The organism is Nocardia terpenica, from assembly GCF_013186535.1.
Lineage (GTDB): Bacteria > Actinomycetota > Actinomycetes > Mycobacteriales > Mycobacteriaceae > Nocardia > Nocardia terpenica.
This window is the reverse complement of the sequence record NZ_JABMCZ010000003.1, coordinates 2,158,764-2,214,667: the sequence shown is the minus strand read 5'-3', so window position 1 is coordinate 2,214,667 and position 55,904 is coordinate 2,158,764. Positions and strand designations below refer to the sequence as shown.

The following is a 55,904-nucleotide window of genomic DNA, read 5'->3' as shown; positions in this document are numbered from 1 at the left end:
AGTTTGAACGGCGTTGTCGGGCAGGGCTTTTCCGTTCGATTCGCCGCGGCGGTCGATGATGCGCAGGCGGAGGCCGCAGGCGCGCAGGACGATTCGGGCGTAGCGGCGGTGGAGGTGGGGGCGCAGTGGGGGTGGGGTCACGAGGTTGATGGCGGGGAAGGCGAGTAAGACGGTAAGGACGGTCAGGATGCGGGTGGCGGCGCGGGCAGGGCCTGCCGAGGGAGTGATGTCGACGCAGGTGGGGCCGCAGGGGCTCGAGGGCATCCAGGCGTGTGCGGGTGCGGCCGGGGGACAGGACAGGGCCGATGATCCGGTCGTCAGGAGGGCGGGCATGGGTTACCGTCCGTCGAAGGTGTTCGCGGCGCTCTGTAGGCGCTCCAGGTAGCGGGTGTTGATGGTGTCCAGGCCCAGCAGCGCGACGAAATCGGCCACGCCGAAATCCGGATCGTGCGCGGGCTCGCCGCAGATCTCCGCGCCCAGGCGCAGGTAGCCGCGCAGCAGCGGCGGCAGCTTCGGCCGCGCCGGGGGTTCCAGTTCGTCGAGGGTGCGGCCGTCGACCACCACCGGGCGCAGCGGGCGCACCCGGCGCTCCGGATCGCCGGAGTGCTTGCTCAGCAACAGGTCTCGCACGCCGCGCACGTTCACGCCGACCGGGTCGCCCGGAGCATCCCGCATGGGCACCGAGACGCAGCCCATCACCCAGTCGTAGCCGGTGAGCTGGATGTAGTGCAGGATGCCCGCCCACATCAGCGTCAACACCGATCCGTTGCGGTGATCGGGCACCACGCAGGCGCGGCCCATCTCGACGATGCGCTGCCCCGCGGGATCCATGGCGGTGAGGTCGAATTCGGTGGCGGTGTAGTAGCCCCCCGCCGCGGCCACCTTGTCCGGCGGCAGCATGCGATAGCAGCCGACGAACTGCTGGGTCAGCTCGTCACGCACCAGCAGGTGATCGCAGTGCTCGTCGAAGTGGTCGGCGTCCAGGCCGTCCGCGCTCTCGGGGAGATTGAACCCCGGCTCGGAGCCGAACACCTGATATCTCAGCCGCTGCGCCACGAGCCGATGCTCGGTATCGGAGGAGACGACCAAGGAATAGTGCGGCCCGGCGACCCCCGAGCCCGCCGCGCGGGCCGACCCCGCCCCGGAATATGACACTGCCGTTGTTGTCATGCCCCGATGAAGCCAGCCCCAGTCGGCCCCGGGGCTACCACCGAGTGTCCGGCCGATGCCAGTCCGGTGAACGAGACACCGGTCACACCCAACGTTCACCCACCGGACGTGCCTAGTTCGCCCAGTTTGCCCGGGGTTTCCGCATGTCAAACGAGTACGGGCAGAGAAGATTCCGGCCAAGAGCATGCCGGAATCAGGGGAGAGTATGGCAGGACGGCACATGCCCGTCGTCCGGAGCGTGGAACCCGACATCCCGGCACGCAGAACCCGATCTGATCCCGGCATGCTTTTGGCCGGGATCAGATCGGGTTGTTCGGATCCCGTTCCGGCAGTGGGCGTTCCATGATGACGGGGCGGGCCAGGGGGTTGCGGACGCGGCGTTTGGCGCTTTGGTAGACCTGGGTTGTTTCGGCGGCTACGACGGTCCAGGCGAAGTCGGCGGTGAGGCGGGCGCGGGCGGCGTGGGCGCGGTCTTGGGCGGCGAGTGGGTCGGCGAGGACGGCGCAGACGGCGTCGACCAGGCCGTTGACGTCGGCGGGTTCGAAGGATGCGCCGGTGACGCCGTCCACGACCAGTTCGCCCAGGCCGCCGGCGGTGGAGGTGACCAGGGGGGTGCCCGCGGCGGCGGCCTCGAGCGCGACGATGCCGAACGGCTCGTAGCGGCTCGGCAGCACGATGGCGTCCGCGCCGTGCAGCCAGCCGAGCAGCTCCGTATGGTCCAGCCTGCCAACGAAATTCACCGCGCGCGCCACCCGATGCACCCGGGCGCGCTCGCGCAGCCAGTCGAATTGCGTTCCGACACCGGCGATCGTCAGCGTGGCGCCCGGATGCGCGCGGCGGATGCGCGGCAGCGCGGCGATCGCGTCCTGCACGCCCTTCTCGTACTCCAGCCGCCCCACATACAGCAGCCGCGGCGGCCCCGGCCGCGGCGAGCGCTCGCGAAAGGTCCACGCGCCCACATCGATTCCATTGCGGATCACCGTCACCGGCACCAGTTCCGGGCCGTAGAGCCGCTCCACCTCGACCTGCATGGACGCCGAACACGTGATGAGCGCGTCGGATTCGCGGGCCAGCCACCACTCCACCGAATGCACCTGCCGGTTGACCCGCCCCGACACCCACCCGCTGTGCCGCCCGGCCTCGGTGGCGTGGATGGTCGACACCAGCGGCACGTCGTAGTGCTCGGCCAGCGCGATCGCCGGATGCGCGACCAGCCAGTCGTGGGCGTGCACGACGTCCGGCGTCCAGCCCTCGGCGATGCCCGGCTTGCTCAGCGCGATCCCGGCGCGCACCATCGCATGCCCCATCGCCAGCGTCCAGGCCAGCATGTCCTCGCCGAAGTCGAAACACGGCGGGTCCTCGGCGACGGCGACCACCAGCACCCGGTCCTCGATGAAGGTGTGCGTGGGGTGGGTGGCGGCGTCGGTGCCCATCGGGCGGCGCGCCAGCACCACGACCTCGTGCCCGGCGGCGGCCAGCTCGGTGGCCAGGTGATGCACGTGCCGGCCGAGCCCGCCGACCACGACGGGTGGGTACTCCCACGACACCATCAAGATTTTCATGCGGGTCCTTCCCAGCCGAGCCGGCGCGCATCGAGCCCGGGGAACAGTCCGTCGGCCGCGTACCATCCTGCCGCCAACTGCCGCGCTTTGGCGAGTTGGCCCGCGGCGACGGCCGCGGCGATCTCGCGGACCGCGTGGGCGTGCCGGTGCGCCCGGTCGCGGGCGTACCCGGCGGCGGAATCCTTGCTGACCATGAATGCCCAGTCGCTGGACACGGCCAGGATCGCCTCGCGCAGCAGCTGATCGGCGACCGCGTCGCGCGGTCCCCCGCCGCCGTTCTCGGCGCGCATCTTGTCCAGGGTGTCCAGCGTCAGCCGCACGATATCGGCGTTGAGCTCGACCAGGTCCCGCACCCGATCGCCGGCCCACACCCGCCAGTCCTTGCCCGAGCCCCACGACGAATCCGCCAGCGGCACCGGCTCTCCCACGTAGCCGCGGGCGCGGGCGTCGGCGAGCGTGCCGACGCTCACCCCGGCCTCCGGCAGCGCGCGCAGCACCTGCTCGAGCCACTGCGGACCCTCGTGCCACCAGTGCCCGAACAGTTCGGTGTCGAAGGCGGCGACCACCAGCGCGGGCCGCCCGATGCGCTCGGATTCGGCGATCAGCCGCTCGCGCACGGTCCGCACGAAGTCCTCGACATCGCGGCGCACGGCCGCCGCGGCCAGCTCCGGGTCGTACGGCGCCTTGTCCGGACCGGCCACGCTCTTGCCGGTGACCCGTGCGGGTTTGAGCCCGGTGTCGTGGTCGTAGTGGTGGAAGTCCCGGTAGGACCCGTGCCCCGGATATCCGGACTTCGGCGACCACACCCGGTAGCTGACCTGCAGATCCCGCCCGAACGCCAGCACGTCCGAATCCCACACCGGGCGGCCCAGCGTGCTGTCGCCGCGCAGCGCGGGACCGTCGACCATGAAATGCGTCACACCCGCGGCGGCATAGTCGTTTTCCATGCCCGGCGTGAAGCCGCACTCGGGCGCCCAGATGCCGGTCGGGGTGTGTCCCCAGCGGTGCCGGGCGTCGGCCAGGCCCTCGGTGAGTTCGAAGCCGCGCAGCCGCGGATCCAGCAGCGGCTGGAACGGATGGGCGAGCGGACCGCCGAGCAGTTCGATGGCCCCGGCGTCGATGAGCTCCCGCCACACCGGCGAGCCGCCGTGCCGCCAGCGCTGTTCGAAATCGGTGAGCGCGGCGCCCGCCAGGCCGTGCTCGTAGCGGCCCAGCGCGGCATTGCCGGACAGGGCGGCCTCGTCGGCGCGCAGCTGCCAGTTGCCCAGCCAGTGATGCATCCCGGCCAGGCAGTGCGGATCGTCCAGCTGGGCCGCGAGCACCGGGGTGATGCCGAGGCTCAGCAGCCGCGAACGGCCTTCCGCCGCAAGCCTTCGCAGCACCCGGGCGACGGGAAGGTAGGAGGCGGCCCAGGATTGATACAGCCACTCCTCGCCGACCGGCCAGCGGCCGTGATGGGCCAGCCACGGCAGGTGCGAGTGCAGGACCAGGGTGAACTGTCCCGGGACCGGGGTCGCGTCGGGCGCGTGCGACCCGGTCAAGGCTTCCCCGCGATGGCGACCAGATCGAGGCTGGCGTCGATGTTCTCGACGCTCAGCTCGAAGTCCTCGAGGCGCACGGCGGCCACGTCGGCGGCCAGCTCCGACGGCCACGGCTCGCCCGCCAACGCCCGCTCGATCTGGGCGTCGATGATCGACCCGCCCCATTTGTCGTCCAGCGCAACCAGATTCGGGCCGTGATGCACACCGGTCATCAGCTCGACCCGAAAACCGGCCGCCACCAACAGCTCCGCCAGCTCCGCCGCGTTCAGCTCGCGAGTGTGGAAGGGGTTCAACGGGGTATCGCGCCCCGGCGAGAAGGTGATCCGGTTGGGCGTACTGATCAGCAGCCGCCCGCCGGGCCGCAGCACCCGCAGGCATTCGCGCAGGAATTGCGCCTGATCCCAGAGGTGTTCGATGACCTGGAAGTTCACCACGACATCCACCGAGGCGTCGTCGAGCGGCAGCTCGGCCAGATTGCCCTGCAGCATCTCCACCCGCGGGTACGCCGCGCGGACGTGCTCGACGGCACCGGCGTCGTAGTCCAGCCCGATCACCCGGGCGGCGACATCGGCAATCATGTTGGCGCCGTAGCCCTCTCCCGAACCGGCCTCCAGCACGACCCGGCCCGCGCAGTGCTCGAGCAGTCGCGCGTAGGCGATCTCGTGCCGGCGGAACCAGTAGTTCTCCTCCGGGATGCCCGGCACGGTCCGCTCGCCGGTCAGCGGAAGCGGATCCACCGCGGGCGAGCCCCCGGCGGACGGGGCGTAGACGGCCTCACTCATTCACCCGACGTTAGCGGTTGCGTGTACCACACCGGCGTCCGGAGTGGTCATGCAGAACATCACACCCTAAGTTACCCACGAGTAACTTAACGTAGGGTAATGTCCGGCAGGAGCTATTCGTGGACGTACGGCCCGATCGTGCGACCCCACCTCACGTCCATCAGAACAGGAGGTCGACGAAGACCAATGCCGAACATCGTCGTACTGATCAAGCAGGTTCCCGACACCTGGTCCGAGCGCAAGCTGACCGACGGTGACTACACCCTCGACCGGGAGGCCGCCGACGCGATCCTGGACGAGATCAACGAGCGTGCCGTCGAAGAGGCCCTGCTGATCAAGGAGGCCCAGGGCGGCGAGGTCACCGTGCTCGCGATGGGTCCGGAGCGTGCCACCGAAGCCATCCGCAAGGCGCTGTCCATGGGCGCCGACAAGGCCATCCACGTCAAGGACGACGCGATCCACGGCTCCGACGCCGTGCAGACCGCGTGGGTCCTGGCCGGTGCGCTGGGCCAGATCGAGGGTGTGGAGCTGGTCATCGCCGGCAACGAGTCCACCGACGGCCGCGCGGGTGCGGTTCCCGCGATCATTGCTGAGTACCTGGGTATCCCGCAGCTGACCCACCTGCGCAAGCTGGCCGTCGACGGCGAGAAGATCACCGGCGAGCGCGAGACCGACGAGGGCGTGTTCAAGCTCGAGGCCAGCCTCCCGGCCATCGTCTCGGTCACCGAGAAGATCAACGAGCCGCGCTTCCCGTCCTTCAAGGGCATCATGGCCGCCAAGAAGAAGGAAGTGCAGACCTTCACCCTGGCCGACCTGGGCATCGACCCGTCGACGGTCGGTGTGGGCAACGCGGGCTCGGCGGTCGCCGGTGTCACCCCGAAGCCGCCGCGCACGGCGGGCGAGAAGACCGTCGACGAGGGTGAGGGCGGCAACCAGGTCGCTCAGTACCTCATCGGTCAGAAGATCATCTGATCCCGCCCCCAGGCCCGAAACAGACTTCAGGAGAGAACAAATGGCAGAAGTACTCGTGCTCGTCGAGCACGCCGAGGGTGCGCCCAAGAAGGTCACCTCCGAGCTCCTCACCGCCGCCCGCGCGCTGGGCACCCCCGCCGCCGTCGTGCTCGGCGCGGCGGGCACCGCCGACAAGCTGGCCGACGCCCTGGCCGCGGCCGGGGCCGAGAAGATCTACGTCGCCGAGTCCGATCAGGTGGACGGCTTCCTGGTGACCCCGAAGGTCGACGTGCTCGCCGGACTGGTCGAATCCGCTTCCCCGGCAGCCGTTCTGGTGGCCGCGACCGCCGAGGGCAAGGAGGTGTCGGGGCGCCTGGCCGCCCGCGTCGGCTCCGGCCTGCTGGTCGACGTCATCGATGTGAAGGCCGACGGCTCGGTCACCCACTCCATCTTCGGTGGCGCGTTCACCGTCGACGCCAAGGCCACCGGCGATGTGCCGGTGATCTCGGTGCGCCCGGGCGCGATCGAGGCGCAGGCCCAGGCCGGCGCGGGCGAGAAGGTGGCGGTCGAGGTTCCGGCGCAGGAGGAGGGGGTCACCAAGGTGACCGCCCGCGAGCCCATCGTCGGCGGCGACCGGCCGGAGCTCACCGAGGCCACCATCGTGGTGTCCGGCGGCCGCGGCGTCGGCAGCGAGGACAACTTCCACAAGGTCGTCGAGCCGCTGGCCGACGCGCTGGGCGCCGCGGTCGGCGCCTCGCGTGCCGCCGTCGACTCGGGCTACTACCCGGGTCAGTTCCAGGTCGGCCAGACCGGTAAGACCGTCTCGCCGCAGCTGTACATCGCGCTGGGCATCTCCGGCGCCATCCAGCACCGGGCGGGCATGCAGACCTCGAAGACCATCGTCGCGGTCAACAAGGACGAGGAAGCCCCGATCTTCGAGATCAGCGACTTCGGCATCGTGGGCGACCTGTTCAATGTCGCCCCGCAGCTCACCGAGGCCGTGAAGACCCACAAGGGGTAAACGCGCCCAGCCTGGAAGGGCCCCGGCCGAAAGCGTGCCGGGGCCCTTCTGTATTTCGGCACGGCCCCCCGAAAACAGTAGGGGGCGCTGCTTTTTCAGCCTGTATGCCCCCGCCCGCCGCGTTACGATTCCATCCGGAAATGTCTCGTTTCGCCGAGTTGGGGGGCACCGGATGTCCATCGCACGCAAGCCCGATCGAATCGCCGCCCGCTCGGTGCGCCGGGGGCTGCCCCTGGCCGTCGCCGTCACACTGCTGTGCGGGCCGTTCGCGACCGCGGCCGCCGAGCCGCCCGGGTTCGGGATCGTGGGCTCTCCCGGCCTCGGTGATCCCTACTATCCGCTGGACGGCAACGGCGGGTATCACGTCGGCGATTACGATCTGACGCTCGACTACGATCCGGCGTCGCACGCGCTGACCGGGCGGGCCGTGATCAGCGCGACGGCCACCCAGCTGCTCGCCGGATTCAACCTCGACTACAAGGGGCCGGACGTGCGCGCGGTCAGCGTCAACGGGCTGCCCGCCCGATTCGATCGCAACGGCGAGCACGAGCTCACCATCACCCCGGCCCTGCCGCTGCTGCCCCGGCTGCCGTTCACCGTGACCGTCGACTATTCCGGCGTGCGTACCGAATCCGACGAGGGCTGGTACTACACGCCCGACGGCGGCGCGTTCGTCTCCGGGCAGCCGCACGCGGCCCCGCTGTGGTTCCCGGTCAACGACACCCCGCAGGACAAGTCGACCTACTCCGTCCACGTGACGGTGCCGGTGGAGTGGGACGTGGTCGGCAACGGCATCCGGACCCAGGACGAGGTGCGCGGCGACAATCGCACCGTCACCTGGCGGATGAACACGCCGATGATCAGCTACCTCGCCACCATCGCGATCGACAAGTTCACCTTCCTGGAGCAGCGCCGCGCGAACGGCACCCCGCTGCTCAGCGCCTTCGCCCCGGGCATGGCGGACCGGCGCGCGCTGGAACAGCGCCTGCCCGAGATCCTCGACTTCCTCGAAGACCTGTACGGCCCTTACCCGTTCGAGGCCGGGGGCGGCACCTACATGTCCAACGACATCCAGTTCTCCCTGGAGACCCAGTCCCGGCCGACGTACGCCGGGTGGGCGAGGAAGCTGGGTGTCGTCGTCCACGAGAACACCCATCAGTGGTGGGGCGATTCGATGTCGATCACGCACTGGTCCGACATCTGCATGAACGAATGCTTCGCCAGCTACACCGCCGACTTCCTGTGGCCGGAGCGCAAGGAGGGCGCCGACCCCGACGCCATCTATCGCAAGGTCCTCGCCCGGATCGACGAGAAGCATCCCGAGCACTGGGCCATCCCGCCCGGGAACCCCGGCGCGGGACGGGAATTCACCTCCGTCTACACCCGCGGCGAGCTGTTCCTGCACGCGCTGCGCCGCACCGTCGGCGACGACGTGTTCTTCGCCATGATCAAGGAGTGGGTGCAGGGCCACCGCAATGGCAACGACACGCTGCCCGCTTTCGAGCAGTTCGTCGAGCAGCGCTCCGGCCGCGATCTCGGCGACTTCTTCGACGCCTGGCTCATGCAGCCCGTCCGGCCCGCGGACCGGTACCTGTATCCGGGCGGCCTCAGCGCCTGAGGCCCCGGCCAAAAGCGTGCCGGGGCCAATGCAGGCCAGCGGGCCGGGGCCAATGCAGGCCAGCGTGCCGGGGCCAATGCAGGCCAGCGTGCCGGGGCCGATACGGGCCAGCGGGCCGGGGCCGAGTGGTCACCGGCGGTTGGTGAGGATGCCGATGGCGGTGGGGATGCACAGGGCCATGCCCCAGGGCACCTCGACCCAGAAGGGCCAGAAGTAGCCGGCGCCGGTGGCCAGCCAGATGAGGACGCACAGCAGATTGACGAAGACCCAGGGTGTCCACATGATGTACACCCAGGTCGGCACCCGGCCCCGGTCCGGGGTGCGCGAATCCCGGTGTGCCGGAAGGTCGGACAGGATCGGCGCCAGCTCGCCGTAGGTCCGGGCGGCGTAGACCTGCTGGAGCCGATCGTCGAATTCGTGCAGATTCAGCCGCCCCTCGTCCACCGCGAGCCGAAGCTTCTCGACGATCTTCTCGCGGTCGGCATCGGATGCCCGCACATGCTCGTTCCCCACCCGGCCAGGGTATGCCCGCCGGGCCGGATCTGCCCACGCGAGACGTCGCGGACTGCTTCCGTCCGGAAATGGATTGCCGTACCGGGGCGGATCGGGAATGCTCGGGCGAATGTCCATCAGCGTGCCACCGGAGGTCGCCGACACCATCCGGCTCTACTTCGACGAACGCGGCGAGCGCTGGCTCGACGCGTTGCCGCGGCTGGTGGAGAGGCTGTGCGGCGACTGGGATCTCGACATCATCGGGGAATCGTTCAGCGGCGGCACCCACTCGTTCGTGGCGCCGGTCCGGCGGGCGGACGGATCGGTCGCCGTGCTCAAGGCCCCGGTGATCGACGAGGGCAACGCCGGGGAGCCGACCGCGCTGTACTGCTACGCCGGTGACGGCGCGGTGCGATTGTACGAATTCGACTCCGCCAGTGGGGCGATGCTGCTGGAGTGGGCGCGCCCGGGCACGCCGCTGCTCGCGCAGCCCGACGGCCCGCACCTGGAGGGCCGTCCCGAGCACGCCGACAAGCTCGTCCTCGCCGGGCGGCTGTATCAGCGGCTGCGCCGCCCGCTGCGCGCGGTCCCGGCCGGATTCCCGCCGCTGCCCACCCTCGCCGCGCAGGTGCGGTCCTGGGCCGAGCTCGTCGACCGGCCGAAACCCGAACTCGCCGAGGTGCTCCCGCCCGCGGTGCGCGAGCGGGCCGTCGACTGGTGCCGGGTGCTGGCCGTGCCGCAGGGGCCGCCGGTGATCGTCAACCGCGACACCCACCTGGGCAATATCGTTGCCGCCGAGCGCGAACCGTGGCTGCTCATCGACCCGCAGCCGTATCTCGGCGAGGCCGCCTTCGACGCCGGATATCTGGCGCTGATCCAGATCCAGGCCACCCCGACGCGCTACCACGCCGACGCCGTGGTCGCCCGCACCGCCGACCTGCTCGGCGTGGACGGCGACCGGGTCCGCGGCTGGGCGCTGCTGCGCGCGGTGGAGGAGATCGACTGGGCCCTCGGCGACGACGACGCCGAACAGGCGTCGACGCATCTGGCGATCGCCCGCGCGCTGGCCTGATCCCGCAGGTCGTCCGCGAGGATAACGAATCGGTCGCTGCGGCAACGGATTGCTGCTAATGTGTGCCGACGTCGGATGCTGTGGTGAGCCGATGCCCAGTCCCAGGTCGGCGCGCCACCAAATCGTTTGCCCGGTAACCGCTTCGAGGCCCCGGATGGCACACCGCTGCTCTCCGGTCGAATCGGCGCCCGGCAGCTCGGGCGTCATCCGGCCGTGATGACTCGTGGTCGGCGAGTGGAGGAAGGACGAGGCGGCCGGGCAACCGGCGACGAGGGAACTGATGAATCAATCTACCGCCGTGACGATTACGTGGATCCTCGCCGCAGTTCTCCTGGCAGCCGTCATAGCGGCGCTGTACGCGGCCTCCTACGCGGTGCGCCAGCGCTCCCGCGCCGACGCCGCCGAGCGGTCGCTGCGCATGCAGGAAGAGGAGCTCGAGCACTTCGCCAGCGGCACACTGCCTTTCGTGACCGAGACGGTGCGCCGGGCGGACGAGGTCACCGAACTACCGGTCGTGAGCGGCCCGAGCCGGTTCGGGCAGCTGTTGCAGAGCGTCGCCGAGCGCTACGCCGCCGACCTGCGCCAGTACGCCGCCGAGGTGCGCGACCAGACCCGCCGCGAGGCCGATTACGAGGCGCAGGAGGCGATTTCGCGGGCCGAGGCCGAGGCCCGCGCCGCGGCCCGGCGCGAGATGGAGGCGTCCTCGCGCGAGGCCACCAGCGCGGCCGTGCGCGCGTTCGGCACCTCGGTGGTCAGCCTCGGCGCCGACGTCGGCCAGGTGGTGAGCGCCGCGCTGCGCGAGCATCGCAGCGACGAGGTCTACGCCACCCTCACCCGCATCGATCACACCGTGCAGCAGATGATCCGCCAGGCGCAGTCCTACGTGATCGTCTGCGGTGGCCTGCCGGGCCGCCGCTGGCCGCAGCAGACCCTCACCGACGTGGTGGGCGGCGCGATCGGCCGCGTCCGCGACTTCACCCGGGTGCGGCCCCACCAGCTCGACCGGGTGGTGGTCAGCCGGGCCGTCGAGCCGCTGGTGCACACGCTGGCCACGCTGGTGGACAACGCGCTGCGCTACTCGCCGCCGACCTCGTTCGTGGACATCACCTTCCAGGAGGGGCACCACGGTGTCACGATCATCATCGACGACGCGGGCGTGCGGATGAACGCCGAGCAGATGGAGGAGGCGCGCCAGGTGCTCGCGGGCGAGCGCGTGGTCGACATCCACCAGCTCGGGCCCGCCCCGCGCGTCGGCTTCCCCGGCATCTCCGCCCTCGCCCGCCGCTACGGATTCTCCGTCTACATCGACGGCCCCAACGCCTACGGCGGCATGCGCGCCATGGTCTACCTGCCCGAGGTGCTGCTCGCCGACCAGACCGCCCTCTCCGAGAACGTCGTGCCCGCAGCGATTCCCGCGCCCGCCGCGGCGACAGCGCCCGCCGAGCCCGCGCCGACAGCCCCGGCGCCCGCGCCCGCCGAGCCCGCGGAGGAGACCTCGACCGTGCACGAGATCACCCCCGGTGGCTTACCCCGGCGCCGCCGCCGGACCGTCGCGGTGTCCACGCTGTCGCGCGGGCCGCGCACCGATACCCCGCTGTCGCGCGCCGAGATCGCGTCGGCGGATGCTCGACTCACCCGGATCGCCACCGCTCCCCCGGCGGCCGACGACCCGGCGTTCCCTCGCACCGATACCGCACTCCCCCGCCCCGATATCGCCGCCGCCTGGCACACCGGTTCGCAGAGCGGTCGCGCCGCGGCATACGAAACGACCGAAGGGATGACATCCTGATGAGCACACCCGGTACGACCGTGGCCGACGGCTCCAACAAGCTGGCCTGGATGCTCGAGGACCTCACGGTTCCCGGTGTCCGGTTCGCGGTCCTGTTGTCCGAGGACGGCCTGCGCATCGCGCACTCCGGTGCGATCGGCCTCGACGACGCCGAGCGGTTCGCGGCGGCCGCGTCGGGCCTGCGCTCGCTGGGCAAGGCCCTCGGCGAGTTCTGCGGTGCGGCGAATTCGGTGCGGCAGAACATGACCGAGTACGACGATGGGATGATCTTCATCACCACGGCGGGCGAGGGCGCGCTCATCGGCGTCTCCACCACCACCGATGTCGATGTCAGCCTGGTCGCCCACCGGATGAACGAGCTCGCCGCCCGCGTCGGCCGCGAGCTCGGCAGCCTGCCGCGCCACCGGTAACCGCGGCCATGCGGCACCGTCGTGATCCCGACCTGGTCCGGGCGTACGTACGCACCGGCGGGCGCATGCGCGCGACCCGGGAGCTGGATCTGGTGACTCTCGTTGTGGCGGCACTGGATCCGGCGCCCGGGATGAGCCCGGACGCGCGCCGGGTCATGGGCGTGTGCAGCCGCCGCGGCGCGCTATCGATCGCCGAGGTCGCCGCCTATCTCGACCTGCCGCCGTCGGTGGTGAAGATCGTCGCCTCCGATCTCCTCGACAGCGGTCACCTCGTGAACCCGGCCCCGGCCGAAGCCCTGCCGGAGGTCGCCCTGCTGGAGGAGGTACTCAATGGGCTCCGCGCTCTCGCCGTCTGAGCGCCCGACCGCCCTGCCCGAACAACGCACCGTCGACTACGTGCCCGACACCGTCACCCGGTCGGTGAAGCTGTTGGTGGCGGGCAATTTCGGGGTCGGCAAGACCACCTTCGTGAACAGCGTGTCGGAGATCCGGCCGCTGCGCACCGAGGAGACCATCACCGAGGCCAGCGTGGGCGTCGACGACATGGCCGGGCTGCCCGGCAAGACGACCACCACCGTGGCCATGGATTTCGGCCGCATCACGCTGAATCCGCAACTGGCGCTGTATCTGTTCGGCACCCCCGGGCAGCAGCGGTTCGTGCCGCTGTGGGAGGAGCTGGCCCGCGGGGCGCTGGGCGCGCTGGTGCTCGTCGACACCCGCCGCATCGACCGCGCCGACGAGGTGCTGGCCGTGCTGGAGGAGCGCGGCGTGCCGTATGCGGTGGCGGTCAACGAATTCGAGGGCGCCACGCGCTATCCGCTGGAGGAGATCCGCGAGGCGCTCGACCTCGAGCCGGAGACCCCGCTCGGCGCCCTGGACGCGCGCCGACGCTCCGGCTGCGTCCACTCCCTGATCACGCTCGTCGAATACCTGTTCCTGCGTTCGGAGTCGCGTCGTTGACCCGACACGTCCCGATGTACACCGCGGAGTTCGCCGCCGATCCGCACCGCGTCTACCGCGAGCTGCGGCGGCGGTACGGGTCGCTGGCGCCGGTCGAACTGGCCCCGGGCGTCCCGGCCACCCTGGTCGTCGGCTACCGCACCGCGGTGCGAATCCTCAACGACCCCGAGCATTTTCCCGCCGACCCGCGCGCCTGGCAGAAGACCGTCCCGGCGGACAGCCCGGTCCTGCCGATGCTGGAGTGGCGGCCCAACGCGCAGCGCAGCGCGGGCCTCGAGCACATCCGGTACCGGCAGGCCAATGTCGAGAGCATCGCCGACGTCGACCTGCACGCGCTGCACGGCGTCGTGGAACGCATCGCGGTCCCGCTGATCAACGCATTCTGCGAGGACGGCGGCGCGGACCTGGTGAGCCAGTACGCCTTTCCGCTGGCGTTCGAGTCGGTCAACGCGCTGCTGGGCTGCCCGCCGGAGATCGGGTGGCGGATCGCGGCGGGCCAGGCCGCCGTCTGGGAGGGCGTCGACGCCGACGAGGGCAATCGGACGGCCGCCGAGGCGGTGCTGGAACTGGTGCGGCTCAAGCGGTCCCGGCCCGGCGAGGACATCGTGTCGCGGCTGGTGGCGCATCCGACGCGGCTGTCCGACGAGGAGCTGAGCCACCAGATCGTCACCCTCTACGGCGCCGGTATCGAACCGCAGCGCAACCTGATCGCCAACGCGCTGCGGCTGCTGCTGACCGACGACCGGTTCGCGAGCGGCGTGCACGGCGGCAGCCTGCCCACCCACGACGCGCTGGACGAGGTGCTGTTCACCGATCCGCCGGGCGCGAACTACTGCGTGAGCTACCCGCGCCAGCCCATCGTCGTCGACGACGTCTGGCTGCCCGCGCATCAACCGGTGGTCGTCTCCATGGCCGCGTGCAACAACGATCCCGCCGTGGGCGCACGGGAATTCACCGACAACCGATCGCATCTGGCGTGGAGCGTCGGCCCGCACTCCTGCCCGGCCCGCTCCCCCGCCTACCTGATCGCCCAGGGCGCGATCGACCAACTGCTCGACGCGCTGCCCGAGATGCGCCTGGCCGTGCCCGACACGGAACTGGCCTGGCGGCCCGGGCCCTTTCACCGGGCCCTGGCGGCGCTGCCGGTGGTCTTCCCCGTCGGCCGGCCGCTGACCGTGCCGTGAAAAAGCCGCGGGCCGGGCGCTTTTCGCACCCGGCCCGCGGCCTGTCCCCCCGCGTCGGTCAGCCGATGCTGAACGGCTGACCCCACAGGGTCACGATCCCCTTGACGGCGTCGGTGTCGACCTTGACCTTCACGAACGCGCGCGCCTGGGCGTATCCGGCGCAGCCGTTGACGGCCATGGTCTCGTCCGCCCACGTCACGCTGCCGTGGGTGCCGCTGAACTTGCTGCGGCTGAGGTGCTCGGACTGGCCGAAGTCGTCGGCGTCCTCGAGGTCGAGGATGTTGTACTGGCCCGCCCGGCCGGGGCCGAGGTTCAGGCTGCCGCCCGCGCCGACGTTGACGTCGGGCTTCTTGCCCTCCCAGTCGGTCTTGGCGCCGCCGTTGCCGTCGGCCTTGCCACCGGCGATATTGACCTGGCAGCCCACGATGTAGCCGGGGTAGATCTTGCCGCCCTTGGCGTTCGAGGTCTCGACCTCGGCCCGGCCCGACACCCACACGTTGCGGTGCAGCGGGGTGTCGCCCATCGACGGGTTGATATTGGCGGTCTCGTTCACCAGCCGCACGGTCACCGTGGTGCCGTCGACGAGCGTCTGGGTGATCTCACCGCCGGGTAGTTGGACGAAGGTGTCGGCGTTGGCCGCACCGGTGGAGAACAGGCCGAGCGCCATGGTCGCGGCGGCGCTCACCCCGGCGGCGCGGGCCGCGGATTTCCGGTTGATCATGTCTATATGTCCCTCTGGGATCGAATTCGCTTCGGCGAGTGGAGAATTGGCGAGTGTGACCGGATCAGCCGATGCTGAACGGCGCCCCGTAGAGGGTGGTCTTGGAGTAGTCGTCGCCGATGATCTCGACCACGGTGTACGCGCGCGCCTGGGCGTATCCGGCACAGCCCTGGATCTGCATCTCCTGGTCCTGGTACTGCACGGCGTAGGTGCCCGGCTTCGTGATCTCCTTGCCGTCGATCTCGACGAACTTGACGTCGCCGGGGCCCAGCTTCAGCGAGATCGACCCGCTGGCATTGGCGCCGGTGAGCGCGACACCGCCGGAGGCGCTGGCGGAGATGGCGTCGCTGGCGATGCTGATCTGGCAGCCCACGATGTAGCCGGTGGTCATCCGCGACGAACCGTGGGTCGAGGAGTTGTTGGTGCCGGGCGCGTTGCTCGCGCCGTTGCTCGGTCCGACCTTGCCCTCGGGGGTGGCGGTGACCTCGGCGACGGCCAGCCCCGAGACCCAGGCGACCCGGCCGGCGCCGTTGGCGGCGAGCGACGGCGAGATCGTGGCGTGTTCGCCGGTCCGGCTGATCGTCACGCCGGGGCCCAGCTTCTGGCCGTCGGGTAGCGGAACAAAGGTGTCGGCGTTCGCGGCCCCGGTGGAGAACAGGCCGACGGCCACCGTGGCGACAGCGCCTGCTCCCAGGACCCGGGCGGCAACGCGCGGACCGTTCGAGCGGTAGGTGCTCATTCTTTCCCTCATCACATTTCGGCGATCCCTCTCGACCACCGATTTCTCGGCTTCGCCCTTTTTGGGGCGTGCTGCATGCTACCGCCGAATTGATGGCTTATAAGTAGGCTCGGATATCGAATTGATCAACAGCGGGGAACGCGCGGGTTACCGGCTCTTTGCATTGTCCGTCAACTTATTTCGACAACCCGTAGATTACTTTGAGATGATATTAAGACAGCGCGTTGACCTGCCGATCCATCTTTAATAGCAGCACATTATCGCCGAACTCATGTTAGCCGGTCTTTTATTTCCGAAGATGACATCGGCGCAAAGTGGATGACATTCGATCGCCGGTTTGTTTGCGGTTGTGTGACGACACGCTATTTCGCGATCGGCAACCGGATACTGAATCGGGCGCCACCGCCCGGGCGGTCGCCGCATTCGACCCCGCCGCCGTGCGCGGCAATCGTTTCGGCGACCAGGGCCAGGCCGATTCCGGTGCCGGCAGCCGAGCGCCGCCCGGCCCGGGCGGTGGCGAACCTCTCGAAGATGCGGTCGCGTTCCTCCGGCGGCACCCCCGGCCCGGCGTCGTCGACCACGATCAGCGCCTGCTCACCCGCGCGGTCGACGGTGACCGCCACCGCGCCGCCGCCGTGCTCGGTGGCGTTGCCGAGCAGATTCGCCACCGCGCGTTCGAGTTCGAACTTGTGCCCGACGACCGTCGCGTCCGCGGCCACGGTCAGCAGCCGCGCCGGATACCGCCGATGCTGCAGGGTCTCGGCCAGCAGCTCGCCCAGGGCCAGCGGCTCGGCGGCGCCGCGGCGCACCCCCGCCTCGACCCGGGCCAGCTCCAGCATGTCGTCGAGCATGCGGCGCAGATGGTCCACCTCCGCGTCCACCAGATCCAGGGCCCGGCGCGAGCGGTCCGGCAGGTCGTCGCGGTAGCGCTGCATGACATCGATGCCGGTGGTCAAAGTGGTCAGCGGCGTGCGCAATTCGTGGCTCACGTCGCCGACCAGGCGGCGCTCCCGCTCGATCCGCTCCTGCAGCGAATCGACCATCGCGTTGAAGGCGTCGACGGTCATGGACAGGTCCCGGTCGCGGGTGGCGGGCAGCCGCAGCTCCAGCTCGCCCGAGGCGATCCGTCCCGCCGTCCCCGCCACCTGCCGCAGCGGATTGAGCACCCGCCGCCCGGCCCAGACGCCCAGCAGCGCGCCGATCGCGGCCGCCGCCAGCGCGCACGAGATCAGCAGCGTGCGCAGCACCCGCAGCATCGCGTAGAACTCGGCCATCGGCGTGAACTCGTAGAGCACATCGCCCTCGCCGTCCACGGCGACCCCGACCCGCAGATACGGCTCGCCCTCGACGAGCACCTGCGCGGGGGCGAGCGCGCTCGGCCCGGCCAGCTCCGACAGGTCGATCCCGGCGCGCACCTCCCGCGGCCCGGTCAGCACCCACCTGGACTTCCAGCGCAGCGCCAGCACGGTGCCCGGGGCGGAGTGCACCGACAGCAGCGCCCGGTGTTCGGCGGTCCCGGGCTGTCCGAGGTGGGTGAACAGCAGCTCGCTGTGCGCGTGCGCCAGCCGTTCGGCCGAGCTCTGCCGCTGGTCGGTCAGGTAGTCGCGGCCGATGGTGTAGACCGAGACCACCAGCAGCAGCGCGACCAGGGCCGCGCTCAGCGCGAACGCGAGCACCACCCGGGTCCGCAGGCTCTGCCGGTGCGGTCGCGCGCAGTCCACCGCGATGTCAGCCCTGGGTGTCGAGGCGGTAGCCGAGCCCGCGCACGGTCACCACCAGGCGCGGCGCCGACGGATCCCGTTCGATCTTGGTGCGTAATCGGCGCACGTGCACGTCCACGATCCGCTCGTCGCTGAAGAAGCCGCGATCCCACACCCGGTGCAGCAATTCCGTCCGGCTCAGGACACGCCCCGGCGGCTCCGCCAGCTCGCACAGCACCCGGAACTCGGTGAGCGTCAGGTGGATCGGCTCGGCGCCGCGGCGCACGGTCCCCGCGACCGGGGACAGCACCAGCGGGGCCCGCGGGTCGGCGTCGAGCACGAGGTCGGTGGAGGCGACGGGCGACGCCTCGGCGGCCTCCCGCTCGGCGACCAGGCGGGCCCGGCGGCGCAGCGCCCGCATGCGGGCGGTGATCTCCTTGATCTGGAAGGGCTTGGTGACGAAGTCGTCGGCCCCCGCCTCCAGCGCCGCCACCACGTCATGGGTGTCGTCGCGCGCGCTCACCACGATGATCGGCACATCGTGATCGCGGCGAATCTCCCGAATACAGGTGAAGCCGTCCATCATGCCCAGCATCAGATCGATGATCATGACGTCGGGCACGCCGTGCTCCCGCACCAGGCGCAGGGCGGCCTCGGCCGCCTCGGCCTCGGCAACCTCGTAGCCCTCGTCTTCCATCGCCAGTCGCAGCACGCTGCGGACCCGATCGTCGTCCTCGACGATCATCAGGCTGAAACCCATTCCTCACCCCAACTACACGCGCGCTTGCAGCGTATCGGCATCCACCGATCCGGCAAGTATCTTTCTCGATCCGGGGCGCTTATGAATTATGCAGTGCCGCAAGCAGAGTCTCGAGGATAGGGGATCGGCGTGCGTCGCTGCGCAGCACGGCCGAGACCTGCACCCGCAGGGGGCGCCCGCCGAGGTGCAGGGTGGCGATGCCCTCGGTGGCGCTGTCGGCGTACAGGATGGTCCAGGCGTCGGGCCGGTTGATCAGTTCCATGGTGGCGGTGTGGTCGGGCGGGATGGGCGGGCCGTAGGTGGGGCGGGTGGGCAGATCGGCGAAGGCGGCCCGGACCACGTTGTGCAGCAGCACCTGTTCCTGTTCCGGCGGGAGTAACAACGGGAAATTTCCGAGCTCCGCGAGTGTGACGTCGGTCCGCCCGGCGAGCGGATGGGCGGTGGACGCGGCGATCACGAGGTCCTCCACCCAGAGCTGTTCGACGCTCAGACCGGGCTGATCGACGCTGCCGCGGATGAGAGCAAGATCACAATCGCCGTCCGCGACCGCGGCGATGCGCTGCCGGAAGGGCTTGATCACGAACTCGATCTCGGCCCCCGGATGCGACTCGCGTGCTCCGGCGATGGCCGACAGTGATCTTGTTGCGAAGGACATGTTCGCCGCCAGGCGAATCCGGGGCCCGGATGCCCGCACAGCTGCGCGAATGGCGGACTCGAGGCTCAGCATCTGCTTCGCAAGCGGCAGTAGCCGAGTGGTTGCTTCGGTCGGAACAACCGATCGTGTGGAGCGCTCGAAGAGCTGCACACCAAGATCATGTTCGAGCCGGGCGATCTGATGACTGATAGCTGATTGCGATATGAAGCAGCGCGCGGCGGCTCGGCTGAAGCTCAGTTCCTCGCACACCGCGACGAAGTATGAGAGCTGCCGCAGTTCCATCACGATCTCCATTCATGAACGATCCAGATAAGAGTCATCTGAATTATGCGCCTGACCCGTGGAACAACTGCATTCCGAATCGCGATTAGTAATGACAGAAGGAGGCTGTCATGCAGTATGTGGATGCGGGGATCGAAACCGCTGATGTTGTCATCGTCGGCTCGGGCTTCGGCGGGCTCGCCGCCGCGAAGCAGCTGAGCAAGTCGGCGGTTAACTACGTTCTCATCTCGAGCACACCGGAACACCTGTTCCAACCGCTGCTCTATCAAGTTGCGACGGGTGTGCTCCCCGCCACAGACATCGCCCCGCCGATCGCGCACGTGCTGCGCCGGCACAAGGGGGCCGACGTGCGGGTCGGCACGGTCGTCGACATCGACGCCGATGCCGCCGTGCTCACCTACGAGACGCCCGAGGGGCGCCGCCGCATCCGCTACGCCTCGTTGATCGCCGCCACGGGGGCCAGCCAGTCCTACTTCGGCCGGGACGACTTCGCCGAGAAGACCTACTCGCTCAAGACCATCGATGATGCCAAGCGCCTGCGCGCCCAGATCGAGCGGGTGTTCGCCGAGGCCGCGGGCGCCGATGCGGAGACCCGCGAGCGGCTGCTGAGCTTCGTGGTGGTCGGCGCGGGCCCGACCGGTGTGGAGGTCGCCGGGCAGCTCAAGGAGCTGGCCAAGCGGGTACTACCACCAGGAGGTGTCGGTGTCGCTGGTCGAGGGCGCCGGGGCCGTGCTGCCCCCGTTCGGCGGGAGCCTGTCGGAGTACGCGCGGGACTCGTTGCGCGGCAACGGGGTCGAGGTGCTGCTGGACACCTTCGTCACCGATATCGAGCCGGGCAAGGTCACGGTGCGGACCAAGGACGGCGTGGAGCGCCGGATCGGCGCCGAGACCGTGGTGTGGTCGGCGGGTGTGCAGGCGGGCGGCTTCGCCACGCTGCTGGCCGAGGCGACCAGCTGCGAGACCGACCGCGCGGGCCGGCTGCTCATCAATCCGGACTGCACCGTGGGCGGGCACGCCGATATTTTCGCCATCGGCGACATGACCTCGCTCAACGGGTACCCCGGGCAGTCGCCGACCGCGATGCAGGAGGGCCGCCACGTCGCCGACATCATCCGGCGCAAGAAGCAGCCCGGCACCCCGTTCGTCTACTGGGACAAGGGCTCGATGGCGGTGATCAGCCGGTTCAGCGCGGTCACCAAGCTGAACGACAAGGTGAAGTTCACCGGCACCATCGCCTGGGCGGCCTGGCTGGCGGTGCACCTGTTCTACCTGGTCGGCTTCCGCAACCGCTTCGCGGCGGTGGCCTCGTGGCTGGTCGCCTTCATCGGCACCGGCCGCCCCGGTTTCGCCGAGACCGCCCAGGCGCCCGCGCCGAAGGCCAGCCCGCAGGATCGACAGCGCGCGGCTTAGCGCCGCCGAACCGACGGCACGACAGGCCCTCCGGCCGCCGCGGGCGCCGGGGGGCTTCGTCGTATCGGGCCGCGCGTTCCACCTCCGTGGTAGCCGTTCGGGGTTACAACTTGGCCAGGACCTTCCGCACGGTGAGGTAGGTGCGGGTGGTGATGTCCTTGCCGTACACCGATTCCAGCCAGGCCATGTGGTTGGCCGTCGAGGGCGTCATATTGTCGATGACGGCCAGGACCGCCCGGGCGGGCTCGTCGTAGCCGACGATGCGGACCGCGGACGCCAGCGCCGGGGGCAGCGGGCCCGGGCCGCCGCGCTTGCCGCCGTCCTTGACGAAGGTGACGGTGAGATAGGTGTCGCGGCCGTGGGTCAGGCCCGCGAAGGGGTCGGAGTCCACCAGGGCTTGGAGTTCGGCGCGGCTGCGGATGATGGTGCCGCCGCCGATGCCCAGTTCGGCGTTCAATGCCCGCTGGATGCGCGATTCCAGTGCGGGAACATCGGTTTCGGTGCTGCCGAACAGGATGTTGCCGCTGGACAGCAGCGAGCTCACCGCATCGAAGCCGAGTCCGGTGAAGACCGCGCGCAGCTTCTCGTTGCGCATATCGGGGTTGCTCGGCATGATGCCGCGCAGCCAGGCCGCGTACCGGATCATGCGGTTCCGACGCCGTTCTTCTTGCGCTCGATGTCGGCCAGGGCCGCCAGGTGCCGCGCGCGCTCCCCGGCGGCGGCGTCCCAGGCCTCCTTGCGGTTCTTGACCACCTTGGCGGGCGCGCCGACCGCGATGCCGAAGTCGGGGATGTCGCCCTTCACGACCGCGTGCGCGCCGAGCACGCAGCCGCGGCCGACGCGGGTGCCGCGCAGCACGGTCACCTTGGCGGCGACCCAGGTGTCGGGCCCGATCCGCACCGGGCTCTTCACGATGCCCTGATCCTTGATCGGCAGGGTGACATCGTCCATCTTGTGGTCGAAGTCGCAGATGTAGCACCAGTCGGCGACCAGCGTCGATTCGCCGATCTCGATGTCGAGGTAGGTGTTGACGACATTGTCCTTGCCGAAGACCACCTTGTCGCCGATGCGCAGCGAGCCCTCGTGGCAGCGGATGGCGTTGCCGTCGCCGATGTGCACCCACCGGCCGATCTCCATGCGGCCCAGTTCCGGCGTCGCGTGGATCTCGACCCGGCGGCCCAGAAAGACCATGCCGCGCAACACGATGTGCGGGTTGGCCATCCGAAACCGGAGCAGCCGGAAGTACCGCACCAGATACCACGGCGTGTAGGCGCGATTGGCGAGCACCCAGCGCAGCGACGCCACGGTCAGAAAGCGGGCCTGCTCCGGGTCCCGGCGGCGCGACCCCCGCCATCGCGAGCGCAGCGGCGCGCCCCACATGCTCGTCACGAACTTGCTCCTCGGGTTCTGGTCGTCGTCGAGGTACCAGGGTACTTTCGGGCGGCGCGCGGGTGCTCACACCCCTGGATCGAAGCCACACCGTGAGGCGACGGCCCGCCGCGGCGGCGGGGCGGCTAGTCTCGTGCAGGCCCGTACGAGCAGAGGGAGACCAGTCAGGTGCGTAGCGGCAACCGGACAGTGGTGCGGCGCCCGATGATTCGGGTCGCGGCGGCGGTCGGCGCTGTCGGTGTGCTGGCCCTCGCCGGATGCGGCGGCACCCGGCTCGACGACATTACCGTCGGGCCGGGCAAGGGGTGGCCGTCGGCGTTTCACGATGCCCGCAACAGCGCCTCCAGCCCGGTCACCGGGTCGCGGCACCTGGTCCTGAGCTGGGCGCGTCCCCTCGGCGGGCCGGTGACGATGCCGCCGACGCTGGGGCCGGACGGGCAGATCTTCGTCAACACCCGCGCCGAGATGGACTGCGTCGGCGTGCCCGGCACCACCGGGTTGATCTTCTCCTTCCAGATGCCCACCGGGCGCAAGCGGTTCTGCAATACGTTGCGGCCGGAGGCGCTGGGCGGGGCGTCGGCCATCGACGGCGCGACCAATGTGTATGTCGGCGACGGCGGCGCGCTGTTCTCCTTCAACGCGCTCGGCCAGCCGCGCTGGCGCACCCCGGTGGCGGGCGTGCCGGTGTCGGTGCAGTTCACCGGGGACGGCAATGTGCTGTCGATCAGCCAGTCCGGCCAGGTCGACGTCCTGGATCGGCAGACCGGCGACCGGGAGGTGCCGACCTTCCAATTGCTCGGCGAGCCGGACTATCTGAAGACCCCCGACCTGCCGCGGCCCCCCGACGGCCAGGGCCTGGGCGACTGCCTCACCGGCGGCCCGCAGTGCCCGGTGGCCACCGCGTCGGCCGTGGACCGGGATTCGGGCCGCTTCTACGTGACCGTGTGGCGGCCCGGCAGCCCGGCGGCGTCGCTGGTGGCACTGCGCTACGCCGACAAGCGGATTCGCCAGGAGTGGAGCGCCGACCTGCTCGTCGACGGCAGCGCCACCAGCCCGGCCCTGTCCTCGGACGGCAAGACGGTGTACGTCGGCGACAACAGCGGGCGGCTGATCGCCGTGAACGCCGCCGACGGGCGCACCATCTGGACCCAGCCCCTGGGCTTCTCGCCGCGCGGCTCGATCTCGGTCGACGACGGCCTGCTGATCCCGGGCGGCGACGACGGCCACCTGATCGCGCTGCGCGACCGGGGCGACAGCGTCGAGATCGCCTGGGAGCGCAAGGATCTCCAGCTGCGCGGCCGCCCGGTGCAGACCGCGGGCGAGATCGGCTACGTGGTCGCCCCGATCGGCGACGCCCTGAGCCTGGTCACCTTCGACACCCGCAACGGCGCCACGCTCGCCTCGGCGGATCTGCCGGGCGCGCAGGGCAGTACGGTCGGCACCGCGATCGGGCCGGACGGCCAGGTGGTGGTGACCACCGGTATCGGCGAACTGTTCGCCTTCACCCCCGAGCAGAAGAAGTAGCCGCCCGATATACCGGCGGGGTCTCGCAGACGAAAACCGTTGGTGTGCGGCCGATCCGGGTGATCACCAGGGTGATCGGGGTATCGCCGCGCGGTTTCAGGCGGGAGCGGAGCGCGTCCGGATCGAGATCCACGCCGCGGGTGAGGATTTCGAGGGGGCCGCAGTCGCGGCGGTGCAGTTCGGCGCGCAGCGACTTCTCGCGGAAGTCGAGCCGGTCCAGGATGCGGAAGCCGCGCACGCCCTCGGGAACCCGGTCGCCGGTGAGGTAGGCGATGCGCGGATCCAGCTGCCACAGGCCGTGTTTCGCGGCGTAGTGGCGGACCAGCCCGGCGCGCACCACCGCGCCGTCGGGGTCGACGATCCACTCCCCCGGCGCGCGCTCGGGGATCTCGTCGGGCTCGGCGTCGGTGAGGGTCCAGTGCGCACCGCCGGAGCCCAGCACCGTGGCGCGGCGGGTGACGCCCGGGTCGGCGAGGCCCGCCGACCACAGGCACGCCTCGCGCACCGAGCCGTCCAGCGAGACGACCTCCACCTCGCCGCCGACCTCGAGCGCGTCGAAATCCAGTCCGGGAGCGCACTTCACGACCAGGTCGCGGCCGCGGTAGGCGGCGAGCAGATCCGGCAGCGGGGGTTGCAGCCTGGCCGGATCGTGGGTGCGGCGGCCGTCGGCGCGGCGAGCCGGATCGGCGAGCACCACGGTGTCGATGCTGCACGGCCGCAGCGCATCCGCGCGCGCCAGCAGCACGTGGCCCGCACCGGCGAGGTTGTGCGCGGCCATCGCCAGCCGGACCTCGTCCAGGTCGCTGCCCAGCACCGCCGGGCATTCCCGGTGCAGCGCAACCAGTTCCGCGCCGATCGAGCAGGTCACGTCGTGCACCGCCCGCCCCGCGAGCCGTCGCGCCCGGTACCGTGCCACCGCACTCGGGGTCGCCTGCTGGAGGGCGTCGTCGGTGAACAACCACTCCCCGGCGTCGTCCAGCTTCGCCGCCGCCCGCCGCCGCAACCGCACGGTCTCCACCAGCGCCGCCGCCCGGTCCCCGTGCGCGCGCCGCACCCGCTCCAGGTCGCGCAGCAGGCTCGCCGGGGTCAGCGGCAGCCCGGCCACCTCCGCCAGCGCCGCGCGCCCGGCGGCGCTACCGAGATAGCCGACATCGTCGCGAGAAAGCCCGTACGCCACGGCAATTCACGCCCCTCGGGCGACGACGCGGTGCACTACTCCGGCTTCACGCCGGTGATCATGGCGTTGTAGAAGAACTGGCGGGGCACCACGTGCCGCAGCACGTTCTCGTCCACCCAGCTCAGGCCGAGCCAGGCGCGGTACTGCGCCATGCGGTAGCGCCAGGTGAGCTTCTCGGCGGGCACGGCGGCCTCGAAGGTCCGCACCGGCCAGCCCCACAGCGCGGCGGCGAATTCCTCGGTGGCGGCGTGCACCTGCACCGCACCGGCCGAGCGGGCCATCGCCTCCAGGTCGGCGGGATCGAAGGTGTGCAGGTCGACCACGGCCTCCAGCGCGGCCGCGCGCGAGGACTCGTCCAGTTCCTCCTGCGGGCGCCGCCATTCGCGCAGGAACGGCAGCTTGGTGACCTCGGTGGTGACCTTCCAGGTGAGCTGGCCCAGCTTGCGGGCGTAGAAGTTGCCGATGGTGGTCGGCTCGCCCGCGAAGACGAAGCGCCCGCCCGGCTTCAGCACCCGCAGGCACTCCTTCAGCGCCAGCTCCACATCCGGAATGTGGTGCAGCACGGCATGCCCCACGACCAGATCGAAGGTGTCGTCGTCGTACGGGATGGTTTCGGCGTCGGCGACCCGGCCGTCCACCTCGAGACCCAGGTGCTCGGCATTGCGCAGCGCCACCTTGACCATGCCCGGCGACAGGTCGGTGACCGAACCGCGCTTCGCCACGCCCGACTGCATCAGATTCAGCAGGAAGAAACCGGTTCCGCTGCCGAGTTCCAGGGCCCGCTCGTAGGGCAGCGGCTGGGGACCGGCGACCGCGTCGAAGCGACCGCGCGCGTAGTCGATACAGCGCTCGTCGTAGGAGATCGACCACTTGCCGTCGTAGGTCTCGGCCTCCCAGTCGTGATACAGCACCTGGGCCAGCTTGTTGTCGGCGAGCGCGGCCTGGACCTCCGCCTCGGTGGCGTGCGGGTTCGGCGCGGGGTCCTCTGGACGTGCGGTCATGGACGGAAAGCCTACTCGAGCGTCAACGCGGCCCCGGTCAGTGGCCCACGAATTCCGCGGCGCCCGGACCGGCCGCCAAATAGGAACGTGTTCCTACGCTGCGATCCTCGGTCTCGAACAGCGCCGCCCACTCGCCGCGGGCGCGGTCGTGGCCGTGCGTCCCGGCCTCGAAGACGCGCTTGGCGGCGGCGAGCGCGCGGGCCGGGCCGGTGGCGAAGCGCCGGGCCCAGGCGAGCGCGGCGGTGTACACGTCGTCCGGGGCGACCACCTCGTCGACCAGGCCCAGGGCCGCGGCCTCCGTCGGGTCCACGAATCGGCCGGTGTACACCAGGTCCTTGGCCCGTGCGGGCCCGATGAGCAGGCTCAGGCGGCGGATCCCGGCGAGCGGGATGAGCCCGGTATGGATTTGCGGCAGGCCGAGTTTCACGTTGTCGCCGACGATTCGCCGGTCCGCGCCCAGCGCCAGCTCCAGGCCCGCGCCCAGGCAGTAGCCGCTGATCGCGGCCACGGTCGGCTGCGGCAGCCGCGCCAGGCAGCCCAGCGCGCCCTGGAGATCGGCGGCCATGGCCCGCGCCTGCTCGGCCGACAGCCGCGCCAGCTCGGCCACCTCGTCCCCCGCCGAGAACACCCGCTCGTCGCCGTACACCACGACCGCCCGCACCCGCGGGTCCGCGCCGATCCGCTCGGCGGCGGCCGCCAACTCCAGCGCCGCATCCAGATCGATCAGATTCATCGGCGGGCGCGCGAACCGAAGCACGGCAATCCCGGGTTCGGCGCGGTCCACAGTCACGAATTCGGCCACGACGGTGCAGCCTACTGGGAGCCGCGCAGGCGCGAACCGTCCGGGAGCTCGGCCAGGTAGCGCGTGTAGTTCGGGAACTGCAAACGCTTCGCGCCGTCGACGACGATCGGGTCCGGCTGGATCGGGTCGAGGGGCGGGGCGGCGGCGAGAATCGCCGCGGTGGAGGCGAATTCGCCGAGGGCGGTCAGCTGGGACCAGGTGGGCGGCAGCAGCACGTCGAGCCCGGCGCGCCAGCGGTCCAGGGCCTGCGCCGGAGTGCGCCAGGCGACCTCGTGCGCCTCGGAGGTGGCGCCGTCGGCGCGCTGCCCGTGCGGCAGCACGGCGACGAAGAAGCGGGTGTCGTAGCGGCGCGGCTCCACGAGCGGGGTGATCCAGTTGGCCCACGGCCGCAGCAGATCCGCGCGCAGCACCAGCCGCTCGCGGGCCAGGAACTCGCCCAGCGAGAGCTCCCGCCTCTCCAGTTGCTCGCGCGCCGCGCGATAGGCGGCGGTATCGGAGACCACGATGTCGGCGGTCGGCCCCGCCAGCAGCACCCCGCACTCCTCGAACGTCTCCCGCACCGCCGCGCACACCAGCGCCTGCGCCCGCTCGGGGGCAACCGCGAACCGCTCCCCCCACCACGCGGGACCGGGCCCCGACCAGCCGATTTCGGCCTGCGCATCGGTGGGATCGACGCCCCCGCCGGGAAACACCGTCATCCCGGCAGCGAACGCCATGCCCTGCACCCGGCGTTGAAGAAAAACCTCGGGTCCATTCGCGCTGTCCCGCACCAGGATCACGGTGGACGCATCTTTGGGCACCGCGCCCCGCGAATCACCGTCCGCAACAGTCTCACTCACAGTCGCACCCTAACGCCTGCTTGGTATGGAATGGGCAAGACCTAGCGACAGGTTCCGCTACTCAAGCGCGGTGGCGGCCGAACCTTTGGGAGCGGCGGGCGAAGTAGCGGCCGTCGATGCGGTCCAGGGTGATGGACTGGCGGAACGCCTCGCTCAGGTTCTCGGCGGTCAGGACCTCGTCGAGCAGGCCCTGGGCGATGACGCTGCCCTCGTTGAGCAGCAGCGCGTGGGTGAAGCCCGGCGGGATCTCCTCGACGTGATGGGTGACCAGCACGGTGGCGGGCGCGTCGGGGTCGGCGGCCAGGTCGCCGAGCTTCTCGACCAGTTCCTCGCGGCCGCCGAGGTCGAGCCCGGCGGCGGGCTCGTCGAGCAGCAGCAGCTCCGGATCGGTCATCAGGGCCCGCGCGATGAGCACCCGCTTGCGCTCGCCCTCGGAGAGGGTGCCGTAGGCGCGGTCGGAAAGGTGTTCGGCGCCCAGGCTTTCCAGCATGTCGACGGCGCGGTCGGTGTCGACGTCGTCGTATTTCTCGCGCCAGCGGCCGACCACGGCGTAGCCCGCGGACACCACCAGGTCGCTGACCTTCTCGTCCAGCGGCACCCGGCTGGCCACCGCCGCCGAGGACAGGCCGATGCGCGGGCGTAGCTCGCTGATGTCGACCTTGCCGAGCACCTCGCCGAGCAGATTGGCGTGGCCGGAGGTCGGATGCATCTCGGCGGCGGCCATCCGTAGCAGCGAGGTCTTCCCGGCGCCGTTGGGGCCGAGCACGACCCAGCGTTCGTCGAGCTCCACCTGCCAGGTGACGGGACCCACCAGCGTGTGGCCCGAGCGTCGAACGGTCACCTCGTTGAAATCGATGAGCAGATCTGGATCCGGTTGCGGCACGGGCTCCATCTTGTCCGACGGCCGGGTAGCCTGCTCGTCCCGGTCGGTTCGCGTGCCCGGTGTCATTGTGCGCATCGTCCTATCCGTCGGTCCGTCGCGAAAATCGAGCACGATCCTGCCGCACCGTCGACGTCACGTCGACCGGTCGGCGCGTCATGCGTGGTCGGGTGGTACGGCGATCACCGTTATCGAGCCGGGGGCCACCTCGGTGAAGCCCGCGTCGCGCACCGCGGTGGCCGTACCGGCGGCGACCCGGCGGCACAGCCCGGCCCACCGCCGTGCGTCGGCGTCGCGCACCGCGCATCGGTAACCACGCAGCGACCAGGCGTAGGCCGCCTGCACCGGCAGTGCCCCGGCCAGCAGCATACTCGCGTGCCCGACCTGTGCGGCGGCCTTGCCGACCGTCATGCCCAGCGCCGAATTCACCCACAGCACCGGCACTTCCGGATCGGGCGGTCCCGGATCGTCGTGGTCGAGATCGGTGCCGCCGATCTGCAGCTTGCGAATGCGGGGGTCGATGTCGCCGACCGGGCCGGGCACCAGCGCGCGGGCATGCGCGCCGTCGACCTCGATGGTCACGCCGTCGACCTCGCCCGCCGCCAGCCACTGCGCGCCGCGCGCCCGCCGCGCCACCTTGCGGATGCGCGAGCGCTTCCACGTCAGGTAGCGCTGTTCCCATTCGCCGTCCGGGCCGACGCGCGGGTCCAGGCACACCGCGACGGCCGCCGCGGCCGCCGCCTCCAGCAGGGCGCTACGCGGCGGCGGGTCGAGCTTCCGGATGTGCAGCACCATCTGCATGGCCTGCACCAGGGCCGGATCCGCGGGGTCGCCGCCGCCCCCGTAACCCCGCGTCAATTCCGCATGCCGCACCCGAAACCCGGCATCCAACTCCGCCGCCGCGGAAACCACCACATCACTCCGATCGCGAACAACACCCGGACCACAGCGTATCGCCCGGGCGTGCGCGGGTCAGCGGACGTGGATGGTGGTGGTGAAGTGCTCGGCCGGGGCGGTGTTCTGCTCCCAGGAGCGGGCGTAGTTCAGGACCAGGGTGGTGGTGCCGGGCGACGCGCCGGTGAAGTGCCACACCGAGGTTCCGCCCGAACCGATGGGCGGGTTGCTCGTGGTCACGGCGGGGTGGTACTCGGGATCGCCGTCCTGTTTGACGATCTTCTGGTCCAGGTCCTGGGTCTGCCAGCTGTAGCCGGTGGTGTGGTTGGCCGCCAGCGTGACCACCAGGTTCTGGCCCACCGCCAGGGTGACGTCCTTGCCGTTGCCATCCGCGCCGACGTTCACCGGTGGCGCGGCCGCGGTGGTGGGCGGCGGGGCGGCGGCCGAGGTCGGGTCCGCCGCCCCGGAATGATTGGTGCCGCACGCCGCGAGAGTGAGACCTAGCGCAACTATCAGCAGGGGAATTCGCACGCTGTCCTCCCATTCGTCGTCGGCCGGGCACGAGGCGCCCTCCCCGCCGACGCCACCGAGCGGACAAACCTGTCGACTCGCTCGGGCCGCACCCGACCGTTTATTCCAATTCCGATGTCCAGCATGCCCGAACCACGGGCAAACCGCCGCCCGCGGTACTGAAGAATTGACGCCGCCCGCGGTTACGAGGATTGACACCACCCGCGGTTACGAGATTGACAACGGCCGCGGTTACGAGGATTGACACCGCCTGCGGTAGCGCAGGATTGACGACAGCCGCGACCGTCAGCCCAAGGGCACGCGGCGAATCAGTCCGTCGCGGGCGTCGGCGGCTTCTACCTCGTCGCGGGTGACGCCGAGGATGAACAGGACCGCGTCCAGGAACGGGTGGGACAGGGCGGCATCGGCGACCTCGCGCAGGGCGGGCTTGGCGTTGAAGGCGATGCCGAGCCCGGCGGCATTTAGCATGTCGATGTCGTTGGCGCCGTCGCCGACCGCCACCGTCTGGTCCATCGGCACCCCGGTCTCGGCCGCGAAGCGCCGCAGCGCCACCGCCTTGGCCGGGCGGTCCACGATCTCGCCAATCACCTTGCCGGTGAGCCTGCCGTCGACCACCTCGAGCGTATTGGCCTGCACGAAGTCCAGTTCCAGCTCGTGCGCCAGCGGCTCGATCACCTGGCGGAACCCGCCGGACACCACGCCGCAGCGGAATCCCAACCGGCGCAGCGTGCGAATGGTGGTGCGCGCCCCCGCGGTGAGCTCGATGGCCTCGGCCACCTCCTCGATCACCGTCTCCTCCAGCCCGGCCAGCGTCGCGACCCGCTGCCGCAGCGATTCGGCGAAGTCGAGTTCGCCGCGCATGGCCGCCTCGGTGACCCGGCGGACCTCGTCCTCGACGCCGGCGTGCGCGGCCAGCATCTCGATCACCTCGCCCTGGATGAGGGTGGAGTCGACGTCGAACACGATGAGCCGCTTGGCCCGTCGCGCCAGCCCGGCCCGCTCGACCGCGACGTCGATATTCTCCTTGGCCGCGATGACGGACAGGGCGGTGCGCAGCCGGGTTTCCGCGGCCTCGGTGCCGGGCGCGGTCACCATGAGCTCCAGCCCGGTCACCGGATAGTCGGCGATGCCGCGAATGGAGTCGATGTTCACGTCCTGCTCGGCGAGCTTGCGCGCGATCGCGCTGAACGCCCGCGCGGTGACCGGGTTGCCCAGCACCACCACCGCGTGCGTCGATACCCGCGCGCCCGCCACGGAATTCGCGCCGATCTCCACGTCGACCTGCATGCCGACGGTCGCCATCGCGTCCTCGAGCTGATCCTGCAGGCCCTCGGGGTCGCTCGGGCAGGTCACGAGCACGCCGAGGGTGAGACGACCGCGGATGACGACCTGTTCCACATCGAGCAGGCTCACCCCGTTCCGGGACAGGGCCGTCAGCAGCACCGAGGTCACACCCGGCTTGTCGGGGCCCGTGACGGTGATCAGCACCGTCGTCTCGGACGTGCTCAATCGAAGCTCCGTTCGTCGTGAATGCCGCATCCGCCGGACTTACCGAGGACCCGCCCATTGTCTCAGGCCCGATATCCGTTCCCCGAGGCCGACGGCGCGGGCGTGGCCGGGATCACGCGGCCTCGGATCCCGGCCAAGAGCACGCCGGGAACACAGCCAAGAGCACGCCGGGAACACAGCCAAGAGCACGCCGGGAACACAAACGCGGCGGCCGTCTCGAAAGACGGCCGCCGCTTCGTATCTGTGATCCCGGCATGCTTTTGGCCGGGATCTAGCTCGAAACCTTCTCGAGCTCCTTGACCGTGTGCGACTTGGAACCCCAGCCCACATGAGCCTCGGCCCGCATCCGCTCCACCATGTGCGGATAGTGCAGCTCGAACGCCGGACGCTCCGAACGAATTCGGGGCAGCTCGTAGAAGTTGTGCCGCGGCGGCGGGCACGACGTCGCCCACTCGAGGGAGTTGCCGTAACCCCACGGGTCGTCCACGGTCACGACCTCGCCGTATCGGTAGCTCTTGAAGACGTTCCAGAGGAACGGCAGCGTCGAGGCACCCAGGATGAACGCGCCGATCGTCGAGATGGTGTTCAGCAGCGTGAACCCGTCGGTCGGCAGGTAGTCGGCGTAGCGGCGCGGCATGCCCTCGGCGCCCAGCCAGTGCTGGACGAGGAAGGTGGTGTGGAAGCCGATCATGGTGGCCCAGAAGTGCCACTTGCCGAGGCGTTCGTCCATCATGCGGCCGGTCATCTTCGGGAACCAGAAATAGATACCCGCATACGTGGCGAACACGATGGTGCCGAACAGCACGTAGTGGAAGTGCGCCACCACGAAATAGGTATCCGACACATGGAAATCCAGCGGCGGGCTCGCCAGGATCACACCCGACAACCCACCGAACAGGAACGTCACGATGAACCCGACCGAGAACAACATCGGCGACTCGAACGTCAACTGACCCCGCCACATGGTGCCGATCCAGTTGAAGAACTTCACACCCGTCGGCACCGCGATCAGGAACGTCATGAACGAGAAGTACGGCAGCAACACCGCACCGGTGGCGTACATGTGATGCGCCCACACCGCGATCGACAACGCCGCGATCCCCAACGTCGCATACACCAGCGTGGTGTACCCGAAGATCGGCTTACGGCTGAACACCGGGAAGATCTCCGACACGATCCCGAAGAACGGCAACGCGATGATGTACACCTCGGGGTGGCCGAAGTACCAGAACAGGTGCTGGTACAGGATCGCGCCACCGGTCGCCGGGTCGTAGATGTGCCCGCCCAGGTGCCGGTCGTAGGCCAGCGCCATCAGCGCGGCGGTCAGCAGCGGGAAGGCCAGCAGCACAAGCACACTGGTGACGGCGATGTTCCAGGTGAAGATCGGCATCCGGAACAGCGTCATACCGGGGCAGCGCAGGCAGACCACCGTGGTGAGCATGTTGACGCCACCCAGAATGGTGCCGAGGCCGGAGACGGCCAGGCCCATGATCCACAGGTCCGCGCCCACGCCCGGGGAGTGCACGATGTCCGACAGCGGCGTGTACGCCGTCCAGCCGAAGTCGGCGGCGCCGCCCGGGGTGATGAAGCCCGCGGTCGCCATGGTCGCGCCGAACAGGTACAGCCAGTAGCTGAACGCGTTCAGGCGCGGGAAGGCGACGTCGGGCGCGCCGATCTGCAGCGGCAGCACGATATTGGCGAAGCCGAACACGATCGCGGTCGCATAGAACAGCAGCATGATCGTGCCGTGCATGGTGAACAGCTGGTTGAACTGCTCCGGCGACAGGAACTGCAGGCCCGGGCGGGCGAGCTCCGCGCGCATCAGCAGCGCCATCACGCCACCGATGAGGAAGAACGACATCGCCGTCACCAGGTACATCACCCCGAGCACCTTCGGATCGGTGGTGGTGACCATCTTGTAGATGAACGAACCCTTCGGACCCAGTCGTTGTGGGTACGGCCGAGTCGCTTCCAACTTGGGGACTGGCTGGGGCTCTACAGCAGTCACTGATCCTCCTGAAGGTATGCCTTCTGGTCGTTGTCGTACGCACGGCTTCCGGTCCGAGACGGCGCCCCGCTTCGGGGTCCGGTCGGCGCACAGCGAACGACGGGTGGCTTGCGCTACTACGCATCGTAAACCGTGCTGCCGCAAGCATCACTCCCGGTCCTACTCGGTGTCGTAATTGGGGGACGCCGAGGTCGTGTGTACCCTTCCCCGCATGGCGGTGATCGAGGTCGACCCCACCCGAAACACCAAAGCTCGCAACCGCACCCGGGCACGGCGTTTGCGCGCCGGTAGCGCGGCGCTGGTCGCCGCCGCCGCGCTGCTCACCGCGTGCGGTACCGGGTCCAACGACGACGCCAGCATCGTGCGCACCACCACCAATATCGCGGGCGCGGACGTGGTGGGCATCGAACGCGACACCCGCCAGGCGTGCCCGCTGCCGACCGACCCGGATCAGGCGTCGGGCACGCACGAGGTGAACGGGGTGCAGGCGCCCGCCGATCCGCAGCGGATCGTCGTCCTGGACACCCCCGCCCTGGATGCGGCCTGTTCGCTGGGGTTGTGGAAGCGGATCGTCGGCGCGGCCACCGTCGCCGGGCCCACGCCGCAGCCCTCCTACCTCGGCACCGGCATCGCCATCGTTCCCGGCATCGGCGGGGTGGGCAGCCCGGACGCGGCAAGAATCGCTGCGCTGCACCCGGATCTGATCGTCGGCACCGCGGGCGACGGCGGCGCCGACGCGCTGCGCGGCATCGCCCCGACGGTGCTGGTCCCCGCCGGTGCCTGGCAGGACACCTACACCGCGTACGCCGACGCGATGGGGCGGCGCGGGGCCGCGGCGAAGGCGCTCGACGCCTATCACGCCGACGCCCGCGGCCTCGGCGCGCGCATCGCGGCGTCCTTCTCCCAGGCGTCGGTGGTGCGCTTCTCCGGCAACGACATTCAGGTGCTCGGCAACGACAGCTTCGCCGGTCAGGTGCTCGCCGACGCGGGCGTGCAGCGGCCGGGGCCGCAGCGTTCGCACTCCTACACGGTGAGCGCCCTCGGCACCGAGGCCGAGCGGGCCAAGGTGGAGGGCGACATCATCTATGTGCTGTTCGACGGCGACGAGGGGAAGAGCTACGGCCAGCGCGTCATGAAGGGCGCCGACTGGAAGAAGCTCGGCGCGGCCACCGACAAGCGGCTGTTCAATGTCGAGGACGACATCTGGCACGGGTCCGGCGTCACCGCCGCCCGCGCGATGCTCGAGGATCTGCGGGCGACGCTCAACGCCTATGTCAGTGACTGATCAGCAGTTCGGGTCCCGCACGGTGCAGGTGTAGCGCTCGGCCCCGCCCTCGCGGACCGACACATTGGACCCCTCGGCGAGCTGCCTGTTGCGCTCGGCGTGGTAGTTGCGCGTGGCGTCCTGATGCTGGTTCTGCAGCACCGGGTTCCGATCGGTGTGGTTGAACCCCATCGGATCACCCCGGTGGGCACCGGTCGTGTCGTGCATGCCCGAGTTGCCGGTGTGCGCCGAGCCGCCGCCGTGTGAGGCGCCCGACAGGCTGGCCGAATCCGCGGCGGCGCTGCCCGCCTGGAAAGTCCCGATCGCGGCCAGCGCGACGAGTACGGCGAACACCTTGCCTGCGACAGGTCGTGTCATGGCTTCGTTGCCCTTTCATTTCTGGTCCCCGCCGCTCCCGGCGGAATCTACGTAGATCAACAGTAGGTAGCGACTCTGAGACGAGACTTAGAACTGTCAAAAAATTTTTGACGGTGCGCTACAGTGACGCGCATGGTCGATTCGACGCACCCGGACCGGAAGGTGCTGCGGGACTGGCTCGGCTCGCCGCCCGACGCCTCGACCCCCGACCCCGCCAATCTCGTTCGCGCGGTGCTGGATCGGTTCGCCGCCGACGAGGCGACGGCGATGCCGGAGGCGGTGCTCGACGCCTGCGCGGTGCTGCTGTCGGCCGCGCGCAGCGACCTGGACCGGCTCGAGCTGGAGCTGATGCGCGCCGCGGGCGAGCACGGCGTGGGGTGGGCCCGGATCGCGGTGGCCTTCGGCTACCGCTCCAAACAGGCGGCGCACGCGCGGGCGAGCGCGCTGCACCACCGGCTCGAATATCGCACCGGCACAACGGAAGAGGGTCGACGATGAGGCTGCGAATGGATCGAGACGCGCTGGCCGCGGCGGTGGCGGCGGTCGGACCGGGCATGCCGAACCGCCCGCCGGTCCCGACGCTCGGCGGCATCCTGATCCGCGCCGCGGACGGCTCGGTGTCGATGTCGGGGTTCGACTACGAGGTGTCCGCGTGCGCGACGGTGACCGGGACCGTCGCCGAGTCCGGCGCGGTGCTGGTGTCCGGGCGGCTGCTCACCGAGATCACCAAGACCCTGCCGCTGCACCCGGTCGAGCTGTTCGACGACGGGTCGGCGCTGCACATCGAGTGCGAGCAGGCGCGATTCTCGTTGCCGCTCATGCCCGTCGAGGATTATCCGGACCTGCCCGCGGCCGCGGCGGCGCGCGGCTCGGTCGACCGGGCGGACTTCGCCGCGGCCGTGGCGCAGGTGGCCGTGGCCGCCGGGCGCGACGACACGCTGCCGATGCTGACGGGCATGACCGTGGAGTTCCATCCCGACTTCATCCGCCTGGTGGCCACCGACCGATTCCGCATCGCCGTGCGCGAACTCGACTGGGTCGCCGAACAATCCGGGTCGACGCTGCTGGCGCCCGCGCGCGCCCTGGTGGACACGACGAAGGTACTCACCGGTGAGCGGGTCGAGATCTCCACCGGCACAGCGCAATCCGTGCTCGGCCTGCGAACCGCGCACGACCACCACACGATTCGGCTGCTCGACCTGCCCTACGCTCCGTACCAACGCTATCTCACCGTGCGGCATCCGGCGCGGGCGCGGCTGCGGACCGCGGCGGTGGTCGAGGCGGTGCGGCGGGTGGCGCTGCTGTCGCAGGGCACCCGAATCCTGTTGTCCTTCACCGAGTCCAGCGTCCGGCTGGCGGCGGGCGATGTCGCCCAGGGCCGCGCCGAGCATGTCCTGCCCTGCGAATACAGCGGCGATCCGATGACGGTCGCCTTCAATCCGCGCTATCTGCTGGACGGCCTCACCACCGTGCGTACGCCCGCCGTCGATGTCGCCCTCGACGGCCCGCGGCGGGGGGCCGCCATTCGACCGGCCGACGATGAATCCACGCCGAATCGGCAGTGGTATTTCGTTATGCCGGTGCGGCTTCCCGAATGAGGAACGAGGCTGTAACGGGCGGTCGCGCCGTCGCGATTGCATGATCGAGGCGCACCCCTGAGCAGCGCGGCGGCCTCCCCTTCGCGATTACAGTAAATTCTTTAGTGAAAGTCTTATACATCGGTCCGATACGGCCCTTGAATGGTCCGATATCCCGTCGGAATGATGGGAATATGAACGCCGGTCAGCTGCGGCACGACATCCTCGGGGGCTTCGAAGGCAATAACGCCGCACCCGGGGGCGGGCCGCGGTGCCAGCGCACCGGACTCGCCGGAAGGTCTTGCGGCCGAGCGCTTTTCGGGGCATCGTACTAATCGGTTCGAACCACTCGGAACCTTCGAGCGGTTCGACCACGGCATATCGGAACAATACATCGACATTGAGGATGCGGTTCGTGGGTTTGCGAGTATCGATCGTGGCGATCTCGGGAGTAGTCACCGCAGCGGTGATAGCGGGTGTCGGGGCGGGCAGCGCTGCCGCCGACGCCATGCCGGACAAGCAGCGCCAGGTGGTGACCGACGACGGCTGGACACTATCGATCACCAAGAATCACGAGAGCCTGGACAGAAGCGGCTCGCTCAACGGATCACCCACCAGCCATGAGGCTTTCGGTTCGGTCGGCGCCGTCGCCGACGTCACCGGCTCCGGTTCCAAGCCGGTGACCGGCGGCACCATCACCGTCGGCTACCAGCTCGGCTGCCAGGTCGACGTGTCCTCCGGCGTGCAGCTCGGTCTCAACGTGCAGGTCGGCCCGAACGCGGGCGTGACCATCGGCCCCGCACCGGGTGTGTCGGTCGGCGGTTCCGCGATCGTCCAGCCGAGCATCACCTCGACCCTCAAGCCCGGAGCGATCACCAACGTCACCCTCGGGACCAAACCCCTTGCGGACCAGCACGGTTCGATCACCGTGGACCAGTCCTACATCAAGGTCGACTCCTGCCTGGGCCCGGTCACCATGCGCACCTTCGCCACCGCCACCGTCTCCACGGCGGCGAACGACAACACGGTCACCGTCTACGGCGACCCGGTCACCCTCTGACCGACAAACGAAGGCCCCCCGCCGCTCCGGCACCATCGTGTGAACCGGAATGACGGGGGGCTCAGTCGTTTTCGAAGACTACCGGTCAGAATTCCCAGTCTTCGTCTTCGGTGTTGACGGCCTTGCCGATGACGTAGCTGGAGCCGGAGCCGGAGAAGAAGTCGTGGTTCTCGTCGGCGTTCGGGGAGAGGGCGGAGAGGATGGCCGGGTTCACGTCGGTCTCGTCCTTCGGGAACAGGCCCTCGTAGCCGAGGTTCATCAGCGCCTTGTTCGCGTTGTAGCGCAGGAACTTCTTGACGTCCTCGGTGAGGCCGACCTCGTCGTAGAGGTCCTGGGTGTACTCGACCTCGTTCTCGTACAGCTCGAACAGCAGCTCGAAGGTGTAGTTCTTGAGCTCGTCGCGCTCGGGCTGCGACAGCTGCTCGAGGCCCTTCTGATACTTGTAGCCGATGTAGTAGCCGTGCACGGCCTCGTCGCGGATGATCAGGCGGATCAGGTCGGCGGTGTTGGTGAGCTTGGCGCGCGAGGACCAGTACATGGGCAGGTAGAAGCCGGAGTAGAACAGGAAGCTCTCCAGCAGCGTGGAGGCCACCTTGCGCTTGAGCGGCTCGTCGCCCCGGTAGTACTCCAGCACGATCTCGGCCTTGCGCTGCAGATTACGGTTCTCCTCCGACCAGCGGAAGGCGTCGTCGATCTCGCGCGTGGAACACAGCGTGGAGAAGATGGAGCTGTAGCTCTTGGCGTGCACCGACTCCATGAACGCGATGTTGGTGAGCACCGCCTCCTCGTGCGGGGTCAGCGCATCCGGGATCAGGCTCACCGCGCCGACCGTGCCCTGGATGGTGTCGAGCAGGGTGAGGCCGGTGAACACGCGCATGGTGAGCTGCTTCTCCTGCGCGGTCAATGTCGCCCACGACGGAATGTCGTTGGACACCGGAACCTTTTCCGGCAACCAGAAGTTGCCGACCAGCCTGTCCCAGACCTCGGCATCCTTCTCGTCGGGCACCCGATTCCAGTTGATCGCGGAGACACGATCGATCAGCTTCACGCCCGCTCACACACCCTTCTCACTTCGCCGGACCTTGCGGGAACTCCCACACCCAGAACACTACTACTGGGGGCCGACAACGTTGCGCAACACAACACCTTGTGTCTTCGCGATGTATGACAGATCACCCGGAGCGGTCCGTGGGGCGCAGGGCATTCTGTCAGACCGCGGCGGCGGCGCGAGCACCGGTCCCGGCTTTCATCGACATTCGCGCGGCGCGCGACTACCTTGGGTGCCGGACGTTGCGCCGTGCGCAAAGCAGATCATTTTCCCATCATTTCGCCCTAATTTCGGCTCCGGCAACCGTTGGGCGGCCGAACGGCATGCCTTACGGTCTGGCTGTGCGTGTTCTGGTGGTGGAGGACGATCCGCGGTTGTGCCGCGAGGTCACCGAGGGTCTGCGGGTCTCGGGGTTCGCGGTGGATGTGGCGAGCGATATCGCCGATGCCGACTTCAAGATCGCTGTCAATCGCTACGACTGTCTCGTCGTCGACCGCGGCCTGCCCGACGGCGACGGCCTCGACCTGGTCGCCGGGACCCGCGGCGCCGGGCACGCCGTGCCCGCCCTGATCCTCACCGCCCGTGACGGTCTCGCCGATCGCATCGCCGGATTCGAGAACGGCGCCGACGACTATCTGTCCAAGCCGTTCGCCCTGCCCGAGCTGATGCTGCGGGTGCGCGCGCTGTGCCGCCGCCGCGAGCAGCCGACCTCGTGCCGAATCACGGTGGGCGACATCGACATCGATCTGATGCGCCGACGCGTGCAGCGCGGCGGCATCCTGTTGTCGTTGACCCCCAAGGAATTCGCGGTGCTGGAGCTGATGGCCGCCCGCCGCGGCCGGGTGGTCTCGCGCACCGACCTCATCGAATGCTGCTGGGACGAAATGGCCGAGCCCGCATCGAATGTGGTGGACGCGGTGGTGGCGAAGCTGCGCCGCAAGCTCGGCCAGCCCACCGTGATCGAGACCGTGCGCGGCACCGGATTCGTGCTGACCGCGGACGTCGCCGCATGAGCGAGCGCAGCGAGCGAATCATCCAACACAGCGTGCCATGGCTCATGGCGATGCCGAGCGCTAGCGAGGCATCGGCATGAGCCTGCCCCGCACGCCGGGCAGTGACAGCCGCCCGGCGCTGGCCCGCCTGCGCCGCACCCGGTGGATGCTGACGGCGCTCGTCACCGCCATCACCGCGGTGTGCGTGATCGTGCTCGGCGTGGTCGCGACGATGATCGACGGCCAGTCGCGCTCGCGCGGGGTGGACAACGACCTGGACCGGGTGGCCGGTGGGCTGGCGCGGGCCGTGCAGCTCACCGACGACAATCGCAGCCTCGACCTCACCACGATCGTCAACGACGATCTGGCCAATCAGAAGACCGCGGTCATCGTGCTCACCCGGCGCGGCGCCGACGCGCGCTGGCGCCAGGCGCACGCCTACCTGCGCTCGCAGCTGCCCGACGACCACGCGCTGGACATCCTCGCCTCCGACACCATCGATCGCTCCGGCCAGATGCTGTACTCCACCCAATTGAGCACCGGCGTCGATGTTTCGGGCACGCCGGTGCGGGTGGCGGCCACGCCGGTGTTCTGGAAGGACACCGATATCGTCGCGGTCGTGCTGGCCGGGGCGCCGCCGATGGCCGACGGCGGCACCCATCGACTTCTGGTGGGCGGCTTGGTGATCGGCGGACTGGTGGTGGTGGCGCTGGCCGCGGCGGCCGGGCATCTGCTGGCGGGACGGAGCATGCGGGCGGCCATGCGGGTGCTCGACGAGCACGAGCAGTTCCTCGCCGACGCCGCCCACGAGCTGCGCACGCCGCTGACCACGATGAAGCTGATCACCGAATCGCATCCGCGCGCCCCCGAGGACGTGGACCGGGTGCTGGCGGAGACCTCCGGCCTGGCCGATCGGATGGCGCGGCTGGTCACCGGACTGCTGGCGCGGGCGCGCATGCAGGCCGGCATCGCGAATCCGGAACGCACGCTGCTGCGGCTGGATCAGCTCGCCGAGGCCGTCGTGGAGGACATCGCGAACGCGCACGTCACCGTGGACGCCCGGCCGTCGGTGGTGGTCGGCGATCCGGAGCTGCTGAGCCTGGCCGTGCGCAACATGGTGGAGAACGCGATCACGCACGGGTCGGTGAATCGGCTGGCGCCGGTCGAGGTGTACGTGGCCGAGGGCCGCATCAGCGTGCGCGACCACGGCCCCGGCATCGACCCGGCGCTGTCGGCCAATCCGTTCAACCGCGGTGTGGCCGGGCGCAGCGGCCGCCACGGCATCGGCCTGGCGCTGGTGGCGTGGGTGGCGCAGACGCACGGCGGCAATGCGGCCATCGAACCGGCCTCCGGCGGCGGCGCCATCGCCACGCTGTGGCTGCCACCCGCCGAGCTGCCCGCCCCCGCCGTCACGAATTTCTCATAGAACCCCTGATCCAATCGTGGCGGTGGCACCCGGCCATCACGACGAAAGGACGCTGCCGATGCTGATCCGCACCGTGGCCGCACTCGCCGCGCTGGCCGTCGGCGTGCTCATAGGGGGCGGAGCCCGCGCCCTGGCCGACGACGTCCGCTACGGCATCTACGCCGACCGCGGGACATGCGAATCCGAGGGCGCGAATGTGAACGCCCACCCGGGGTGGACCCATTACGAATGCCGCCCGGTTCCGGGTAGGAGCTGGGAGTTGGTGCTGGTCAATTGATCCCGGCCAAAAGCACGCCGGGAACAAGAGACAGGGGCGGGCGGCGAACAAAAGGGACGAATGGGCCGGGAGGCGGTGGGGCGCCCGGCCGTGATTCCGGCATGCTTTTGGCCGGAATCCTTACTGTCGCACGCGATTACGGGGACGACAGGGCCTCGGACATGGCGGGGACGGCGGGGAGGGTGACGATCATGGTGAGGCCGCCGCCGGGGGTGTCGTCGGGGGTGAGGGAACCGCCCATGGCTTCGACGAGGCCGCGGGCCAGGGCCAGGCCCAGGCCGATGCCGGTGTGGTTGTCGCGGTCGTCGAGGCGCTGGAAGGGCTGGAAGATCTGTTCCCACTGGGGGGCCGGGACGCCGGGGCCGTGGTCGATCACGCGCAGCTGGATGGATTCGCCGAAGGCGCTGGCGGTGACCAGAACGCCGCTCTCGCCGGGGGTGTAGCGCAGCGCGTTGCGAATCACATTGTCCAGGGCCCGATCCAGCAGGACCGGGTCCACCACGGCGTCGGGCAGGTCGGTCCCGATCCGCACCTGCACCGCCGCGGCGGCCGGGCCAAGGTTGGCGACGGTGCCCTCCACCATCGCCGCGACATCGATCGGCCGCGCCGCGATGCCCAGCACGCCCGCGCGTAAGCGACTCAGGTCCAACAGGTTCTCGACCAGGCGCTCCAGCTTGCGCAGCGAGGTGGCGGCCACGTCGAGCAGGTCGCGGCGCTGCTCCTCGGTGGGGCGCAGATCCTCGCCCTGCAACCCGTCCACGGCGGCGATGGCCGCCGCCAGCGGCGTGCGCAGATCGTGCCCGACGGCATTGAGCAGCGCGGTCCGCAATCGATCCGCCTCCTGCAGGGGACGCACCTCCTCGGCGGTCTCGGCCAGGCGCTCGCGGCGCAGCGCGGCCACGGTCTGGGCGGCGAACGCCTCCAGGATCTTGCGGTCCGAGGACTCCAGCACCCTCCCGCGCACCGCGAGCACCAGATCGTCGCCGATCGGGATCGCGGCGTCGCCCTCGTCCGGGCTGGCACAGGGCCGTTCGCCAGCGCTGGCGGCCACCTGCCAGCGCCGTGCCTCGTGCTGCCGGGCCGGGGTGACCGGCATGCCGGGTAGTCGCTCCAGCAGCGTCACCGACTGCAGCGCGTAGGTGTGCCACAGCCGCTCCAGCACGGCCGCGGCCGTATCCTCGCCGCGCAGCACGCTGCTGGCCAGGGTGGCGAGCACGCTCGCGTCGGTCCCGGCCCGCGCCGCCTCCCGCGTGCGCCGCGCCGAGATCTCCACGACCGCGCTGACCGCCGCGCCCACCAGCAGATAGACCACCAGCGCCAGCATGTTCTGCGGATCCGACACCGCGAACGAATACAGCGGCGACGCGAAATAGTACTCCAGCAACAGGAATCCGGCCACGCTCGACACCAGCGCCGGATAGATGCCGCCGATCAGCGACACCGTCACCACGGCCAGCAGGAACGCCAATATGTCCGTGGTGAGCGACAATTCCGCGCGCAGCGTGCACAGCACCGCCGTCAGCAACGGCAACAGCACTGCGGCACAGAGGAATCCGATCTGCCGCCGCCAGCCCAGCGCCGTGGGCCGCCCGCCGCCGCGCCCGCGCCCGGCGTGCTCGTGATTGACCAGGTGGATGTCGATGGCGCCCGACCGGACCGCCGTCTCCGCGCCGACTCCCCGAGACAGCAACGGCGCCAAGCGATTCCGGCGGGATGTCCCCAGCACCAGCTGAGTGGCGTTGACCGCCTGCGCGAATTCCAGCAGGGCCGTGGGCACGTCGTCGCCGACCACCTGGTGGTAGGTGCCGCCGAGGCGCTCGATCAGCCCGCGCTGGCGCTCCAGATGCACCGGCGCGGAACGGATCAGCCCGTCGATGCGGGTGACGTGCACGGCCAGCAGTTCCGCGTGCGAGCGCGCCGCGATCCGCGCCGCCCGCCGGATCAGAGTGTCGCCCTCCGCCCCGCCCGACAGCGCGACCACCACCCGCTCGCGGGCCTCCCAGGTGGTGCGGATGTTCTGCTGGGCCCGGTAGTGCGCCAGCTGCTCCTCGACCTTGTCCGCGACCCACAGCAGCGCCAATTCGCGCAGCGCCGTGAGGTTTCCGACGCGGAAGTAGTTGCTCAGCGCGGCGTCGATGCGCTCGGGCGGGTAGATGTTGCCGTGCGCCATGCGCCGCCGCAGCGCCTCGGGCGTCATATCCACCAGCTCGACCTGGTCGGCGCGGCGCACCACCTCGTCGGGCACGGTCTCCTGCTGTGCCACCCCGGTGATGTGCTCGACCACGTCGTGCACCGACTCCAGGTGCTGGATGTTCACCGTGGAGATGACGTCGATGCCCGCGTCGAGCAGTATCTCGATGTCCTGCCAGCGTTTCTCGTAGCCGCAGCCGGGGGTGTTGCTGTGCGCGAGCTCGTCGACGAGCACCACCCGCGGCCCCCGGCGGAGCACCGCGTCGGTGTCCATCTCGGTGAAGACGCCGCCCCGGTAGCGAATCTCCCTGCGCGGCACCACCTCCAGTCCTTCGATCGCGGCGGCCGTATGCGCCCGGCCGTGGGTTTCGACGAGGCCGATGACGACGTCGGTACCGCGCGAGGCGCGCCGACGGCCCTCCTCGAGCATCGCGTAGGTCTTGCCGACCCCGGGCGCGGCGCCCAGGTAGACGCGGAATGTGCCTCTCACAGCTCTTCTCGTATATCACCGACTCCGAACGGCGGCGTGGTCGAGACGGTGGGCGCGACTCGCCGCGGCGACGGCGTCATACCGTGCCGCTACCATCCTGACCGGCGGCAACGCGTCGTTCACCTATCCGGACGGAATCCTGACGCTGTGTTGACGTTGTGAGGGGTCGCCCCGTCGGCATTCCGGTGCGTAACCGTAGAGATATCGCATTGACGGCCGCCGGATGCGGAGGTCGGCTCGTTCTTCGGCTGACCCCCGCGGCGGCAGGCCTCACAGCATGCAGCTGACGCAGCCCTCGACCTCGGTGCCCTCCAGGGCCATCTGGCGGATGCGGATGTAGTAGAGGGTCTTGATGCCCTTGCGCCAGGCGTAGATCTGGGCTCGGTTGACGTCGCGGGTGGTGGCGGTGTCCTTGAAGAACAGGGTCAGCGACAGGCCCTGGTCGACGTGCTGGGTGGCGGCGGCGTAGGTGTCGATGATCTTCTCGTAGCCGATGTCGTAGGCGTCCTCGAAGTAGTCGAGGTTGTCGTTGGTCATGTAGGGCGCCGGGTAGTAGACGCGGCCGATCTTGCCTTCCTTGCGGATCTCGATCTTCGATGCCACCGGGTGGATGGAGCTGGTGGAGTGGTTGATGTAGGAGATCGAGCCGGTCGGCGGCACCGCCTGCAGGTTCTGGTTGTAGATGCCGTGCGCCATGACCGACGCCTTCAGCTCGCGCCAGTCGTCCTGGGTCGGAATGTGCACGCCCGCATCGGCGAACAGCTGCCGCACCCGCTCGGTCTTCGGTTCCCACACCCGCTCGGTGTACTTGTCGAAGTACTCACCGCTGGCGTACTTCGACTCGAGGAAACCGCCGAAGGACTGCCCGCGCTCGATGGCGAGCTTGTTCGACGCCCGAACCGCGTGGTAGACGACGGTATAGAAGTAGATGTCGGTGAAGTCGACGCCCTCCTCGGACCCGTAGCGGATCCGCTCCCGCGCCAGGTACCCGTGCAGGTTCATCTGCCCCAGCCCGATGGCGTGCGAGGAGTTGTTGCCCTGCTCGATCGACGGCACCGAGTAGATGTGGGTCTGGTCCGACACCGCGGTCAGCGCCCGGATCGAGGTCTCCACGGTCTTGCCGAAGTCCGGCGAGTCCATGGCCTTGGCGATATTGAGCGAACCCAGGTTGCACGAGATGTCCTTGCCCACCGTGGCATAGGACAGATCGTCGTTGTAGATCGACGGGGTGGAGACCTGCAGGATCTCCGAACACAGGTTGGAGTGGGTGATCTTGCCCTTGATCGGGTTGGCCCGGTTCACCGTGTCCTCGAACATGATGTACGGATAACCGGACTCGAACTGCAGCTCGGCGATGGTCTGGAAGAACTCGCGCGCGTTGATCTTCGACTTGCGGATGCGCTTGTCGTCGACCATCTCGTAGTACTTCTCGGTGATGTTCACATCGGCGAACGGCACCCCGTAGATGCGCTCGACGTCGTAGGGCGAGAACAGGTACATGTCCTCGTTCTTCTTCGCCAGTTCGAAGGTGATGTCGGGGATCACCACGCCCAGCGACAGCGTCTTGATGCGGATCTTCTCGTCCGCGTTCTCGCGCTTGGTGTCGAGGAACCGGTAGATGTCGGGGTGGTGCGCGTGCAGGTACACCGCGCCCGCGCCCTGCCGCGCGCCGAGCTGGTTGGCGTAGGAGAACGAATCCTCCAGCAGCTTCATGATCGGGATGACGCCCGAGGACTGGTTCTCGATCTTCTTGATCGGCGCGCCGTGCTCGCGAATGTTGCTGAGCAGCAACGCGACTCCGCCGCCGCGCTTGGACAGCTGCAGCGCCGAGTTGATGGAGCGCCCGATGGACTCCATATTGTCCTCGATGCGCAGCAGGAAGCACGACACCGGCTCGCCGCGCTGCTTCTTGCCCGAGTTGAGGAAGGTCGGGGTGGCGGGCTGGAAGCGGCCGTCCATGATCTCGTCGACCAGGTCCTGCGCCAGCACCTCGTCGCCCGCGGCCAGGGTCAGCGCGACCATGCAGACGCGGTCCTCGAACCGCTCCAGGTAGCGCTTGCCGTCGAAGGTCTTGAGCGTGTACGAGGTGTAGTACTTGAACGCCCCGAGGAAGGTCGGGAAGCGGAACTTCTTGGCGTACGCCTGCTGGAACAGCTTCTTGACGAAGGGCCGGTCGTAGCGATCCAGCACCTCGGGCTCGTAGTAGTTCTCCTCGATGAGGTAGTCGAGCTTCTCGTCGAGATTGTGGAAGAAGACGGTGTTCTGGTTGACATGCTGCAGGAAGTACTGGTGCGCGGCCTCGCGATCCTTGTCGAACTGGATCTCCCCGTTCGGGCCGTACAGGTTCAGCATCGCGTTGAGGGCGTGGTAGTCCATGCCCTCGGTGGACGCCTCCGTACTGACCGGACGCTCTAGGCGGGCCGTCTTTCCGGCCGGTGCTGTTGTCGTTGCCAAAACAATCCCAATCCCTCTCGGACGCGCTCGACGTCCTCGGCAGTTCCCATGAGTTCGAAGCGATACAGGTACGGCACCCCGCACTTGCGCGAGATCACTTCTCCCGCATAGCAGTACGTATCGCCGAAGTTCGTGTTGCCGGCCGCGATGACTCCGCGCAACAGCGCACGATTATGCGGATCGTTGAGGAACTTCGCCACCTGACGGGGGACGAACTCCTTGTCGGATCGGTTGCGGCCCAACACGTGCCGACCTCCCCCGTAGGTGGGGCAGATCAGCACATAGGGCGCGTCGACGCGCAGCGATTCGGCGGTGTGCAGCGGAATGCGGACGGCGGGCAGACCCAGCCGCTCGACGAAGCGGTGCGTGTTCTCCGACGCGCTCGAGAAGTAGACCAGGACCGGCTCGGGTTCAACCCCGCTGACGCGGGGAGCGGGTGAATCGGCCATCGCAACCACTCCCAAAGTACTGCCGGTCACTCCCGTCGGGCGAACAGCGGCCCGCGCTCAGGCCGCCCGGCTGACCAGAGCCTTGATGCGGTCCGGGCGGAAGCCGGACCAGTGCTCGTCGCCGGCGACGACGACGGGCGCCTGCAGATAGCCCAGCGCCATGACGTAGTCGCGGGCCTCGGTGTTCTCGGTGATGTCGACGACGGTGTAGGCGACACCGGTCTTGTCGAGAGCGCGGTAGGTGGCGTTGCACTGGACACAAGCGGGCTTGGTGTAGACGGTGATGGTCATGAGAGTCCCTCTCCTTGCCTTGAATCCGTATGCAGTGCACGACTGAGCCGAGATCCACTGGTAACTGCGCAAACACCTGGAAGTTGCCGTGGAACCCCAGGTCGCGCTGCCGTGACCGGCGCGGAGTTCATGTCGCCTTCCAGTGCCGTAGACACTACACCTAGTGGCCGACAGATTCATACAACACGACATGTTGCGAGTCACAAAGGTGAAATTCGGTCGGCGTAAGTACCTGGACAGTCGATTCGCAACCCGACACGACAGTGGCGCAGATCACGATTTCGTACCGCAGCTCTCTCCCAGCAAACTCATCCGCCGCAACCGCCACAGTGATCACATCGACCCCCGGAGGCACGATCTTCCCACCCGCCCCGAACCGACCGGACACCGGCCCGACACCACGGCGACACTCCGACGACACTCCCGCACCACCCCCGAAACGCCGAAGGCCCGCCGCGCCCCGGAGGGCAGGCGGCGGGCCCGAAACAGCCGGGTCAGCCCTGGCGAGCCTTGAAGCGCGGCTCCTTCTTGTTGATCACATACGTCTTCCCGCGCCGACGCACGACCTGCGCCCCCGGCTTGCTCTTGAGCGACCGCAGCGAATTCCGGACCTTCATGACATCTCCCATTCGACAATGATTTTCATATTCTATAGGAGTCGATGTCCGGCTCCGGATCTCCATCGTCATCCCGGCACGCTTTTGGCCGGGATCACGCGTTGACGGCCGCCCGCGTCGCCTCGACCAGTTCGTGCACGGTCGCGGCCAGGGCGGTCAGCGCCTCGGCGTCCTCGCGCGGGTGGGCCTCGGCGAACCGCTGGCCGATCGTGCCGAAGTGCAGGTGAGCGCTCTCCACGACCTTGGCGCCCGCCACCCCGAGCGCCTTGACGGTGTCGGCGTGCGACCACTTGGCGGCGTTCTGGCTGATGGACGCGCTCACCACGGCGGCCGCCTTGTCCTTGATCGAGCCCGCGCCGAAGGGGCGCGAGGCCCAGTCGATGACGTTCTTCAGCGCGGCGGGAATGGTGCCGTTGTACTCGGGCGCGAACAGCAGCAGGCCGTCGGCGGCGGCCACGGCGTCACGCAACGCCTGCGCGGCGGCGGGGATTTCGCCCGGCACGTCGATGTCCTCGTTGTAGAAAGGGATATCCCCGAGTCCTGCGTAGATGTCGATCTCGACCCCCTCCGGCGCGGTCTGCGCGGCCGCCTCGGCGAGTTGCCGATTGATCGACGCGGAGCGCAGGCTACCGACGAGAGCGAGAATGCGAGTCTGGGACATGTTCACTCCTGGTGAGGCTGTAAGCGGCGGCTTCCGCTACTGCGATACGATAAACGGACCATGGTCCGCTTTCTTCCCGATTCCCGAGGCAGCCTCCCAGTGAGCTACGACACACCCGTGCCCCCCGCCGCGCTGCCCATCGAGCCGGTCGCGGTGCACATTCCCCCGCACTCGCTGCCCGCCCCGCTGGCCGAGCACACCGAGCGCAGCGACGCGGCCCGCAACCGGCAGCTGCTGCTGGACGCCGCCGAGCAGCTGGTGCGCGAGATCGGCGCCGACGGGGTCACCATGGACGCGGTCGCCAAGCGCGCCGGTGTCGGCAAGGGGACGGTGTTCCGCCGGTTCGGCAATCGCGCCGGGATGATGCTGGCCCTGCTGGATCAGTCGGAGCGAAAGCTGCAGGCCGCCTACATGTTCGGGCCGCCGCCACTGGGCCCCGGCGCACCGCCGGTGCAGCGGCTGATCGCGTACGGCCGGGCGCGGCTGGCCGAGACCGAGGTGGAGGCCGAGATGCGCCGCGCCGCCGACGAACCCGGGCGGTACACCAGCGCGCCCTACAACATCTCCAAAACCCATGTGGCGCTGCTGCTTCGGCAGGCGGGCGCGCCGGGCGACATCTCGCTGCTCGCCGATACGCTGATGGCCGTGCTGGACGCCGGGCTGGTGCTGCACCAGACCCGGGTGCAGGGCTATTCGCTGGACCGGATCGGCGATCACTGGGAGCGACTGGTCCGCGCGGTCGTCGCGCCCGCCCCGGTAGAGTGACCGCCGTGGGAAAGCTGCGTGCGGAGATCATCGCCGAGTTGGGCGTGCGGCCGGTCATCGAGCCGAAGGTGGAGGTGCGCCGGCGCATCGACTTCCTCAAGGACTATCTGAAGTCCACGCCCGCAACGGGTTTCGTGCTCGGCATCAGCGGCGGCCAGGACAGCACGCTGACCGGGCGGCTGTGCCAGCTGGCCGCGGAGGAGCTGCGCGCCGAGGGCCGGGAGGCCACCTTCGTCGCGGTGCGGCTGCCCTACGGCGTGCAGGCCGACGAGCAGGACGCGCAGATCGCGCTGCGGTTCATCCGGCCGGACCGGTCGATCGCGGTGAACGTGCAGCCCAGCGCCGACGCGGTGGCCGCCGAATCCGCCACGGGCCTGCGGGAACTGCTGGGCAGCGAACCGCGCCTGCGCGACTTCGTGCGCGGCAATATCAAGGCCCGCGAGCGCATGGTCATCCAGTATTCCATTGCGGGCCAGCTGAATCTGCTGGTCGTCGGCACCGATCATGCCGCCGAGGCGGTCACCGGATTCTTCACCAAGTTCGGTGACGGCGGCGTCGACATCACCCCGCTCACCGGCCTGACCAAGCGCCAGGGCGCGGCCCTGCTGCAGGAACTGGGCGCCCCGCCGAGCGTCTGGCTGAAGGTCCCCACCGCCGATCTGGAGGACGAACGCCCCGCGCTCCCCGACGAGGTCGCCCTGGGCCTGAAGTACGCCCAGATCGACGACTACCTCGAGGGCCAGGAGATCGCGCCCGAGATCGCCGATCGCATCGAATCCATCTACCTCATGACCCGCCACAAGCGCGCGGTTCCGGTGACGCCCTTCGACACCTGGTGGCGCGGGGAGTAAGCCCGCCGCCCGCGAAGGCCAGCCCCTGATTCCGGCGTGCTTTCGGCCGGAATCAGCCTCCCGCGAACGGGGGAAGCACGTCCACGCACGGCGTGAGGCGGGTGGTGTTGTCACGGGTGAGTTCGTCGCCGACGAGGAAGGCGCAGACCTTCAGCATCGGGGCGAGACCGGGGCCGTAGGTGGTGGCCAGGGTGTGGCGCAGGTCGCCGACGGTGGCGTCGGCGGGTAGGTCGAGGCGTTCGGTGTCCTTGCCGACGGCGTCCGCGATCGCGGCGAAATAGCGGACCTCAACCACCGATTGCTCCCATCGTCCGTTCCGGCGGCACGAAGCCCTCGGCGTCGATGCCGTGCCCGGCCCATTTGTTCCACATCGCGCCGCGCCACAGCGTGGCCAGTTCCGCGTCGGATACGCCCTCGCGCAGCGGGGTGCGCAGATCGTATTCCTGGTCGCTGAACAGGCAGGAGCGGATCATGCCGTCGGCGGTCAGCCGGGTGCGGTCGCAGTCGCCGCAGAACACGCGGGTGACCGAGGCGATGATGCCGACGGTCGCCGGGCCGCCGTTCACCTGCCAGAGCTCGGCCGGGGCCGCGGGATCGCGGCGGCCGACCGCGGTGAGCGTGAAGCGCGCGCCGAGCGTGTCCAGCAGTTCCGCGGCGGTGACCATATTGGCGCGCGCCCACTCGTGGTCGGCGTCCAACGGCATCTCCTCGATGAACCGCAGCTCGCACCCCTCGTCCAGGCACCACTGCAGCAGATCCGCTGCGCCGGAGAGCGTTTCGCGCATCAGCACGGCATTCACCTTGACCGGCGCCAGCCCCTCGCGCTGCGCGGCGCGAATCCCGGCCAGCACCGACCCCAGCCGATCGCGGCGAGTGAGGCGCGCGAACCCGGCCCGGTCGATGGTGTCCAGGGAGACATTGACCCGATCCAGCCCGGCCCGAACCAGCCCCTCGGCGCGATGCTCGAGCCCAACGGCATTGGTGGTCATGGCCAACGGCGTACCCGGCACGGCCGCCTTACAGCCCGCGATGATCTGCTCCAGATCCCGGCGCATGAGCGGCTCACCACCGGTGAAGCGCACCTCACCTATTCCCAGCTCCCGCACCGCCAGCGCCACCACCCGCACGATCTCCTCCGCCGAGAGCAACTCCTCGGCGGGGATCACCGGCAACCCCTCCTCCGGCATGCAATACGTGCAGCGCAGCGAGCATTTCTCGGTGATCGAGACTCGCAGATCACGAGCCACCCGCCCGAATCTGTCCACCAGATAGGGGGTGTCGGGTCGGCCATCCAGCGGGGGCCGCTTGCCCCGGATGGCGGGAATGCCCATTTCGACCACAGTCACGCGACCCATTATTGCCGTCCCGGTACGGACGTGCTTCGGAGGAAGCTACGAAGTGTGCTCGAGATGGCCCGGATTAGGCTGGCGGCATGAGTACCCGGCCCGCCACCGTCTCCGCCCGGTCCGTGGAGGACCATCGCGAGCGCGTCGAGGAGTTGTTGCGTCCGCTGGCTGGGCGGGGGGTGGAGGACGTGCCGATGGGCGAGGCACTGGGTCGCGTGCTCGCCACCGAGATGTATGCCCCGGTCGATCTGCCGGTGTTCCGTAATTCCGGGATGGACGGGTATGCGGTGCGGGCGGAGTCGGTGGCGGTGACGCCGGTGCGGTTGCCGCTGGCGGGGGTGGTGGCGGCCGGGGACGCGGGGCGGGCGCCGCTGCCGCCGGGGGCGGCGATGAAGGTGATGACGGGGGCGCCGATCCCGCCGGGGGCCGACTGCGTGGTGCCGGTGGAGGACACACGCGCGGACGGCGACGCGGTCGTTGTCGAACGCGGCCGCACGGCGGGCGATTTCGTGCGCGAGCCCGGTACCGATGTGCGGGCCGGTGAGCTGCTGGCCCGCGCGGGTACCCGGCTGACGCCACGGCATATCGCGGCGCTGGCCGCGGTGGGGCTGCCCGTGCTGCCGGTGCGGCGGCGGGTGCGGGCGGCGGTGCTCACCACCGGCGACGAGTTGCGGCCCGCCGGGTCGGAGCTGGGGCCGGGTCAGATCTACAACTCCAATGGCATCGCGCTGGCGGCGGCGCTGAGCGACAACGGCGTCGAGGTGGTGTCGGTCGAGCACAGCCGCGACGATCAGGAGCAGCTCCGGCGGCTGCTGGCCGCGGCGGTCGCGGCCGCGGACGTGGTGTTCACCTCCGGCGGGGTGTCCAAGGGCGACTTCGAGGTGGTCAAGGACGTATTGGCCACGCTCGGTGGGGAATTCGGGTCGGTGGCGGTGCAACCCGGTGGGCCGCAGGGGATATCGGTCGTGGACGGGGTGCCGGTGCTGAGCTTCCCCGGCAATCCGGTGAGCACCATGGTCTCGTTCGAGGTCTTCGCCCGGCCGCTGCTGCGCGAGCTGTCGGGCCTGCCGCCGGTGCCGACACACGATGTGGCGCTGCTGGATCCGGTGCGCTCCCCCGCCGGTCGCCGCCAGTTCCTGCGCGGGCGGACGACGACGGACGGGGTGGCGCTGGCCTCGGGGCCGGGGTCGCACCTGATCGCGGCGATGGCGCATGCCGACGTGCTGATCGATATTCCGGCGGAGGTCACCGACCTGGCCGCGGGATCGGTTGTGAAAGTGTGGGAGCTATGACCGAGCTGTCCCATGTCGATGCCGAGGGCCGCGCGCGCATGGTCGATGTGAGCGCCAAGGCCGACACCGCCCGCGTCGCCGTCGCGGCCGGGGCCCTGCACACCACGCCCGAGGTGGTGAAACTGGTGCAGGCCGACGACCTGCCGAAGGCCGATGTGCTGACCACGGCCCGCATCGCCGGTATCGCGGGCGCGAAGAAGACCTCCGAGCTGATCCCGCTGTGCCACCAGCTGGCGCTGTCCTCGGTGCAGGTGCACTTCGGCTTCACCGAGGACACCATCACCATCGAGGCGCGGGCGAAGACCAAGGGCCCCACCGGGGTCGAGATGGAGGCCCTCACCGCCGTCGCCGTCGCCGGTCTCACCCTGCACGACATGGTGAAGGCGGTGGACCCGGCCGCCGTGCTCAACGGTGTGCGCCTGCTGACGAAAGACGGGGGGAAGCACGGACATTGGGAACGAGCGGCCGACTCCGGCGATGCCGCCGCGAAGAGCGATGCAGCACACCGGCATTCACCGTCTCATCCACATCCCGAGGCACACAACACGATTCCCACCGAGGGTTCCCGCTCGGCGGTGGTCGTGGTCGCATCGACGAGTACCGCCGCCGGGACCCGGGTCGATAAGACCGGCCCGGTGCTTGCCCAATGGCTCACCGAGCGTGGGTTTTCCGTGCGCGGGCCGCTGGTCTACGCCGATGCCGATATCGCCGACGGGCTGGCCGACGCGCTCGATGGCGAACCGGGCCTGGTGATTACGACCGGCGGCACCGGAGCGTCGCCCACCGACGCCACGCCCGAGGCGACGCTGGCCGTGCTGGATCGCGAATTGCCCGGCGTGGCCGAGGCGATCCGGCTGCGCGGCACCGCGACCTTCCCGCTGGCCGCGCTGAGCCGCGGCGTGGCCGGGCTGTCCGGTCGCACGGTGATCGTCAACCTGCCCGGGTCGCCGGGCGGCGTGCGGGACGGAATGGCCGTGCTCGACCCGCTGTTGGATCATCTGCTGGCCCAGGTGGCCGGAGGAGGAAGCCATGAGTGACGACGCCGTGCGGCTCACCCGGATCGGTGACCAGCCGCTCGATCCCGACGAGGTCGAGAAGGCGGTGACCGGGCCGGAGCACGGCGCCGTGGTGGTGTTCACCGGCAAGGTGCGCGATCACGATGGCGGACAGGCGGTCTCGGCGCTGGAATACTCCGCGCACCCGCAGGCCGAGCAATTCCTGCACCGGGTGTGCGCGGAGGTCGCCGCCGCGTCCGGCCTGCCGGTGGCCGCCGTGCATCGCGTCGGCCCGCTCGTCGTCGGCGATCTGGCCATCGTCGTCGCCGTCGCGGCCCCGCACCGCGCCGAGGCGTTCTCCGTCTGCGCGGAGCTGGTGGACCGGATCAAGCACGAGGTCCCTATTTGGAAGCGTCAGCGGTTCGCGGACGGGATGTCGGAGTGGGTGGGGGCCTGCGGGTAGGTCCCGGCCAAGAGCATGCCGGGACCACAGGTGGCACAATCGAATTGATCCCGGCCTGCTTGTCGAATTGATCCCGGCGCGCTTTTGGCCGGGATCCCCCGCCTCATTCGCGGGCACCACGCACCCGGGCAGCCTCCCGCCCCGGGTTCGGATACAGTTCGCCCTGCCGCGATCCCGCGAGCTTGGCCCGGATGTGGTCGCGAATCACGATGGGCTCGTAGGCGATTCCGTCCGCGCCGATATGGCTGGGCAGGGTGGAGATGACGGCGTCCATATTGCCGTCGTGGAAGAACGCGGCCGCGCGGCGGCGGCGAACGGTGCCGTCGATCACCGGCGGCCTGACCCGGTGCAGGGTGGACAGCCAGCGGTCGTTGGTCAGCCGCGCGGTCAGATCGCCCAGATTCACCAGCAGCGCACCAGGTTCCGGCAGCACGTCGTGCCAGCGACCGTCGCCGCCGAGCACCTGGAGCCCGGCGACCCGATCGGCCCACAGCACGGTGACGAGGCCGAAGTCGGAATGCTCACCCATCCCGATCATCTCGCCGGTCTCGACCCGCGTGCCCTCCGGCAGCGCGTAATTGATCATTCGCAGCACGTCGTTGGAGTGATCGGTGAGCCGGTCGAAGAAGTCGGGCGCCACACCCAGGGCGGCGGCGAAAATGGTGGTCAGCGTCCGGGCCACCCGGGCCGCCTGCGCGAAATACGCCTGCACCGCCGCCTCGAACCCGGCCAGCTCCGGCCACACGTTGATCCCGTAATCCGCCTCCGACAGGGTGAGATCGGTGAACGACCGCGCCTCGACCCCGATATTGAACGCCTCGAAATAGTCGTTCATCCGCTCGCCGGATTCGATGCCCAGGCTCAGGCTCAGCGATTCGCTCCGCGGCGGGCTGTAGCCGCGATTGGCGCCGGTGACGCGGTATCCGTTCTTGAATTCGGCCGGGCGGCGGAAGAACTCGTCCATCGCGGCGGCCAGCCCCGCGAGCACCGGCTCCGGAATGCCGTGCCCGAGGATCTGCACGAAACCGACTCGGGCGCAGGCGGAATCGATCTCGCGTACCACGCGGGCGCGCTCGTCTTCGCTGCCGCCGGTCACCTGGGCGGCGATATCGACGACGGGTACTTCGAACGGTTCAGACGGTGAGTTCGTCATGGGATTCTCCTGTGACGGTGGCGGTTTCGGGAGACCCGCGGCGCGCGAAGGCCCCCACGCGAGAGTGGTTGAACACCAGATTCAACAGAAACGAGGAGGCGGCCGCGAGCGTGATGCCGCTGTCGAGCAGGATCTGCGCCGCGGGCGGGAAGCGCTCGAACATGCCCGGCGTCAGCACCGGAATCAGCCCGACGCCCACCGATACCGCGACGATCGCGACATTCACCCGGTCGCCCAGGTCGGCCTTGCGCAGCGTGTCCACCCCGACCACCGTGATCGTCGCGAACAGCACCAGCCCGATCCCGCCGACCACCGGCCCCGGAATCGCGGCCACCACCGCCCCGAATCGCGGAACCAGGCCGAGCAGCACCAGGATCGCGCCGCTCACCGCGGTCACGTACCGGCTGTACACGCGGGTGGTCGCCACCGCGCCGACATTCTGCGTGAAGAGGGTGTCGACGAACGAGCTGAGCACGCCCGCCAGCACCGCCG

General features: G+C 69.6%; 56 protein-coding genes and 1 pseudogene (2 of these 57 cut by a window edge). 23 read left to right on the top strand and 34 right to left on the bottom strand.

The window, feature by feature from the left end; translation table 11 throughout:
• The 5 genes from HPY32_RS31855 to HPY32_RS31835 all read right to left on the bottom strand — a co-directional run.
• Positions 1 to 333, bottom strand: the start of a protein-coding gene (locus HPY32_RS31855; RefSeq protein WP_253949882.1) for a lysophospholipid acyltransferase family protein. 681 nt of this gene lie to the left of the window's left edge; 333 of the gene's 1,014 nt are visible here — the first part of the coding sequence; it begins with the start codon at positions 331 to 333; its stop codon lies beyond the left edge, outside the window.
• Positions 334 to 336: 3 nt separating this feature from the next.
• Positions 337 to 1,170 (bottom strand): GNAT family N-acetyltransferase, encoded by an 834-nt coding sequence (locus tag HPY32_RS31850; RefSeq protein WP_067578410.1) that lies wholly within the window; start codon positions 1,168 to 1,170, stop codon positions 337 to 339.
• A gap of 299 nt (positions 1,171 to 1,469) precedes the next feature.
• A complete protein-coding gene (locus HPY32_RS31845; protein ID WP_067578408.1) occupies positions 1,470 to 2,732 on the bottom strand; it encodes a glycosyltransferase family 4 protein in 1,263 nt (420 codons plus the stop codon).
• Complete coding sequence (locus HPY32_RS31840; RefSeq protein WP_067578406.1) at positions 2,729 to 4,273, bottom strand: 1,4-alpha-glucan branching protein domain-containing protein; 1,545 nt, start codon at positions 4,271 to 4,273, stop codon at positions 2,729 to 2,731. The genes HPY32_RS31845 and HPY32_RS31840 overlap by 4 nt, the downstream gene beginning before the upstream one ends.
• Positions 4,270 to 5,055: a class I SAM-dependent methyltransferase gene (locus HPY32_RS31835; RefSeq protein ID WP_067578404.1), complete on the bottom strand. Its 786-nt coding sequence runs from the start codon at positions 5,053 to 5,055 to the stop codon at positions 4,270 to 4,272. Before HPY32_RS31835 ends, HPY32_RS31840 begins: the two co-directional genes overlap by 4 nt.
• A gap of 186 nt (positions 5,056 to 5,241) precedes the next feature.
• On the opposite strand from HPY32_RS31835, the gene HPY32_RS31830 reads away from it, so the two are divergent.
• The 3 genes from HPY32_RS31830 to HPY32_RS31820 all read left to right on the top strand — a co-directional run bounded on the left by HPY32_RS31830 (position 5,242) and on the right by HPY32_RS31820 (position 8,645).
• Entirely contained in the window at positions 5,242 to 6,027 is a 786-nt protein-coding gene (locus tag HPY32_RS31830; RefSeq protein WP_067578401.1) for an electron transfer flavoprotein subunit beta/FixA family protein, read from the top strand.
• 40 nt (positions 6,028 to 6,067) lie between these two features.
• Positions 6,068 to 7,027, top strand: coding sequence for an electron transfer flavoprotein subunit alpha/FixB family protein (locus HPY32_RS31825; RefSeq protein WP_067578399.1), 960 nt, complete (start codon positions 6,068 to 6,070; stop codon positions 7,025 to 7,027).
• Positions 7,028 to 7,199: 172 nt separating this feature from the next.
• Entirely contained in the window at positions 7,200 to 8,645 is a 1,446-nt protein-coding gene (locus HPY32_RS31820) for a M1 family metallopeptidase (protein WP_082870598.1), read from the top strand.
• Positions 8,646 to 8,774: 129 nt separating this feature from the next.
• On the opposite strand, the gene HPY32_RS31815 is transcribed toward HPY32_RS31820, so the two are convergent.
• A complete protein-coding gene (locus tag HPY32_RS31815; protein ID WP_067578397.1) occupies positions 8,775 to 9,158 on the bottom strand; it encodes a DUF1707 domain-containing protein in 384 nt (127 codons plus the stop codon).
• A 109-nt stretch (positions 9,159 to 9,267) separates the two neighbouring features.
• Here HPY32_RS31815 and HPY32_RS31810 point away from each other — a divergent pair, with 109 nt between their 5' ends.
• From HPY32_RS31810 to HPY32_RS31785, 6 genes are all read left to right on the top strand, one after another.
• Complete coding sequence (locus HPY32_RS31810) at positions 9,268 to 10,209, top strand: aminoglycoside phosphotransferase family protein (RefSeq protein WP_067578395.1); 942 nt, start codon at positions 9,268 to 9,270, stop codon at positions 10,207 to 10,209.
• 280 nt (positions 10,210 to 10,489) lie between these two features.
• The gene (locus HPY32_RS31805) at positions 10,490 to 11,998 is read left to right on the top strand and encodes an ATP-binding protein (RefSeq protein WP_067584499.1); all 1,509 of its coding nucleotides are present in this window, start codon (positions 10,490 to 10,492) and stop codon (positions 11,996 to 11,998) included.
• Positions 11,998 to 12,408, top strand: coding sequence for a roadblock/LC7 domain-containing protein (locus HPY32_RS31800; RefSeq protein WP_067578393.1), 411 nt, complete (start codon positions 11,998 to 12,000; stop codon positions 12,406 to 12,408). The genes HPY32_RS31805 and HPY32_RS31800 overlap by 1 nt, the downstream gene beginning before the upstream one ends.
• A gap of 8 nt (positions 12,409 to 12,416) precedes the next feature.
• Entirely contained in the window at positions 12,417 to 12,764 is a 348-nt protein-coding gene (locus HPY32_RS31795; protein ID WP_082870597.1) for a DUF742 domain-containing protein, read from the top strand.
• Positions 12,739 to 13,368, top strand: a complete 630-nt coding sequence (locus HPY32_RS31790) for a GTP-binding protein (RefSeq protein WP_067578391.1) — start codon at positions 12,739 to 12,741, stop codon at positions 13,366 to 13,368. Before HPY32_RS31795 ends, HPY32_RS31790 begins: the two co-directional genes overlap by 26 nt.
• Before the next feature lie 14 nt (positions 13,369 to 13,382).
• Positions 13,383 to 14,552, top strand: a complete 1,170-nt coding sequence (locus tag HPY32_RS31785) for a cytochrome P450 family protein (protein ID WP_156674282.1) — start codon at positions 13,383 to 13,385, stop codon at positions 14,550 to 14,552.
• A gap of 58 nt (positions 14,553 to 14,610) precedes the next feature.
• On the opposite strand, the gene HPY32_RS31780 is transcribed toward HPY32_RS31785, so the two are convergent.
• From HPY32_RS31780 to HPY32_RS31760, 5 genes are all read right to left on the bottom strand, one after another.
• A complete protein-coding gene (locus tag HPY32_RS31780; protein ID WP_067578389.1) occupies positions 14,611 to 15,273 on the bottom strand; it encodes an MspA family porin in 663 nt (220 codons plus the stop codon).
• Positions 15,274 to 15,337: 64 nt separating this feature from the next.
• Positions 15,338 to 16,012 (bottom strand): MspA family porin, encoded by a 675-nt coding sequence (locus HPY32_RS31775; protein ID WP_067578387.1) that lies wholly within the window; start codon positions 16,010 to 16,012, stop codon positions 15,338 to 15,340.
• A 362-nt stretch (positions 16,013 to 16,374) separates the two neighbouring features.
• Complete coding sequence (locus HPY32_RS31770; protein ID WP_067578385.1) at positions 16,375 to 17,733, bottom strand: HAMP domain-containing sensor histidine kinase; 1,359 nt, start codon at positions 17,731 to 17,733, stop codon at positions 16,375 to 16,377.
• Between the two features lie 7 nt (positions 17,734 to 17,740).
• Positions 17,741 to 18,472: a response regulator transcription factor gene (locus tag HPY32_RS31765; protein WP_067578382.1), complete on the bottom strand. Its 732-nt coding sequence runs from the start codon at positions 18,470 to 18,472 to the stop codon at positions 17,741 to 17,743.
• A gap of 79 nt (positions 18,473 to 18,551) precedes the next feature.
• Positions 18,552 to 19,409, bottom strand: a complete 858-nt coding sequence (locus HPY32_RS31760) for a LysR family transcriptional regulator (RefSeq protein WP_098699004.1) — start codon at positions 19,407 to 19,409, stop codon at positions 18,552 to 18,554.
• A gap of 110 nt (positions 19,410 to 19,519) precedes the next feature.
• Here HPY32_RS31760 and HPY32_RS31755 point away from each other — a divergent pair.
• Positions 19,520 to 20,819: pseudogene (locus HPY32_RS31755) on the top strand (NAD(P)/FAD-dependent oxidoreductase).
• Between the two features lie 103 nt (positions 20,820 to 20,922).
• Here HPY32_RS31755 and HPY32_RS31750 read toward each other — a convergent pair.
• The gene (locus HPY32_RS31750; protein ID WP_067578378.1) at positions 20,923 to 21,465 is read right to left on the bottom strand and encodes a DUF1697 domain-containing protein; all 543 of its coding nucleotides are present in this window, start codon (positions 21,463 to 21,465) and stop codon (positions 20,923 to 20,925) included.
• Positions 21,462 to 22,199, bottom strand: coding sequence for an acyltransferase (locus HPY32_RS31745; RefSeq protein ID WP_171983184.1), 738 nt, complete (start codon positions 22,197 to 22,199; stop codon positions 21,462 to 21,464). The genes HPY32_RS31750 and HPY32_RS31745 overlap by 4 nt, the downstream gene beginning before the upstream one ends.
• A gap of 177 nt (positions 22,200 to 22,376) precedes the next feature.
• Here HPY32_RS31745 and HPY32_RS31740 point away from each other — a divergent pair, with 177 nt between their 5' ends.
• Entirely contained in the window at positions 22,377 to 23,732 is a 1,356-nt protein-coding gene (locus HPY32_RS31740; protein WP_231951321.1) for an outer membrane protein assembly factor BamB family protein, read from the top strand.
• Here HPY32_RS31740 and HPY32_RS31735 read toward each other — a convergent pair.
• The 9 genes from HPY32_RS31735 to ctaD all read right to left on the bottom strand — a co-directional run bounded on the left by HPY32_RS31735 (position 23,710) and on the right by ctaD (position 33,373).
• Positions 23,710 to 24,909, bottom strand: coding sequence for a THUMP-like domain-containing protein (locus HPY32_RS31735; RefSeq protein ID WP_067578374.1), 1,200 nt, complete (start codon positions 24,907 to 24,909; stop codon positions 23,710 to 23,712). The genes HPY32_RS31740 and HPY32_RS31735 overlap by 23 nt on opposite strands.
• 35 nt (positions 24,910 to 24,944) lie before the next feature.
• Positions 24,945 to 25,910 carry a class I SAM-dependent methyltransferase gene (locus tag HPY32_RS31730; protein ID WP_067578372.1) on the bottom strand — a complete coding sequence of 322 codons (966 nt, stop codon included), beginning with the start codon at positions 25,908 to 25,910 and terminating at the stop codon, positions 24,945 to 24,947.
• Positions 25,911 to 25,947: 37 nt separating this feature from the next.
• A complete protein-coding gene (locus HPY32_RS31725; RefSeq protein ID WP_067578370.1) occupies positions 25,948 to 26,712 on the bottom strand; it encodes an enoyl-CoA hydratase-related protein in 765 nt (254 codons plus the stop codon).
• An 11-nt stretch (positions 26,713 to 26,723) separates the two neighbouring features.
• A complete protein-coding gene (locus HPY32_RS31720) occupies positions 26,724 to 27,551 on the bottom strand; it encodes an NUDIX hydrolase (protein WP_067578368.1) in 828 nt (275 codons plus the stop codon).
• A gap of 61 nt (positions 27,552 to 27,612) precedes the next feature.
• Positions 27,613 to 28,443 (bottom strand): ABC transporter ATP-binding protein, encoded by an 831-nt coding sequence (locus tag HPY32_RS31715; RefSeq protein ID WP_067584487.1) that lies wholly within the window; start codon positions 28,441 to 28,443, stop codon positions 27,613 to 27,615.
• 144 nt (positions 28,444 to 28,587) lie between these two features.
• Positions 28,588 to 29,343, bottom strand: a complete 756-nt coding sequence (locus tag HPY32_RS31710) for a peptidyl-tRNA hydrolase (protein ID WP_231951320.1) — start codon at positions 29,341 to 29,343, stop codon at positions 28,588 to 28,590.
• Positions 29,344 to 29,403: 60 nt separating this feature from the next.
• Positions 29,404 to 29,856, bottom strand: coding sequence for a protease inhibitor I42 family protein (locus tag HPY32_RS46310; protein WP_067578364.1), 453 nt, complete (start codon positions 29,854 to 29,856; stop codon positions 29,404 to 29,406).
• A gap of 285 nt (positions 29,857 to 30,141) precedes the next feature.
• Positions 30,142 to 31,365, bottom strand: coding sequence for a phosphoserine phosphatase SerB (gene serB / locus HPY32_RS31700; protein ID WP_156673880.1), 1,224 nt, complete (start codon positions 31,363 to 31,365; stop codon positions 30,142 to 30,144).
• A 271-nt stretch (positions 31,366 to 31,636) separates the two neighbouring features.
• On the bottom strand, positions 31,637 to 33,373 hold the full coding sequence (ctaD, locus tag HPY32_RS31695) for an aa3-type cytochrome oxidase subunit I (protein ID WP_082870594.1): 1,737 nt from the start codon (positions 33,371 to 33,373) through the stop codon (positions 31,637 to 31,639).
• A 211-nt stretch (positions 33,374 to 33,584) separates the two neighbouring features.
• Here ctaD and HPY32_RS31690 point away from each other — a divergent pair, with 211 nt between their 5' ends.
• Entirely contained in the window at positions 33,585 to 34,658 is a 1,074-nt protein-coding gene (locus HPY32_RS31690; RefSeq protein ID WP_067578358.1) for an iron-siderophore ABC transporter substrate-binding protein, read from the top strand.
• On the opposite strand, the gene HPY32_RS31685 is transcribed toward HPY32_RS31690, so the two are convergent.
• A complete protein-coding gene (locus HPY32_RS31685; RefSeq protein ID WP_156673879.1) occupies positions 34,659 to 35,015 on the bottom strand; it encodes a hypothetical protein in 357 nt (118 codons plus the stop codon). It lies immediately after the preceding gene.
• Between the two features lie 132 nt (positions 35,016 to 35,147).
• On the opposite strand from HPY32_RS31685, the gene HPY32_RS31680 reads away from it, so the two are divergent.
• From HPY32_RS31680 to HPY32_RS31670, 3 genes are all read left to right on the top strand, one after another.
• Positions 35,148 to 35,513 carry a hypothetical protein gene (locus HPY32_RS31680; RefSeq protein WP_067578354.1) on the top strand — a complete coding sequence of 122 codons (366 nt, stop codon included), beginning with the start codon at positions 35,148 to 35,150 and terminating at the stop codon, positions 35,511 to 35,513.
• Complete coding sequence (dnaN, locus tag HPY32_RS31675) at positions 35,510 to 36,613, top strand: DNA polymerase III subunit beta (protein WP_067578353.1); 1,104 nt, start codon at positions 35,510 to 35,512, stop codon at positions 36,611 to 36,613. The genes HPY32_RS31680 and dnaN overlap by 4 nt, the downstream gene beginning before the upstream one ends.
• Positions 36,614 to 37,007: 394 nt before the next feature.
• Complete coding sequence (locus HPY32_RS31670) at positions 37,008 to 37,652, top strand: MspA family porin (protein ID WP_231951319.1); 645 nt, start codon at positions 37,008 to 37,010, stop codon at positions 37,650 to 37,652.
• 85 nt (positions 37,653 to 37,737) lie between these two features.
• Here HPY32_RS31670 and nrdF read toward each other — a convergent pair whose 3' ends face one another.
• The gene (gene nrdF / locus HPY32_RS31665; RefSeq protein WP_067578349.1) at positions 37,738 to 38,700 is read right to left on the bottom strand and encodes a class 1b ribonucleoside-diphosphate reductase subunit beta; all 963 of its coding nucleotides are present in this window, start codon (positions 38,698 to 38,700) and stop codon (positions 37,738 to 37,740) included.
• Between the two features lie 341 nt (positions 38,701 to 39,041).
• Here nrdF and HPY32_RS31660 point away from each other — a divergent pair, with 341 nt between their 5' ends.
• From HPY32_RS31660 to HPY32_RS31650, 3 genes are all read left to right on the top strand, one after another.
• The gene (locus HPY32_RS31660) at positions 39,042 to 39,713 is read left to right on the top strand and encodes a response regulator transcription factor (protein ID WP_067584485.1); all 672 of its coding nucleotides are present in this window, start codon (positions 39,042 to 39,044) and stop codon (positions 39,711 to 39,713) included.
• 76 nt (positions 39,714 to 39,789) lie between these two features.
• Positions 39,790 to 41,118: a sensor histidine kinase gene (locus HPY32_RS31655; protein ID WP_082870593.1), complete on the top strand. Its 1,329-nt coding sequence runs from the start codon at positions 39,790 to 39,792 to the stop codon at positions 41,116 to 41,118.
• A gap of 22 nt (positions 41,119 to 41,140) precedes the next feature.
• Entirely contained in the window at positions 41,141 to 41,395 is a 255-nt protein-coding gene (locus tag HPY32_RS31650) for a hypothetical protein (protein WP_067578347.1), read from the top strand.
• Between the two features lie 136 nt (positions 41,396 to 41,531).
• Here HPY32_RS31650 and HPY32_RS31645 read toward each other — a convergent pair whose 3' ends face one another.
• From HPY32_RS31645 to HPY32_RS31620, 6 genes are all read right to left on the bottom strand, one after another.
• Positions 41,532 to 44,075, bottom strand: coding sequence for a DUF4118 domain-containing protein (locus HPY32_RS31645; protein ID WP_067578345.1), 2,544 nt, complete (start codon positions 44,073 to 44,075; stop codon positions 41,532 to 41,534).
• 270 nt (positions 44,076 to 44,345) lie between these two features.
• On the bottom strand, positions 44,346 to 46,451 hold the full coding sequence (gene nrdE, locus HPY32_RS31640) for a class 1b ribonucleoside-diphosphate reductase subunit alpha (protein ID WP_067578343.1): 2,106 nt from the start codon (positions 46,449 to 46,451) through the stop codon (positions 44,346 to 44,348).
• A 35-nt stretch (positions 46,452 to 46,486) separates the two neighbouring features.
• Complete coding sequence (gene nrdI, locus HPY32_RS31635) at positions 46,487 to 46,978, bottom strand: class Ib ribonucleoside-diphosphate reductase assembly flavoprotein NrdI (RefSeq protein WP_067578341.1); 492 nt, start codon at positions 46,976 to 46,978, stop codon at positions 46,487 to 46,489.
• Between the two features lie 57 nt (positions 46,979 to 47,035).
• On the bottom strand, positions 47,036 to 47,269 hold the full coding sequence (locus tag HPY32_RS31630; protein ID WP_067578339.1) for a redoxin NrdH: 234 nt from the start codon (positions 47,267 to 47,269) through the stop codon (positions 47,036 to 47,038).
• 494 nt (positions 47,270 to 47,763) lie between these two features.
• Positions 47,764 to 47,886 carry a type B 50S ribosomal protein L36 gene (gene ykgO, locus HPY32_RS31625; RefSeq protein ID WP_067584480.1) on the bottom strand — a complete coding sequence of 41 codons (123 nt, stop codon included), beginning with the start codon at positions 47,884 to 47,886 and terminating at the stop codon, positions 47,764 to 47,766.
• 94 nt (positions 47,887 to 47,980) lie between these two features.
• Positions 47,981 to 48,547 (bottom strand): NAD(P)H-dependent oxidoreductase, encoded by a 567-nt coding sequence (locus tag HPY32_RS31620; RefSeq protein ID WP_067584477.1) that lies wholly within the window; start codon positions 48,545 to 48,547, stop codon positions 47,981 to 47,983.
• 159 nt (positions 48,548 to 48,706) lie between these two features.
• Here HPY32_RS31620 and HPY32_RS31615 point away from each other — a divergent pair, with 159 nt between their 5' ends.
• Together HPY32_RS31615 and nadE are read left to right on the top strand one after the other, a co-directional pair.
• Entirely contained in the window at positions 48,707 to 49,312 is a 606-nt protein-coding gene (locus HPY32_RS31615; protein ID WP_067584471.1) for a TetR/AcrR family transcriptional regulator, read from the top strand.
• A gap of 5 nt (positions 49,313 to 49,317) precedes the next feature.
• The gene (nadE, locus tag HPY32_RS31610) at positions 49,318 to 50,163 is read left to right on the top strand and encodes an NAD(+) synthase (protein ID WP_067584474.1); all 846 of its coding nucleotides are present in this window, start codon (positions 49,318 to 49,320) and stop codon (positions 50,161 to 50,163) included.
• 52 nt (positions 50,164 to 50,215) lie between these two features.
• On the opposite strand, the gene HPY32_RS31605 is transcribed toward nadE, so the two are convergent.
• Positions 50,216 to 50,458 (bottom strand): MoaD/ThiS family protein, encoded by a 243-nt coding sequence (locus HPY32_RS31605; RefSeq protein ID WP_067578337.1) that lies wholly within the window; start codon positions 50,456 to 50,458, stop codon positions 50,216 to 50,218.
• Complete coding sequence (gene moaA / locus HPY32_RS31600; RefSeq protein WP_067578335.1) at positions 50,451 to 51,509, bottom strand: GTP 3',8-cyclase MoaA; 1,059 nt, start codon at positions 51,507 to 51,509, stop codon at positions 50,451 to 50,453. The genes HPY32_RS31605 and moaA overlap by 8 nt, the downstream gene beginning before the upstream one ends.
• An 86-nt stretch (positions 51,510 to 51,595) precedes the next feature.
• Between moaA and HPY32_RS31595 the strand changes: the two genes are divergently transcribed.
• From HPY32_RS31595 to HPY32_RS31585, 3 genes are read left to right on the top strand one after another with little or no spacing between them, the layout of a single operon-like run.
• Entirely contained in the window at positions 51,596 to 52,801 is a 1,206-nt protein-coding gene (locus tag HPY32_RS31595; protein WP_171983133.1) for a molybdopterin molybdotransferase MoeA, read from the top strand.
• A complete protein-coding gene (gene moaCB / locus HPY32_RS31590) occupies positions 52,798 to 53,838 on the top strand; it encodes a bifunctional molybdenum cofactor biosynthesis protein MoaC/MoaB (RefSeq protein WP_067578331.1) in 1,041 nt (346 codons plus the stop codon). Before HPY32_RS31595 ends, moaCB begins: the two co-directional genes overlap by 4 nt.
• Positions 53,831 to 54,259, top strand: a complete 429-nt coding sequence (locus HPY32_RS31585) for a molybdenum cofactor biosynthesis protein MoaE (RefSeq protein ID WP_067578329.1) — start codon at positions 53,831 to 53,833, stop codon at positions 54,257 to 54,259. Before moaCB ends, HPY32_RS31585 begins: the two co-directional genes overlap by 8 nt.
• Positions 54,260 to 54,362: 103 nt before the next feature.
• Here the strand turns inward: HPY32_RS31585 and HPY32_RS31580 are convergent, their stop codons facing one another.
• Positions 54,363 to 55,412, bottom strand: a complete 1,050-nt coding sequence (locus HPY32_RS31580; RefSeq protein WP_067578327.1) for an isopenicillin N synthase family dioxygenase — start codon at positions 55,410 to 55,412, stop codon at positions 54,363 to 54,365.
• Positions 55,393 to 55,904: the end of a uracil-xanthine permease family protein gene (locus tag HPY32_RS31575; RefSeq protein ID WP_067578325.1), read on the bottom strand. It continues 856 nt past the right edge of the window; only the last 512 of its 1,368 coding nucleotides appear in the window; its start codon lies off the right edge, out of view; the stop codon is at positions 55,393 to 55,395. The genes HPY32_RS31580 and HPY32_RS31575 overlap by 20 nt, the downstream gene beginning before the upstream one ends.

What these genes read in the sequence shown, in the direction of transcription:
- HPY32_RS31680 (WP_067578354.1), top strand. Translation starts at nt 35,148, where the DNA reads ATGGTCGATTCGACGCACCCGGACCGGAAGGTGCTGCGGGACTGGCTC.
- HPY32_RS31760 (WP_098699004.1), bottom strand. Translation starts at nt 19,409, where the DNA reads ATGGAACTGCGGCAGCTCTCATACTTCGTCGCGGTGTGCGAGGAACTG.
- HPY32_RS31845 (WP_067578408.1), bottom strand. Translation starts at nt 2,732, where the DNA reads ATGAAAATCTTGATGGTGTCGTGGGAGTACCCACCCGTCGTGGTCGGC.
- HPY32_RS31795 (WP_082870597.1), top strand. Translation starts at nt 12,417, where the DNA reads ATGCGGCACCGTCGTGATCCCGACCTGGTCCGGGCGTACGTACGCACC.
- HPY32_RS31765 (WP_067578382.1), bottom strand. Translation starts at nt 18,472, where the DNA reads ATGGGTTTCAGCCTGATGATCGTCGAGGACGACGATCGGGTCCGCAGC.
- HPY32_RS31580 (WP_067578327.1), bottom strand. Translation starts at nt 55,412, where the DNA reads ATGACGAACTCACCGTCTGAACCGTTCGAAGTACCCGTCGTCGATATC.
- HPY32_RS31775 (WP_067578387.1), bottom strand. Translation starts at nt 16,012, where the DNA reads ATGAGCACCTACCGCTCGAACGGTCCGCGCGTTGCCGCCCGGGTCCTG.
- HPY32_RS31595 (WP_171983133.1), top strand. Translation starts at nt 51,596, where the DNA reads ATGAGTACCCGGCCCGCCACCGTCTCCGCCCGGTCCGTGGAGGACCAT.
- HPY32_RS31780 (WP_067578389.1), bottom strand. Translation starts at nt 15,273, where the DNA reads ATGATCAACCGGAAATCCGCGGCCCGCGCCGCCGGGGTGAGCGCCGCC.
- HPY32_RS31750 (WP_067578378.1), bottom strand. Translation starts at nt 21,465, where the DNA reads ATGATCCGGTACGCGGCCTGGCTGCGCGGCATCATGCCGAGCAACCCC.
- HPY32_RS31835 (WP_067578404.1), bottom strand. Translation starts at nt 5,055, where the DNA reads ATGAGTGAGGCCGTCTACGCCCCGTCCGCCGGGGGCTCGCCCGCGGTG.
- dnaN (WP_067578353.1), top strand. Translation starts at nt 35,510, where the DNA reads ATGAGGCTGCGAATGGATCGAGACGCGCTGGCCGCGGCGGTGGCGGCG.
- HPY32_RS31730 (WP_067578372.1), bottom strand. Translation starts at nt 25,910, where the DNA reads ATGACCGCACGTCCAGAGGACCCCGCGCCGAACCCGCACGCCACCGAG.
- HPY32_RS31805 (WP_067584499.1), top strand. Translation starts at nt 10,490, where the DNA reads ATGAATCAATCTACCGCCGTGACGATTACGTGGATCCTCGCCGCAGTT.
- HPY32_RS31800 (WP_067578393.1), top strand. Translation starts at nt 11,998, where the DNA reads ATGAGCACACCCGGTACGACCGTGGCCGACGGCTCCAACAAGCTGGCC.
- HPY32_RS31790 (WP_067578391.1), top strand. Translation starts at nt 12,739, where the DNA reads ATGGGCTCCGCGCTCTCGCCGTCTGAGCGCCCGACCGCCCTGCCCGAA.
- HPY32_RS31810 (WP_067578395.1), top strand. Translation starts at nt 9,268, where the DNA reads ATGTCCATCAGCGTGCCACCGGAGGTCGCCGACACCATCCGGCTCTAC.
- HPY32_RS31745 (WP_171983184.1), bottom strand. Translation starts at nt 22,199, where the DNA reads ATGTGGGGCGCGCCGCTGCGCTCGCGATGGCGGGGGTCGCGCCGCCGG.
- HPY32_RS31690 (WP_067578358.1), top strand. Translation starts at nt 33,585, where the DNA reads ATGGCGGTGATCGAGGTCGACCCCACCCGAAACACCAAAGCTCGCAAC.
- HPY32_RS31620 (WP_067584477.1), bottom strand. Translation starts at nt 48,547, where the DNA reads ATGTCCCAGACTCGCATTCTCGCTCTCGTCGGTAGCCTGCGCTCCGCG.
- nrdE (WP_067578343.1), bottom strand. Translation starts at nt 46,451, where the DNA reads ATGGACTACCACGCCCTCAACGCGATGCTGAACCTGTACGGCCCGAAC.
- HPY32_RS31825 (WP_067578399.1), top strand. Translation starts at nt 6,068, where the DNA reads ATGGCAGAAGTACTCGTGCTCGTCGAGCACGCCGAGGGTGCGCCCAAG.
- HPY32_RS31830 (WP_067578401.1), top strand. Translation starts at nt 5,242, where the DNA reads ATGCCGAACATCGTCGTACTGATCAAGCAGGTTCCCGACACCTGGTCC.
- HPY32_RS31585 (WP_067578329.1), top strand. Translation starts at nt 53,831, where the DNA reads ATGAGTGACGACGCCGTGCGGCTCACCCGGATCGGTGACCAGCCGCTC.
- HPY32_RS31850 (WP_067578410.1), bottom strand. Translation starts at nt 1,170, where the DNA reads ATGACAACAACGGCAGTGTCATATTCCGGGGCGGGGTCGGCCCGCGCG.
- HPY32_RS31630 (WP_067578339.1), bottom strand. Translation starts at nt 47,269, where the DNA reads ATGACCATCACCGTCTACACCAAGCCCGCTTGTGTCCAGTGCAACGCC.
- HPY32_RS31685 (WP_156673879.1), bottom strand. Translation starts at nt 35,015, where the DNA reads ATGACACGACCTGTCGCAGGCAAGGTGTTCGCCGTACTCGTCGCGCTG.
- HPY32_RS31785 (WP_156674282.1), top strand. Translation starts at nt 13,383, where the DNA reads ATGTACACCGCGGAGTTCGCCGCCGATCCGCACCGCGTCTACCGCGAG.
- moaCB (WP_067578331.1), top strand. Translation starts at nt 52,798, where the DNA reads ATGACCGAGCTGTCCCATGTCGATGCCGAGGGCCGCGCGCGCATGGTC.
- ykgO (WP_067584480.1), bottom strand. Translation starts at nt 47,886, where the DNA reads ATGAAGGTCCGGAATTCGCTGCGGTCGCTCAAGAGCAAGCCGGGGGCG.
- HPY32_RS31820 (WP_082870598.1), top strand. Translation starts at nt 7,200, where the DNA reads ATGTCCATCGCACGCAAGCCCGATCGAATCGCCGCCCGCTCGGTGCGC.
- nrdI (WP_067578341.1), bottom strand. Translation starts at nt 46,978, where the DNA reads ATGGCCGATTCACCCGCTCCCCGCGTCAGCGGGGTTGAACCCGAGCCG.
- HPY32_RS31715 (WP_067584487.1), bottom strand. Translation starts at nt 28,443, where the DNA reads ATGGAGCCCGTGCCGCAACCGGATCCAGATCTGCTCATCGATTTCAAC.
- HPY32_RS31655 (WP_082870593.1), top strand. Translation starts at nt 39,790, where the DNA reads ATGAGCCTGCCCCGCACGCCGGGCAGTGACAGCCGCCCGGCGCTGGCC.